Source organism: Pyrococcus woesei (assembly GCF_050496105.1).
Taxonomy (GTDB): domain Archaea; phylum Methanobacteriota_B; class Thermococci; order Thermococcales; family Thermococcaceae; genus Pyrococcus; species Pyrococcus furiosus.
Genome location: NZ_CP179867.1, coordinates 112,917 through 167,352, shown reverse-complemented (window position 1 = coordinate 167,352; position 54,436 = coordinate 112,917). Strand labels below are relative to the sequence as shown.

The window sequence follows — 54,436 nt, the reverse complement described above, 5'->3', positions numbered from 1 at the left end:
CTGCAGCTCAAGTTATGGCAACTTACGTTTGGAACTTGGGATATGATGGTTCTGGAATCACAATAGGAATAATTGACACTGGAATTGACGCTTCTCATCCAGATCTCCAAGGAAAAGTAATTGGGTGGGTAGATTTTGTCAATGGTAGGAGTTATCCATACGATGACCATGGACATGGAACTCATGTAGCTTCAATAGCAGCTGGTACTGGAGCAGCAAGTAATGGCAAGTACAAGGGAATGGCTCCAGGAGCTAAGCTGGCGGGAATTAAGGTTCTAGGTGCCGATGGTTCTGGAAGCATATCTACTATAATTAAGGGAGTTGAGTGGGCCGTTGATAACAAAGATAAGTACGGAATTAAGGTCATTAATCTTTCTCTTGGTTCAAGCCAGAGCTCAGATGGTACTGACGCTCTAAGTCAGGCTGTTAATGCAGCGTGGGATGCTGGATTAGTTGTTGTGGTTGCCGCTGGAAACAGTGGACCTAACAAGTATACAATCGGTTCTCCAGCAGCTGCAAGCAAAGTTATTACAGTTGGAGCCGTTGACAAGTATGATGTTATAACAAGCTTCTCAAGCAGAGGGCCAACTGCAGACGGCAGGCTTAAGCCTGAGGTTGTTGCTCCAGGAAACTGGATAATTGCTGCCAGAGCAAGTGGAACTAGCATGGGTCAACCAATTAATGACTATTACACAGCAGCTCCTGGGACATCAATGGCAACTCCTCACGTAGCTGGTATTGCAGCCCTCTTGCTCCAAGCACACCCGAGCTGGACTCCAGACAAAGTAAAAACAGCCCTCATAGAAACTGCTGATATCGTAAAGCCAGATGAAATAGCCGATATAGCCTACGGTGCAGGTAGGGTTAATGCATACAAGGCTATAAACTACGATAACTATGCAAAGCTAGTGTTCACTGGATATGTTGCCAACAAAGGCAGCCAAACTCACCAGTTCGTTATTAGCGGAGCTTCGTTCGTAACTGCCACATTATACTGGGACAATGCCAATAGCGACCTTGATCTTTACCTCTACGATCCCAATGGAAACCAGGTTGACTACTCTTACACCGCCTACTATGGATTCGAAAAGGTTGGTTATTACAACCCAACTGATGGAACATGGACAATTAAGGTTGTAAGCTACAGCGGAAGTGCAAACTATCAAGTAGATGTGGTAAGTGATGGTTCCCTTTCACAGCCTGGAAGTTCACCATCTCCACAACCAGAACCAACAGTAGACGCAAAGACGTTCCAAGGATCCGTTCACTACTACTATGACAGGAGCGACACCTTTACAATGACCGTTAACTCTGGGGCTACAAAGATTACTGGAGACCTAGTGTTTGACACAAGCTACCATGATCTTGACCTTTACCTCTACGATCCTAACCAGAAGCTTGTAGATAGATCGGAGAGTTCCAACAGCTACGAACACGTAGAATACTTAAACCCCGCCCCAGGAACCTGGTACTTCCTAGTATATGCCTACTACACTTACGGTTGGGCTTACTACGAGCTGACGGCTAAAGTTTATTATGGCTGAAGCCTTTTAACTATTCTTTCTTTTTTGTTTTAGGGAGGTGAATTTTTGTGAAAAAGGTATTCTTAGGGGTAATTATCATTACTTTACTCTTATCTCCAGTGAAAGCTGGAGAATATCTCTACGTCTACAAACCTACTACTCCAGATACAGCCTTTTCGGTAATAGCATTATATAAGGTAGGCGAATATGCAAGAGCTTTAGAGGGTTGTGAATGGTTAATGCAAATTAAAACACCTTTTGACTCTTGGGGTTATGCATATGGAGAAAAGCATGAGCCTAAGTATACTGCAATGGCAATGATGGCGCTGATGAGGTGTGAAAACCTTGCCCGCGGGAGATATTATCTCACAATTACAAATGCAGCATACTGGTTGATCTACACTCAAAAATCTGATGGATCCTGGGATAGTTACTTTGACACTGCCTTATCTTACATTGCCTTAAAGGAATACTTGGGCCTTCCCTCACAAGGATATATTGACATTAGAGAGCAAGTTAAAGAGGCTGTGAGACGAGCTAGGGAGTGGCTCCTCTCTAATACTCCTCACACTGATATTGAAAAAATATTTGGGTTAATGGCACTTGAAGATAGAAAGTCACTCGAGAAATTAGGGATTAATGAAGAATTGGAGGTTTACAAAGCATTTGCTCTTTCCTACTTAGGAGAGAGTGTAAACTTGCCTGTAAGAGACTATAATAGCCCCATGGAAGTTGCAATGGCTCTATATGCAACTGGGAAAGAAAAGTATAAGGAGAAACTACTTGCTCTTCAAAACTTTGGCTTTTGGGGAGTTTTAAGATATAGAGTTTTGGATTTGATTGATGTTTCCAAAATTAATGAATTTAGAAATCTTACGTCGGTAGCATGTCCCTACCTCAAGAAAGTAACTCCTCAATTTGAATGGGAGAAAGTTGTGCTTGCAGATTATTATCTCCACTGCGGTGTTTCCCCTGAATTGCCCTCAAATATAACTGGGTTACTTCCATGGCAAATTGCTGAAGTTGCAAGAATTAAAGCTTATCTTGGGTTGGATTATAGCAACGAGATTAAATACCTCCTTTCCATTCAGGAAAATGGGAAATGGGAAGACTTTTTCAATACCGAATATGTTATTTTAGTCTTTAAGATGTTGGATGTCCCTTACAATTATACCTCCTCCATAGAGTACTTGAAGGCTAATCTAACATGGATGGTTAGTGCAAAAGATGAGTCAGGAGCTCCAATCTATTATAAAATACCCACATACTATTTTGCATATGCCTTAATTCTGTTTAAAGAATTCAACATGAGTGAGGAGTTTAATATAACCCTGAAAATACTTCAAGAAAGACAATATAAGACAGGAGCATTTCCATACACTCAGGGGTCTGTAGCTGGTATAACATCTACTTCGAAAGTTCTTTGGGCTTTAGAAAAAGTTGGACTTGTTGATTCTGAAATGTATAGAAATGGTGTTTCCTACCTTAGAAAGCTTCTCTTTGCTGATATTCCTGAACCTAGACTTGTCGATGGGAAGGTTTTCTTAGAAAACTCAACGCTTATCTTAATTAGAGATTCTAAATATATAGGAAATGCAACGAACTCTGCGGTAGTTTCAACACTCGACGGTTACATTGTTATATATCCATCTCAATACCCCCTCTCAATTAAAGCATATGAAGTACATGGATTTAGAGCAGAAAAGGGAAGTGCTCTTTGGACAGTCCTCTCAATAGTACTGGTGGTTGGGGGAGGGATGATAGTTATTATCTTCAAGAAGGTAAAAATTAAAAGGTAGCTATCTTTCTATAGCTTCATATATCATTTTTTCTCCTTCACGTCCCACAAACTTAGCCTCATAAACTTTCGTTGTTCCATTGGTTGTTATTTCCATAATTACTTTCTTTACATCTTTTATGGGAATTTTCTCACTTGTTGTGTACTCTTTTGAAACAATTACTTGGGCAAAAACATCTCCTTTTCTTTCAAATTTAAACACTAAAGTTCCATCTCTCAGCTCATATCCCTTGTATCCTACTCCTGCCATCCTGAAAGTTGCTCTAAGGGAATAGTATATTTCTTCGTTTGCATAGTGCATTATTCCATATGCTCCTGCAACTACAAAAATTAATGCTATTGCACCAAGAACTTTTTTCATCATACAACACCAATTCAACTTAGCACATAAAAATATAAAAATGCTTTCAGATCTTGTGGTAAAGATGATGAACCCGCGCAGCTCTGAAGGGATGATGAGGATCTTAAGTGCTGATCTCTACCAAACTTTTGTTCCTACCGGAACTTCTTCTGGAACAGGAAGTAAGTAAACTTTTCCATTTTCTTCTTCTGCCACTATTAGCATTCCTTCACTTTTAACTCCAGAGAATTCTTTTGGTTTTAAGTTTAGAACAAAAATAAATTTCTTCCCTTCTAAATCTTTGGGGTTATATTGATCTGCTATTCCAGTTACTATTGTTCTCGTTTCTTTTCCAAAATCAACAACCAACTTTATCAATTTCCTAGTTCTCTTTAACTTTTCTGCCTTTATTACCTTTCCAACTCTCATATCAAACTTCCAAAATTCTGAAACGTCATATAACTCCATAAAATCACCTTATATATGATTGGAAAAGTATCTTTTTCAATGCTTCGTTGACATCATTGACATCTCTCCCGACCATGAGGTAGGTAACGTTGCCTTTGAATGTTCTCCTATACCTCTCGACCAGCTCTTCATCAACTTTGCTGTCTCCTATGTAGATGGCTTCCTCCCCTTGTGTAACTTCATATAAGGCCCGGGGGTCAGGTTTTTCAAACATATCTCTTGTAACAACTTTGTCGAATTTAAAGCGGATAATTTCCTCTGCAAGCTTCATCTCTAGGGAATCTCTTCCAGTAACTATCCCCAGCTTATAAGTTTCTTTTGCCTTCTTTAATAATTCGATATCAACAATTCTCTTCTCTTTTCTCCAAAGTCCTTCAAACTTGAAAATGCTGTTAGGATATATTTCGCCAAGATAAAACGTATTAAACACCCTTTCGATGTCTTTTCTATCTAGTACAATTCCTAACTTCTGCCTTAAATATTCAACTCCTTCTCCTTTTGGAAGGTCTTCTCCTGAAAGATACATTAAAATTAATGCTTCACTGAGTTCAAAATCATCCGAAAATACTCCTTTCTTTCTCATGTCCCTTATTATCTCTAAAGAAACTTCCTTCTTAATTCCCAGGTGGGAAAGAAAGTACTCTACTGTGAGCTTTGTTGCCATATCATAACTCTCGCTAGTGTCTATGAGTACACCATCTACATCAAAGACTATCCACATCTGCACTCCTCCAGGAATTCTTTTAGGGCTTTAATCAGCTCATCATTTTCCCATTTTTTTCCTATTGTTACCCTAATGTGACCCTCTAGCCTTCCAGATAACTTTCTCACGACAATCCCCTTCTTTAGAAGATAATCGTATGCATCGAGCTTCATAAGAAGAAAGTTAGCTTCACTCGGATAGGAGTATTCTATAAATTCTCTTCTAATTCTTTCTCGTTCCTTTACAATAAGTTTAATTCTTCTCTTGACAATATCATAGTGTTCTAACATCTTTATAGCCACTGTCATTGTCAAGGAATTAAGATTGTATGGAGGGAGTATTCTGTATAAAGCATCTATAATCTTTTCATTTGCTATCATATATCCACATCTAATTCCAGCAAGTCCAAACGCCTTTGAAAACGTCCTTAGAATTACTAAATTTTCATACTCACTGATTTTTGGTATGAAGCTTTTTCCCGAAAACTCAGAATAGGCTTCATCAAGTATAACTACTCTCCCAGAGTCTAGAACTTTGAGGACTTCATTTTCTGGTTGAGAGTTTCCCGTAGGGTTGTTTGGTGAGGCTATGAAAATTGCTGATGCTGCTTTTCCTTCTTCTGCAATTCTCTCTCCATCAATTGTGAAGTCCTCCTTTAGGGGAATGTCTTTCACTGGAATTCCATGAAGCTTCGCAAAAAATGAATACATGCCAAAAGTGGGGGAGGTAACGACTATGTACTTTCCCTTGAACATCTTCACAAGATAATTTATTAGTTCGTCACTACCATTCCCAACGGCTATGTTTTCTTTTTTTAGTCCGTAGAATTCTGCGAGGGCCTCTCTTAGAGGGTCTGAGGTTATGTGAGGATATCTATTAAACTCTATTCTCTTGAGTTCTTCTAATATCTCCTCTTTAAGTTGGGGAGGGAGGTCATAGGGACTTTCATTTTTATCAAGCCATATTCTGTAGTTTCCTTCTACGGCTCTATAGGGCTCGAAGTTTAGAATTTCTTCCCAGATCACTTTCTCCGCCTCCTTAACTCGTTCATAACCTCTCCTAGAGAAATGTCATTATATGTAAGGAGCACTAGAAGGTGATATAATAAGTCTGCAACTTCGTAGATTATCCTTTCCCTTTTCTCAGCAACGAGGACTTCTATAGCTTCTTCTCCAAATTTTTTGTAGATCTTTTCTCTCCCTTCCTTAAAAAGTTTGGACGTATATGAACCTTCAACGGGGGTTTCTTTCCTTCTTTTTATTATCTCTTCGAGCTCCTTTAGAATTGAAAGAGAATAATCTATTGGGAGCACTCTCTCTGGTTCTCCAAGCTTTCTATAAAAGCATGAATAGTTTCCAGTGTGACAGGCAGGTCCTTTTGGAGAAACTATTAGCAAGAGGGCGTCATTGTCACAATCAATTTTTATCTCTTTAACTGTCTGTATATTCCCACTAACTTCTCCTTTCATTCTAATTCTACCCTTGGAACGTGAGTAGTAGTGGGCAATTCCCGTTTCAAGAGTTTTTCTAAGGGCTTCTTTGTTCATATATGCAAGTGTAAGAACTTCTCCTTTTTCATCCTGAACTATGACGGGGACAATCCCATTGTTCTTTTCCCAGTTTACTTGCTCCAATAACTTTTCAATTTCCATATGCTCACCTCTAATCAAGTCTAACTGGAATTCCATTTTTGGCAAGAAACATCTTCAGTTCCCTTACCGTATATTCACCATAGTGGAAAATTGATGCCGCTAATGCAGCATCAGAACCTATCCTAAATACTTCTAAAAAGTGTTCTGGTTTTCCAGCCCCTCCAGAGGCTATAACGGGAATATTTACGGCATCAACAACTGCTTTTGTTAGTGGAATGTCAAATCCCTGCTTTGTTCCATCGGTGTCCATGCTCGTGAGGAGAATTTCACCTGCTCCCAGTTCTTCTACTCTTTTGGCCCACTCAACAGCGTCCATTCCCCTGGGCTTTCTTCCCCCGTGTGTATAAACTTCCCAGAATTTTCCGTTCCACTTGGCATCTATAGCAACAACTAAGTTTGCTGAGCCTATGAGGTCAGCGATCTCTTTAATTAAGGAGGGATTTTCCACGGCGGCTGTATTGATAAATATCTTGTCGGCCCCTCGTCTAATTATTTCTCTTGCCTCTTCAACTGTTCTTATACCTCCTCCCACCGTAAAAGGAACGTAGATTTCCTCTGCTACTCTTTCTACCAAGTCGAGAAGGATTTTCCTTTTTTCGTAGGAGGCAGTAATATCTAGAAAGACTATCTCGTCAATTCCTTCGCTCTCATACCTTTTAGCTAGTTCTATTGGATCTCCAGCATCTCTAATGTTCTTGAATTTTATTCCTTTAACAACCCTACCATCTTTTATGTCAAGAGCTGCTATAATTCTTCTTGCCAACACTTTTAGCAACCTCCAAAGCTTCTTCAAGAGAGATAGTTCCTTCATACAAAGCCTTCCCAATAATAACGCCAGAAAACCCTATTTCAGCCAGCTGAATTATATCGGTAGGTGTTGCCACTCCTCCTGCATAAATAAATTCTTCATCTCCCCAGAACCTTTTGATTTTCTCTATTCCCAGGAGGGTACCGTCTCTATCTATGACTGTGTATACAAACCTATTAACGAATTTTCGGAGCATTTTGTATGCATCCTCTACAAGAAGGCTCTCTTCCTCTATCCAACCTTTGGTGAAAATCTTTCCCCCTTTGGAGTCCAAGCTGACTGTTATTCCCTCGAATTCTGAGGTTATTCTTTCCAAAAAAGAGATATCAAGGGCTTTTGTTCCTATAATTACATTCTCAACTCCTATGTCGTACGCCTTCTTGATCGACTCATAATCTCTAAATCCTCCCCCTATCTGCACTCTTACTCCAACATCTCTAATTATCTTCTCTACAATGTCAAGATTTTGGGGTTTGCCGGAGAATGCCCCATCCAGATCCACTATGTGGATTTTATCCACGTATTCTGAAAATTTCTCTGCAAACTTCAGTGGATCTCCATACACCTTTACTTCGTCCTTCTTTCCTTTATACAACCTTACTACTTTTCCATCCATTATATCAATGGCTGGGTAAATTCTAAACTTCATTTTATAACCTCCTAAAGTTTCTTAGGAGTATAAGACCATTTTTGCTACTCTTTTCTGGGTGGAACTGGACGCCAAATATGTTTTCAAAGCATACTGAGGAGACAAACTCTGCATTTTCATAGTCTGTAGTTGTTGCTATTATATCGGGGTCTTGTGGGACGGCATGATAGGAGTGAACAAAGTAAAAATAGCTGCCATTCTTTAGCCCCTCAAAGAGCTTGCATTCCTTCTTTATCCACACCTGGTTCCAGCCAATATGTGGGGTTCTTACATTTTTTAGTTTCACAACTTTTCCTTTGAATATTCCAAGTCCCTCTTTTCCTGGGCTTTCTTCACTTTCCTCGAAAAGAAGTTGCATTCCAAGACATATTCCCAGGAAGGGCTTTCCCTCGTTTATTCCCTCAATGATTATATCTTTTATTGGGGCGAGTTTGTCCACCACGGCCCCGAAATTGCCAACCCCGGGAAGAACAATTTTGTCTGCTTTCTCTATCTCGTAAGGATCGCTAGTTATATATCCTTTTAGGGCCTTCTTTACGTTTGCTAGATTACCAATTCCTAGGTCGACTATTGCAATTCTATCCATTACAATACCCCCTTTGTGCTTTCAACTCTCTCACTCTCTTTAGTTGCTACTCTCAGAGCCATTCCAAGCCCCTTAAATGCGGCCTCTACTATATGGTGGGCATTTTCACCGCTTAGTTGTTTTATGTGGATCGTAGCTCTAAGTCCGCGAGCGAGCCCCCAAACAAATTCTTTTAGGAGAGAAACTGCGAATCCTTCTTCTGCATCTTTTATGTTTACATCCACATTTGCATAGGGTCTATTTGAAATGTCCACTGAAACTAAGACAAGAGCATCGTCCATTGGCATTATTGCATTCCCAAACCTTGTGAACTTTTCTGGAAGATTCTCTCTAAGCGCTTCTCCAAGGGTTATTCCAATATCTTCCCATAAGTGGTGCCTCAAGTCATACGTTGCCGTGATCCTCATGTCCTTTCCTAGATAAAATGCAAAGGCAGTAAGCATGTGATCTAGGATTAAGTCATTTGTCTTTATTTCTCCTTTTTTCCCGATTTCTACAATTATATCCGTTTCTTTTGTAGTTCTCCTCACTTTCTTCACCCCAATAAAAGGTATCTTTAATTACACAGTTGATTTCACAATGATTAGCCTTCTTTCTCATTTTCTAACCTCCAAGCTCTTTTTGTGGAGTTCCATTCCTTCTATTTCAGCTAATCTTATTCCCAGCTCTCTTTCAGAGATAAACTCCTCTCTACTAACCATTGCAATGCTTATTGGCTTCATGAAGTCCCAAACTGTGAGAACACCCATGAATTTTGCCGCACCTCCCGTTGGGAGAACGTGATTAACTCCTAAGAAGTAGTCAGCTGCAGGAACTGGTGTGTATAGCCCTAGGTATATCGCACCTGCATTTTCAATTAAGTCTACCAATTTTAGGGGTTCTCTAGTTATTATCTCAAGGTGTTCTGGAGCTATTTCATTAGCTTTCTTACAGCATTCCTCAAGAGAGCTACACACGATAACTGTTATTCCCTCTCTATTACAGTAATCTGCTAGTTCTTTTGACGTCGTCAATAACCATGCCTTGCTATCTTTTCCGTGTTCTAATTGGCTTAACAAATCGTAAAGAACGAAATCTTTATCCGCACTTTCATCTGCAATTACTGCTATTTCAGAAGGGCCAGCCAAACTGTCTATCCCGACAATTCCAAAAACTTGTCTCTTTGCTTCATTGACAAACTTATTCCCAGGCCCAAAGATCTTTTGGACCTTTTTCATTCCAATACCATAAGCCATGGCAGCTATTGCCTGAATTCCTCCGAGCTTGTATACTTCTTCAATCTTGAGGAGTTTTGCTATGTACAGGATGTATGGATTTACTTTCCCATCTTTGGGTGGGTTTGTTACAACGATTTCCTTAACTCCAGCGACCCTTGCGGGGACTCCTACCATCATTAGAGTTGAAGGCAGCGGTTTCCCACCTGGGACATATATCCCTATTCTCTTGAGTGGCTTGTATATTAGCCCATAGAGAGAGCCATTCTCGATGTATAAAATGTCCTGCTTTAGTTGTTTTCTATGGTATTTCTCAATTCTCTTGAGAGTTCTCTTTATAATTTCTTTATCCCTTTCTGGAATTCTTTCTTCAGCTTCCTTAAACTCCTCCTTTGAGACTTCAAATGGGCCTTCATATCCGTCGAATTTTTTTGAGTACTCTCTTATTGCCTCTAATCCTCTTTCCCGGATATCTTTCAAAATCTCCCTGACGTATTCTTCAATGTCCATAAACAGACCTCCTAATTTTTGTTATGAAAGAATTAATTTCTTCAAAGAACATCTTTTGAGAAATGCGATTTACTAAGAGGAGCGCTGAAACATCCATTATCTTTGCAACTTCAACGAGTCCATTTGATCTTAATGTATTTCCTGTTTCCACTATGTCAACTATTGCATCAGCTATTCCTATTCTTGGAGCTAGCTCTATACTTCCGTGGAGTTTTATCACTTCAACTTCAATATTGAGATTTTCAAAGTACCTCTTTGTTATGTTGGGATATTTTGTTGCAATCTTGTAACCATCCATATTTTCTGGGTCTACAACTTTCTCCTTGGGGACAGCTATACTTAACCTGCATTTTCCGAAAGGTAGTTCCAGGGGGATAAACACGTCACTTCCTCTCTCTTCTACTACATCACTCCCCGCTATTCCTATATCAATTCCATGTTCAACATAAACGGGAACGTCAAACGCTCTAGCTAAAAGGAATTCGTTATTTCCATCCCCCCAGATTAGAGCTCTTTCGTCTCTCTTTGGAACTTTTATTCCAGCGAGTTCTAGTACTTTTATCGAATCTTGGTAAAGCCTTCCCTTTGGTAAAACAAACCTCATAACCTCACCTCCACTGGAATTCCTAGTCTCACCATTTCTCTAGCTGTGGAATATGCTTTCTTAGGATCTATTTCAGAAATAACTTTTCTTGCCCTATCTTTCGGTCTGTAAAGACTTAGCAACCTATTTAAGTAGAAAACGAAGCCAATCGCCTGCTTTCCTCTAACCTCATATTCTCCTCCTCCCCCTATTGGTTTTCCTACCTGGGGAGAGTATATTTCGAATATTATGTCGGTATAGTAGGGAAGTGGACGAACAGTTCCTAGGTCTATAAACACCCTTGGATCCTCTATGGAATCAACTATAGTGTCTAATTTTTCTATTCCACTTCTTCTTCCCCTAAAATTAAATAACTCCCACATCTTGTCTTTTTTGTCCTTGGGAATTGGAATATTTTCTATTATCTCAAAGTTTCGCTTTATTAGGGCTTCTTTTATTTTGGGCCAGTATTCTCCGCTTAGTTCTTTCCAAACCTCAATGCTTCCAATGTCGATGTAGAATTCTGTAATTCCAAGACTTTCTAGGGATGTTATTGCTATCGAAAGAGCTTCAAGATACATTCCCAGACCTTTTCCTCCAATGAACTCTATTCCAGCCTGCCATTCTCCCTTAACATCACCATTTAGGACCTCTGCTATGTAGAATACCTTTGCATTTCCGTCTTTGAACTGTTTTATTATTCTTGATGTGACGTCTGGGGAGATTAGATAGAACAAGTTATTATAGGCAAATTTTGTTCCTTTTCTAATTTCAGGTGAGTATTCCTCGATAATTGGAAATACCACTTCTTTATATCCCCAGAGTTGAAAAATCGAGCGAAGCTTGTTTGCAATTTCAGCAATTTTAATATACTCCTCCATGCTTCTCTTAGCCCACATAGAAAACACCTCCAACTAACCAAGTGAAGAGAGAATAGAGATCAATGATGATGAAGGTGTAGGTATGCAAAGGCTAGCATGGTCAAAACCACTTAGACTTCTTTAGTACCTTAATAAATTTAATGGTTGCTTTTATGAATTTTTGACAAGAAATTTTACGTTTGGTAAGGTTTATATTTTACAATATCTCAAGCTACTCCCATGAGGGTACTAGAGCTTGCAAAGCGAAGAAAAACAGTGAGGAAATTTTCGAAGGATAGACCTCCAATTGAATTAGTTTTCAAGGCGATTGAGACAGCCAAAGAAGCTCCTAGTGGAATGAACGCTCAACCTTGGAAATTTGTAGTAATTGACAATCCGGAATTAAAGGCCAGAATAAGAGAAGTATGTGAAGTAGAGGAGGAAAAATTCTATGAGAGAATTAAGGGGGAGTTGAAAGAATGGTTAGTGGAGAATGAATTCACTCCAGAAAAACCTTTTCTAACAGAGGCTCCGTATTTAGTATTGGTATTTGGATATACGAAAGCTCCTTATTGGCTTCAATCAGTTTGGATTGCTGTGGGATACTTCCTTTTAGCCTTAGAAGAGGTAGAACTTGGAACAGTTACCTACACTCCTCCAAATACACGGCCAATAGAAGAACTTCTTCAAGTTCCCAGGGAATGGAGGCTTCAGGTAATACTCCCAGTAGGATACCCAGATGATCCGAAGCCAAAGCTAAAGAGGAAAAGTATTGAAGAAGTTGTTTCCTTTAACAAGTTTTAGATTTCCTCAACCTGGGTGGTGTATAAGGTGTAGAAGTATCCTCTTTTCTCAAGTAACTCTTGAGGGCTACCCTCTTCCACGATTTTTCCATCCTCGAGAACTACAATTTTGTCTGCATACTGCGTTATTGTCAAGCGATGGGCAATTATTATGCTTGTTCTTCCCTCCATAAGCTTTAACATTGCCCGTTGTACAAGACTTTCGGTTTTAGGATCTACACTAGAGAGGGCCTCATCTAGAATAACAATATCTGGATCTTTTAGGAGAGCCCTTGCTATGGAAATTAGTTGTCTCTCTCCTACTGACAACAACTTTCCAGCTTCTCCTGCCGTAGTTTCATACCCATTGGGAAGTTTCATTATGAAATCATGGATTCCAAGCTCTTTGCATATCCTAACTACATCTTCTTCTTTTGCTTCCGGATTTCCTATTAGAATATTTTCCATAATGGTTCCTGGGAAGAGATACGTCTCTTGGGGGACATATCCAATCCTCTTCCTAAGGCTTTCTCTACTTATTTTTCTTCCTTCAATGCCGTCGTAGAGAATTCTTCCCTGATTAGGATCGTAGAATCTTAAAATTAGGTTAATCATAGTTGTTTTTCCTGCTCCAGTCTTTCCAACTATTGCAACTTTGCTTCCAGGTGAAATATGGAGGTTAATGTTCTTTAATACGGGTATTCCTTTTTCGTATTCAAACCACACGTTTTCAAATTTTATTTCTCCAGTTAATCTTTCAACGTTAATTCCTTTGTAATCTTCAACGTTTTCATCGTCTAAAATTTCATATATTCTCTCTAATGCCGCTAATGCAGACTGTAAGCTGTCATACATACTTACGACGTTATTAATTGGTCCTCTAAATCTCTGGGCATACTGAATGAAGGCAACTACAACACCTATGCTTACGGCTCCCTTATACGCTAAATATCCTCCGTAGGCTATGACAATTATAACTGAAAGTAGGCTAGTTATGTTCATTAGAGGCCAGAAGATACCCATATATACAGCAACTCTGAGGTAAGCCTTTATAGTTTCTATTGATGCGAGGGAAAAGTCCTTCTCTACATCCCTTTCTTTTCCAAATGCCTTTATGGTTTCAATACCAGCAACGCTTTCTTCTACTATGGTTGATATCCTTGCTATTTTCTCTCTCGTCTCCCTATAAGCTCTTCTCATCTTTCCTCCAAAGTAAAGGGCTATAGCTACCATTAATGGGACGCTTGTCAATGTTACGAGTGTCAGTCTAACATCTAGTAGGAACATCGCTATGATTATTCCAGACAGGCTTAGAATGCTACTAACCCCGCTCAAAAGTCCTGAAACCAAGACATCATTTACCATATTAGTATCATTTATTATTCTAGAAACTAAATCTCCCGTAGATTTGTTCTTAAAAAAATCAAGGTTGGAGATTAACATTTTTTCATGCAATTTACTCCTTAACTCTCTCAGCACTCTTTGACCAAATACCTCAATGTAGTAGGTTTGGAGAGTCATAAACGCCCACTGGCCTATCAACGTTAAAAGGTACAGTGCTGTAATAAACCCCAGGCCTTCCAGCTTCCTAGGGACAAGGTATTCGTCAATTATAATTCTTAAAATGTAGGGAGAAGCTAAGTTTGTTAACGTTAATCCTATTATTGAAAGGAGTATTATTCCAAGTATTTTCTTCTGCCTAGTTACTTCTCCGATGAATCTTTTGATGAGAAAAAGTGTTGAGTTACTCTCCATTTTTCTCACCCTTCATACTTGCTAGCATCTCGCTGAACAGTCCTCCTTTCTTTGCCAATTCTTCGGGGGAGCCTTCCTCAACGATGTTTCCATCTTTCATAACAACAACTCTATCAACTATCTTTGCCAAAGAAAGACGTTGGGAGACTATTATTGCGGTCTTGTCCTTAAGAATATCCTTTAGATCCTCAACAAGCTCTTTTTCTGTTTTGGCATCTAAGTTCGACACGGGATCATCAAGAAGTATAATCTTGGGTTCTAAAAGTAATGCTCTCGCTAAAGCAATTCTCTGTCTCTGGCCGCCTGAGAGCGTAACTCCTTTTTCTCCAACTATGGTCTCGTAACCGTTTGGAAGAGTAGATATAAAGTCGTGGATTTTGGCTATTTTTGCAGCCTTAATAATTTCATTTATTTCAGCATGAGGCTTTGCCAATGCAATGTTTTCTCTAATGGTTCTGTTAAATATGAAGGGCTCTTGGGGAACGTAGGCAACGATTTTTCTCAAGTTTTCTGTTTTTATTTTCCTTATGTCAATGTCATCAATTAGTATCTGCCCCTTGGTGGGCTCGTAAAATCTGGCAATAAGTTTAAGGATTGTACTTTTACCAGACCCAGGAGGTCCAGTTATTAGAACTTTCTCTCCTGAGTTTATTGTCAGATTTATTCCTTTTAGCACTGTTTTCCCAGTGTGATAAGTAAACCAGACATCCTTGAACTCGATTTTTCCTTTAGGATTCTTTATCTCTACAGCATCTGGAGGATCGATAGACTTTGGTGCACTATCAATTATCTCAAAGAGCCTGGAGGCTGCAGCTAAACTCCTTTGTATGTCCCCTATTGTAAATCCTAAAGCTCTCAGTGGCCACATTAATGTTAGCATATATGTCAAGAAAGCTGCAAGTTCTCCCACTGTTAGTAATCCTTCAATTATTCCTTTTCCTCCATAATAAACCATAGTTCCCATTGCAAGCCCTAAAACAAGAAATGACGCATTTCCATAGATTGCCGTTATCCTTGTGGCATCTATGTTGAACTTGTATAATTTCTCATTTTCATTTGAGAATTTCCCCTGAATAAATCTTTCAGCGGCTAGGGCCTTAATTGTCTTTATACCAGATATTGAGGCCGTTGCTACTGAAGCTATGACTCCCGTTTGATGCCTTACCTTGTCATAAATTGGCCTTACTTTTTTTGCATATGTTGTGTTTATTAGGACAACAATGATAATTGTTACAAAGGCTACAGCTGATAAGATTCCACTCATTCTGCTCATATAGTAAAGGGACATTGCTATGAGGAACATAGAGTAAACGAACATCCTAATTCTAAAGGATAGGAATCTCGTTATTCTCTCTGTATCGTTAGTTATTCTACTTATTAGTTGCCCAGAATACGTTTTGTCAAAGAACTCAATGTTATGCCTCTGTATGGCTCTAAAGGCATCCATTCTAAGGTCATAAACAGCGTGTTGCGCGGATTTTACAAGTAAATAACGTGCAGTGAAGCTAAAAGCTCCTTGCAAAACGGCAACTCCCAAAATTATGAGACTATATCTTAGGGCAAATTCATAGTTTTTAGTTGAGATCCCCTTGTCTATTGCCTCTTTTATAAGGATGGGGATTACACTGCTTGCATAGGACATGAATACAACTAATATAATGCCAGTTAAGAATTCCAGTTTGTGGTTTCTTAGGTACCCAAGCAGTCTCCTTAACTGGGATAGTGAGCTGGACATACATCATGATATATTTTCTCGCTACTATAAAAATTTGTTGGTTAAGATATCCATCTACCCGAGTCAAAAAAGTTAAATGGTGATTGTACAAAGATAGCTTCATGAGGATACTTGCAATTGGGTTTTCTGACAGTGAGGTTGAAAAACTAAGAGAGCTAGTTGGAGATGTAGTATGTATCCCCGAATATTGCAAAGATTTAGTAGTCGAGGAGATTATTCAAAGGGATTCACTTGAAGGTAGATGCGATTGGCATTTTCAAAGGTTCATAATCATCCATGGTGCTTCATCCGAAGAGATAAAGAAGATAATCAAAACAGTTAAGACAGCTTTTAATAACGTTATATTTGCAGTAACTACCCCTATCTCTCTAACTTGGAGACTTGAGGAGTTATTAAATGAACTTATTCGCGAACACCAATACTTTATGGCAATGAAAAGCTTTAAATTAGGTTAACATGTTTCTTTTGCCGTGACGTTCTGTTTTATGACTAGTCTTTGCCTGACGAAATCTACACCTTGGCTCTTTGTTTCTATTGTATCATAAATAACAGCGAGGGTATATTCTCCTTTAGTGACATTCCACCAGCAGAGGTCAACAATGTATTCTGCTTCTAAGGTTTCCCTAGGTTTAAGAACTTTTGTTTCCTCTTTAGTTAGGGGAAGGTAAGTTGGTACGGGACCTCTGAATTTCATACTCTCATTTCCCTTATAGAGCTCAAACTTTAAGGTAACAAAGTATATTGGCTTAGCTACTCTGACTGTGGAATTTCCCACATTTTTTATGAAAATCTTTGTTAGAACTTTGTTGCCTTCTTTCTCTTCTATTTTGACTCCTATGCGAAGTATTCCCTCTTTGGACGCTTCCTGTTCTTTTTGAGCTAAACAACCAAGAAAAAGAATTGTTATTCCTATTATGAGCATTGCTTTAAGATTCATAGATCTAGAATTCATATGTTTCACTAAGTTTTTATAAATTTTAATATTTTTAACTGTTGTGGAGAAGTGGGCCCCCACATTTATAAGCTTCTCACAAATATTTTTGGATGTGAGCCACTACTATTCAGAAACTCCTGGTGGGCCGTTAAAGACAAAAACAATTGAAGTCTGCATTAGAGGGTATTGTTTTAAGTTTATAACTGCCAGCGGTGTTTTTTCCTTTGGAAAGCTTGATAGGGGGACTGAACTCTTAATAGAGAGTATGGTTCTAAGGCCTAACTGGAGAGTTTTTGATCTAGGATGTGGTTATGGGCCTATAGGTATTGTGGCCTCTCGATTTGTTGAGTACGTTGTCATGTCTGATATAAACAGGAGGGCTGTATCAATCGCAAGAAAAAATTTAAAAATTAACAATGTCACTAATGCCGAGGTTAGATGGGGAAATCTTTACGAGCCCGTTAAGGGAGAAAAATTCCACTCTATAATTACCAATCCCCCAATTCATGCAGGAAAGGAAATTTTGAGGGAAATAGTTATAAATGCTCCTAAATACCTTCACGATGGCGGCATGCTTCAGATAGTAGTTAAGACTAAATTGGGGGCAAAATTTATTAAATCCCTCATGGAGGACACCTTCACCGAAGTAGTTGAGTTAGCCAAAGGTTCGGGATATAGGGTGTATGCCGGGATAGCCTAGCCTGGTAGGGCGCGGGCCTTGAGAGCCCGTGGGCGTTTGCCCGCCGGGGTTCAAATCCCCGTCCCGGCGCCAGAATAAATCTTTCCGACACAAGTGTAGGGGTGATAAAATGGCTAACTTTAGGCATATAGTTCGTGTGGCGGGAGTTGATTTAGACGGAAATAAGCAGTTAAGATGGGCGCTCACTGCTATTAAAGGAATAGGAATAAACTTCGCTACAATGGTCTGCAGAGTTGCAGGGTTAGACCCATTTATGAAGGCAGGATACTTGACTGATGAGCAAGTAAAGAAAATTGAAGAAATACTAGCTGACCCCGTAGCTCATGGAATTCCTAGGTGGGCAGTTAACAGGCCTAAGGACTATGAGACTGGTAGGGATCTACATCTCATCACTGCAAAACTTGACATGGCAATCAGAGAGGATATCATGAGACTCAGGAGAATTAGGGCATACCGTGGAATTAGACACGAGCTTGGTCTCCCAGTTAGAGGACAGAGAACTAGGTCTAACTTCAGAAGAGGTCAAACTGTCGGTGTTAGCAGGAAGAAGAAGTGAGGATGGGAGGTGTAAGATATGGGTGATCCTAAGAGGCAAAGGAAGAAGTATGAAACTCCACCACATCCGTGGATTAAGGAGAGGCTTGATAGAGAAAGAGTCCTTATGGATAAGTACGAGCTCAAGAACAAGAAGGAGCTTTGGAAGCACGAAACACAACTTAAGAACTTCAGAAGAAGGGCAAGAAGGTTGCTTGCTGCGAGAGGTAAGCAAGCTGAAATTGAGAGAGAGCAATTGCTTGCTAGGCTTAAGAGACTTGGTTTACTTCCAGAGGATGCAGTTCTTGATGATGTCCTCTCACTAACAATTGAGGACATTCTAGAGAGAAGACTTCAAACTATCGTATACAAGAAGGGACTTGCTAGAACCATGAGGCAAGCAAGACAGCTTATCGTTCACGGGCACATTGAAGTTAATGGCCAGATAATAAGGTCTCCAAGCTATCTCGTCCTTAAGGAAGAGGAAGACACAATAACATACGCGAGAACATCTCCGTTTGCTAACCCACAGCACCCGGAGAGAATGATGATAGAAAAGGCTAAGCAAGGTGGTGAGGCATGAGCGAGGAGCAAGTTAACATTAAGAAGAAGGAGAAGTGGGGAATTGCTCACATCTATTCAAGCTTCAACAACACGATTATTCATATTACTGACATAACAGGTGCTGAAACAATAAGCAGATGGAGCGGTGGTATGGTAGTTAAAGCTGACAGAGATGAGCCTTCTCCATACGCTGCAATGCTTGCGGCAAGGAGAGCAGCAGAAGAGGCCCTTGAAAAGGGAATTGTAGGCGTTCACATTAGAGTTAGAGCCCCAGGAGGAAGCAAGAGCAAGACTCCTGGACCTGGGGCACAGGCAGCAATTAGAGCTTTGGCTAGAGCAGGCTTGAAAATAGGTAGAGTTGAGGATGTTACTCCAATACCACACGATGGTACTAGGCCAAAGGGTGGTAGAAGAGGTAGGCGTGTCTGATCTTTTCAACTTTATTTTTGTGGAGGAGGGGAAATGGCCGGAATTGAAGTTCAGATTCTTGAAAAAAAGGAAGATTCTATTAAGTTTGTCTTAAAGGGGGTTCATGTTTCGTTTGCAAATGCACTAAGAAGGACAATTTTAGGGGAAGTCCCAACATTTGCAGTTGATGAAGTAGAATTTTATGAAAACGACTCAGCACTTTTTGATGAAATCATTGCCCACAGATTAGCAATGATTCCACTAACTACTCCAGTTGATAGGTTTGAGTTGGACGCATTAGAACTTGATGATTACACGGTAACTCTCTCTCTAGAAGCTGAAGGCCCAGGGATTGTATATTCAGGTGATTTAAAGAGTGATGATCCGGATGTAAAACCTGTAAATCCAAACATTCCAATTGTAAAGCTCGCTGAGGGACAAAGACTTGTATTTAATGCCTATGCCAAGCTTGGTAGAGGAAAGGATCATGCTAAGTGGCAACCTGGATTTGTGTATTACAAGTACTACACTATCGTTCATATCAGCAAGTCAATCCCCGAATGGAAGGAGCTGAAAAAACTTGCAAAGAAAAGGGGTCTTCCTGTGGAAGAAACTGAGGAAGAAGTACTAGTGACAACAATAAAACCTTTCTACATACCAAAGGATTTCGAAGAGTATGAAGGTAAGGAAATCTGGGAGGAGATAGTGCCAAATACTTACATATTTACAGTTGAAACAAACGGAGAGCTCCCCGTAGAGGAAATAGTATCCATAGCTCTTAAAATCTTGATGAGAAAGGCCGATAGGTTTATAAGTGAACTTCAAAAATTGACCTCTTGATCCCTGCGGGGGTTGCCGAGCCTGGTCAAAGGCGCGGGATTCAGGGTCCCGTCCCGTAGGGGTTCCGGGGTTCAAATCCCCGCCCCCGCACCAGTATTTACGCTCACCCCGCCCTTGTCGGTTTCCCTGCGGCGAGATAAAAAGATAGGGGGAATGCATTTATGAAGAGAACAGGTCCAACTGATCCAAATCTTAGGAGGCTCATTAGATACCTTAGGAAAAAGTCAAATGAATATGGAGTCAAGATATGGAAAGACGTAGCTTGGAGGTTAGAAAGACCTAGAAGGCAGAGGGCAGAAGTTAATGTAAGTAAGATCAACAGATATGCCAACGACGGAGAAATGATCGTTGTTCCAGGAAGCGTTCTTGGAGCTGGAAAGCTAGAAAAGAAAGTTATCGTTGCAGCTTGGAAGTTCAGCGAAACAGCTAGAAGAAAGATCATTGAGGCTGGTGGGGAGGCTATAACAATTGAAGAGCTCATTGAAAGAAATCCGACTGGAAGTGGAGTAAGAATAATGGAGTGATGGGCCATGAGGATTATTAACGCTGAAGGTTTAATACTTGGAAGATTGGCATCAAAGGTTGCAAAGATGCTCCTTGAGGGTGAAGAAGTTGTCATAGTTAATGCTGAAAAGGCTGTAATCACTGGAAACAGAGATGTAATCTTTAAGAAGTACAAGCAAAGGACAGAATTAAGGACATTAACAAACCCCAGGAGAGGACCATTCTATCCCAAGAGGAGCGACGAAATTGTGAGAAGAACAATAAGAGGCATGCTCCCATGGAAGACCGACAGGGGAAGGAAGGCCTTTAAGAGGCTTAAGGTTTATGTGGGAATTCCCAAGGAGTTCCAAGGTAAGGAGCTTGAGACTATTATTGAGGCTCATGTGTCAAGGCTTTCAAGACCAAAGTATGTTACCGTTGGTGAGGTTGCAAAATTCCTGGGAGGAAAGTTCTGAGGTGGTGAATAATGAGGATCATTCAAACTACTGGAAAGAGAAAGACTGCTATTGCTAGAGCTGTTATTAGAGAGGGGAAGGGAAGAGTTAGGATTAACGGTAAGCCTGTTGAGATTATCGAGCCAGAGATTGCAAGATTTACAATCTTAGAACCTTTAATCCTTGCAGGAGAAGAGATTTGGAACAGCGTTGACATAGATGTTAAGGTAGAAGGCGGAGGATTCATGGGACAAGCCGAAGCAGCAAGAATGGCAATTGCGAGAGCTCTTGTAGAGTGGACTGGGGACATGAGCCTTAAGGAGAAATTCATGAAGTACGATAGAACGATGCTTGTAGGAGATCCAAGAAGAACTGAACCTCACAAGCCAAACAGATCTACAAAGGGTCCAAGAGCTAAGAGACAGAAGAGTTATCGTTGAACTCTTTCCGTTAATTTTAAAAACTCTTTTATTATCGAAAACGGATGGGGGCAAGTCCCGTGATTGTACCTGTTAGATGTTTCACATGTGGTAAGGTGATTGGAGATAAATACTATGAGTTTAAAAGAAGGGTAGAAGCTGGGGAAGATCCCGAAAAGGTCCTTGACGATTTGGGTTTAGAAAGGTACTGCTGTAGGAGAATGCTCCTAAGTCATGTAGAGCTAATTGATGACATAATGCATTACAGAGTGTATTGAAAAAACCACCCTTTCTTTATTTAAGTGGGGCCGTGGGGTAGCTTGGCTATCCTCCCGGCCTGGGGCGCCGGAGACCCGGGTTCAAATCCCGGCGGCCCCACCAAAATATCGCAAAGGTGATGAGTACATGTTCAAGTATACGAGGTTTGAGAAAGCTAGGATTATAGGAGCAAGAGCCCTTCAAATTTCCATGGGAGCACCCGTCCTCATAGACGTGCCTCCGGGAATAACACCGCTTGAAGCAGCTATCTTGGAGTTTGAAAAGGGTGTAATCCCAATAACAGTAATCAGACCGAGCTGATGGAAGATGAGCATTATTCAAGATATAATTGGGAGAATTGTCGTTTTAAGGGGAGGACAATACTCTGTAGAAGTTGACGTTGTTACTGATGAAAGTTTTGGTAGGTTCGCTGCTCCCATTGATGAAAATCCTGCCCTCTATATAGCTGAGGCAAGGAGAGCTGTCAGTGAAGTTGATGAAATAATTGGCCCAGAGTTGATAGGGTTTGATGCAATTGATCAAGAGCTTATTGATAGCTACCTTTGGGAAATTGATGGTACTGATAACTTTAGCCATATAGGAGCAAATACAGCACTGGCAGTTTCCGTAGCTGTGGCAAAGGCTGCCGCGAATTCTAGGAATATCTCCTTGTACTCTTATATAGGAGGTACATTCACAACCGAACTCCCAGTGCCAGTAGTTACATTTGGAGCTGATGAAAATTTTGAATATCACGTGATAGTGAGAGACCTCCTGGAAGTCACTGATATCATAGATGCCGTTGTTCGCCTACTAGATTTTTCCCTCTCCTTAGAAGAGCTATCAAAGGCTTCCGAGCAAGTTGGTTTGGAATTAGGTTTGGAGGTTAGCCTTGGTATTACAATGAGAAAAGAGCTGGAAACCGAAAAGGTTCTAGAAATTGTTGAGGACTACAATATTGCTTACATAAAGCCCATTGGAACTCCAGAGCTATTTCTAGAGCTGATAGCTGGCACCCATGGGGTATTTATAGACGGGGAGTACCTGTACAGGAAGTATAACATACTCGACAGGAAGTACTATAACGCATTATCAATAAAACCTATAAACCTGGGAACGCTCACTGATCTATACAACTTCGTGAATGATGTGAAAGCAGAAAAAATAACCCCAATTTTGTCCGAAAGTAAATATGAGCCTGCAGATGAAACTCTACCACACCTTGCCCTGGGTTTGAGATGTCCTGCCATGCTGATCCACATGAACTCTGTTGAAAAAATAAATGAATTGAATAGAATTGCTGAAGAGTTGGGTGAAAGAGGTAGGATAATAACGTTTGAAGAATAGGGGGTGTTGAGAAATGGCTGATGAGTATCTAGTTCCACTCGACCAGTATTTGGCTGCTGGAGTGCACATAGGAACACAGCAAAAAACCAAAGACATGAAGAAGTTTATCTACAGGGTAAGGCAAGATGGACTATACGTTTTAGACGTCAGGAAGACTGATGAAAGGCTAAAGGTTGCTGGAAAGTTCCTAGCAAAATTTGAGCCTCAGAGCATACTTGCAGTGAGTGTTAGACTCTATGGCCAAAAACCAGTCAAGAAGTTTGGTGAAGTTACCGGAGCTAGAGCGATTCCAGGAAGATTTCTTCCAGGAACGATGACCAACCCAGCAGTTAAAAACTTCTTTGAGCCAGATGTTCTAATTGTTACAGACCCAAGAGCTGATCACCAAGCTATGAGAGAAGCCGTTGAAATTGGTATCCCAATAGTGGCTCTAGTAGATACTGAAAATCTATTAAGCTATGTTGACCTTGCAATTCCTACAAATAACAAGGGAAGAAAAGCTTTGGCCTTAATTTATTGGATACTCGCAAGAGAAATTCTCTACAACAGAGGAGAGATACAGAGCAGGGAAGACTTCAAGATACCCGTTGAAGAATTCGAGATGAAGATCGTGAGAAGGTAAATTTTTATTTTTTCTTTACTTTTGTTTCTTGGTGGATTTAATTGTTGAGATGTACAAAATGCAATAGAGTTTATGAAGAAGATTTGAGAATTCAGTGCGAGTGTGAAGGAACTCTGTTGGTTGAAAGAAAGTATTCATCCTTTGCTCCACAGAGAAGATATTTTGACATGAGAAGATATTTGCCCTATCTGCCTGTCAATGAGAGATTTCTCCCCTATCTCCATCCTCCTGTAACACCTGTTAGTAAAGTTAAAAATGTCATATTTAAGTTGGAGTATCTTCATCCCACGGGGTCTTTTAAGGACAGAGGAACTTATGTAACTGTTGCAAAACTTAAAGAGTTAAAAATTAAGGAGATTGTGATAGATAGTTCTGGGAATGCTGCTATTAGCATGGCAGTATACTCAGCGTTCTCCAACATTAGAACTCACATTTTTGTCTCATCTAATACTAGAAAGGAAAAACTCTCTTTGTTATCTTCATTTGGAGCAGAGCTTCATATAGTTGAAGGAGATAGAATGAAAGTTCATGAAGAAGCCGTTAAGTACTCAAGGGAAAACAACATTCCTTATCTCTCCCACTGGTTGAATCCATATTTTCTCGAGGGGACAAAAACAGTGGCATATGAAATCTATGAGCAGGTGGGAGTGCCTGAATATGTTGTAGTTCCAACAGGAAGTGGAACGCTCTTCATAGGAATATGGAAGGGATTTAAGGAGTTGTTTGAAATGGGGGAGATATCTAGGCTCCCCAAAATGATAGCTGTTCAAGCTAAAGGATTTGAAAGTTTGTGTAAAAGGAGTAATAGTGAGGCAAACGTCTTGGCTGATGGAATAGCTATACCTAATCCACCCAGGAAAGAGGAGATGTTTCGGATTATTAAAGAGTCAAATGGGTCGTGCATAAGTATTGGGGAAAGGGTGACTAGGCAAGCTCTTACTGAGCTCTATAGAATGGGATTTATCGTTGAACCTACGTCAGCGGTAGCATACGCGGCCCTTAAATTTTTTGAAGATGAGGGAAAATCCTTCGTAGTCCCACTTACCGGAAGTGGTCTTAAACTTCACAGTTCCTTCTGAAGAAATCGTTAAAATATCTCGCATAACAATATTTTTTGGTGAGAAAGATGATAAGGCGTGCTGTTGTTGCAGGGCAGTTTTATCCAGATGATGCAGAGCTTGTGGAAATGCTCAAAAGGTTCTTCACTGATTTAGGGGAGGAAGGAAACTCAAGGAGAATCACCGCAGGTGTTGCTCCTCATGCGGGCTACATATTCTCAGGCTACACCGCTTCTAGAACATACAAGGCCATATATGAGGATGGTCTTCCAGAGGTCTTTGTGATACTTGGCCCAAATCATACTGGACTTGGTTCGCCCATCGCTGTCTATCCAAAAGGTGAGTGGGAAACTCCGCTAGGGAGAATAAAGGTTGATGAAAAGCTGGCAAGGAGAATCACTGAACTTTCCGAGATAGCAGATTTAGATGACTTAGCTCACAAATACGAGCACTCCATAGAAGTCCAACTTCCATTTATACAGTATTTGGCAGAACTTTCCGGAAAAGATGTTAAGATAGTTCCAATAACCCTAGGAATACAAGATGAAGAAGTATCTTATGCACTAGGAAAAGCAATTTACGAGGCTTCCCAGGAGCTTGGAAGAGATATTGTGGTTATAGCAAGCACTGACTTTATGCACTATGGAGAATTTTATGGCTACGTTCCGTTCAGGGCTAGAGCTGATGAATTACCCAACCTAGTAAAGGAGTGGGATATGAGAGTAATTAGAAGGATACTTGACTTTGATGTAGAGGGAATGTTTGAGGAAATAAATGCTATGAATCATACCATGTGCGGCCCAGGTGGAGTAGGAGTTGGAATAGTCTACTCTAAGCTTGCTGGGGCAATTGAAGCAGAGCTTCTTCACTACACTACGAGCTTTGAAGTTAGTCGGAGCACAGATGCAATAGTGGGATACGCTAGCATAGTAATGAGGAAGGCTTGAGGGGGTTAAGATGAAAGTTATAGCCTCAGCTCCCGCAAAAGTTATTCTTTTTGGAGAGCATAGCGTAGTTTACGGAAAGCCAGCGATAGCTGCTGCCATTGATTTACGAACTTTTGTGGAGGCTGAGCTAATTCGGGAGAAAAAAATAAGAATTGAAGCTCATGACATTAAAGTTCCTGGACTTACGGTTTCATTTTCTGAAAATGAGATATATTTCGAGACAGATTATGGAAAAGCAGCTGAAGTTTTGAGCTATGTTAGAGAGGCAATAAATTTAGTTTTAGAGGAGGCAGATAAGAAAAATGTTGGTATTAAGGTTAGCATAACTTCTCAAATTCCAGTTGGTGCTGGATTGGGCTCTTCTGCTGCCGTGGCAGTAGCCACAATTGGGGCTGTATCAAAGTTACTAGGACTTGAGCTAAGTAAGGAGGAAATAGCTAAGATGGGTCACAAGACTGAATTACTTGTTCAAGGTGCGTCAAGTGGTATAGACCCAACGGTCTCTGCAATAGGGGGGTTTATATTCTATGAAAAGGGTAAATTTGAACACCTTCCCTTCATGGAGCTTCCAATAGTTGTTGGATACACGGGCTCCTCAGGTCCAACTAAGGAGTTAGTTGCAATGGTTAGGAAAAGATATGAGGAGATGCCCGAGTTGATTGTTCCCATATTAGAGGCTATGGGAAAAGTTGTCGAGAAAGCCAAGGATGTAATACTTTCAAATGTTGATAAGGAGGAAAAATTTGAAAGGCTTGGGGTTTTGATGAACATTAATCACGGTCTTTTAGATGCTTTGGGTGTTTCAACTAAAAAGTTGAGTGAACTAGTGTACGCGGCTAGGGTTGCGGGAGCCCTAGGAGCTAAGATAACTGGGGCTGGGGGAGGAGGTTGTATGTATGCCTTGGCACCGAACAAGCAGAGAGAAGTTGCTACAGCTATAAGAATTGCAGGGGGAACTCCTATGATAACTGAAATCAGCAGAGAAGGGTTAAAAATTGAGGAGGTAATTAAATGATCCTTGTAAAAATCGGAGGAAGTGTAATTAGCGATAAAACAAGGAAATTTCACTTCAGAGCAGAAGTAGTCAAGAGAATCGCCTATGAGATTTCGAGATTCTTTCCAGAGGAGAAGTTTATAGTTGTTCATGGAGGAGGAAGTTTTGGTCATCCTCTCGCCCAGAAGTTCCGAATAAGGGATGGGCTGAAGGATTATTCCAGTAGGCATGGGTTTGTTGTTACTCACTTGGCAATGGTAGATTTGGCTTCAAGAATAGCCAAGTGCTTTTTGGAGCAGCACGTTCCAGGATTTCCAATATCGAGTTCTTCTGTGTTTATAACTTCTCGAGGAAAGATCGTGAGTGGGTACCTTAATTCGGTGGAAGAGGCAATACGGAGGGAATTCGTTCCAATTTTATTTGGAGATGTATCATTTGATGTAGAGAAGGGGATAGAGATAGTTTCTGGAGATGAAATAATGGTCTATTTAGCTAAGCATTTCAAGCCTGAAAAAGTTATATTTCTTATGGATGTTGATGGATTGTATACAAAGTTTCCAGGAGGGGAGCTGATTAGAGAAATTAGTGCTAGTGAATTGAAAGAGCTACTAACAAAATTAGAGGGCTCTGCAGGAATTGATGTAACGGGGGGAATAAAGAAGAAATTGGAGGCAGTGAGTGAGCTAGTCCATTATACTGAGGAGGTTTGGCTTATCAATGGTTTAGTCAAGGATAGACTTTCAATGGCGATAGTTGGAAATGGTATCGGGACTATTGTTAGACCTTAGCTTTCCACTTTTCCTTTCATCTTTTCTTGCAACTCGTAAAGTTGTGCGATTCTCTCTATTGTATCTGCATCTTCTGGTCCTTTATCATCTCTAAGTGCAACGAACCTTGGGAACCTTAATGCAAATCCACTTCTGTATTTTGGACTCTTCTGAATTTCTTGATATGTCACTTCAATAACAACTTTGGGCTGGAGCCAGACTCTCTTTCCTTCCTCTTTTATAATAAGGGGCTTTAGCATCTTCGTAAACTCAACTAAGTCATCATCTGTGAATCCACTTCCCACTTTTCCTACCTCTAGGAATTCTCCTGTTTCTGGATCATATGCTCCCAGGATGAATGAACCAAAGAGATGGGCTCTTCTTCCCTCTCCCCATTCTGCTCCTATGATTACTAAATCTAAGTTCTCCATTGTGGGCTTTATCTTCAACCACTTCTTTCCTCTGTTACCTGGTTCGTAGACTGCATCTAACCTCTTGGCCATCAATCCCTCGTGCCCCATTTCGAGTGCTCTCTTGTAAAATGCCTCTGCTTCCTCGACTTTCTTTGTTATTAGGTTTTCTGCTACCTTTATCTTTTCATTCTGCTTTATTATTTCTTCAAGTGTTCTTCTTCTATCAATGAACTTAGTGTCAATCAAGCTTTGTCCATCTACGTAGAGAACGTCGAATAAGTTGAGCTCGAGAGGTATCTTTTCCATCATTTCTTCTATGTTATGCTTTCTCCTAAACCTTCTAAGCACATATTGGAAGGGCAATGGTCTTCCGTTTTCTCCAATTGCCACAAGTTCTCCTTCCACTATTGCCTTTTCAGGTATTATTGCCTCTTTTAGAGCCTCAACAATTTCTGGAATCGCTCTGGTGACGTTCTCCAGTCTTCTAGAATAGACTATAATTTTTGAGCCATCCTTGTGCACCTGCACCCTTGCTCCATCGTATTTAATCTCGAACTCTGCCTCTCCACCCATCTCGAGAAGTGCATCTCTTATGCTAGCAGCTTGCTGGGCAAGCATTGGCTTTATTGGCTTTCCGAGTTGAACTTGAACTTTTGCTAGCCCTTCATTTCCTTCAAGCTTTGCTATTTTAGCTACATATCCGAAATCACTCGTTAGCATGTAAGCTCTCTCAACAAGCTCTACCTTTACGTGGAATGCCATTGCTATTGCATCTCTAAGCAATCCTTCTGCAACTCCTGTTCTCATTGTTCCTAAGATTGTACGAGCAAGATACTTAGCTTCTAAAGGTTCTGCGTCCATGAACAAATCAGCTAGATACTTTACTTTTTTATCTTGGCTTCCCTCCCCCGTTGTTTCTGCAACCTTTACAAGGGTTTGATATACCCTCTTTATTGTGAGGGGCTGAGAGAAGAAGCTCTTCTGCTTCTTTTTCTTTACAGCTAAGGCTATGCTCTCTCCAAGGTCTCCAGTATCTTTTACAGACTCTTCGATTTCTTTTGCGTCAATTCCAGTGGCCATTGCTACAGCTTTAATTAACAGCTTTTCTCCCACACCCAGCTCCCTTTCATCCCACTCTGGAAAAACTTCTCCAAGAATTAGATAGGGAATGAACTCCAGATGATCATCTGGTACTTTTTTCAGGAAGTCGGCGACAAGTCTAGTCTTTATAAGTTTCATAGTTGTCTTTTCTAACTTTTGATAAAGTTGAGCAAGCTCTAGATACCTCATCTTTGCCCCCCACTTAGAAAGATAGTCAAAAAAAGTATAAAAAGAATATGTTAGGCAAAAAATCCATATGATCACTTAAGTTCATTCATAGTACCTCTCCTAGTAGCAAAAAAGTTTAATAAGCGTGAGTGCATAGAATTGGGAGGGGAGGATATATGAAACTCATTGGGGAGCATAAGGCAAAGAAAGGATTGATAAGAATAGAGATAGAGGAAGAGGATGGAATTGCGAGGAAAGTTCTAATAACTGGTGACTTCTTCGTATATCCTGAAGAAGCTATTTTTCAGTTGGAAAAGGAGATGGAAGGCAGGCCTGTGTCTGAGCTTGAAGGAATTATTGAGGACTTCTTCTCTAGAAGGCATGATGTTGAAACTCCCTATGTAAATGTAGAGGATTTTAAGCTGGCCCTTAAAAAGGCATTGGAGGGCAAAAAATGAATGTTAAAAAAGTCTTTGTAATTCTAATTTCTGTATTTCTATTTGGAACCTTTGTTGGGGCACTCATTGGCTACTACAATCCAAAGGTAAGTGAGGAAGCTGTTAGAGGAATTAAAGAGATTTTGGGTGGGGGAAATAACTTCCTATTAAACTCTCCATTCAAGATGTTTGTGTTTATATTCCTAAACAACACCAGAGTGGCTATTCTTTCTGCACTTCTGGGAATAGCATTTGGTATAGTGCCACTTCTGATAATGTTCTTTAATGGTTTAGTAGTTGGGGTTGTAGTTGTCCATGTATCTCGTTCACTCCCAATAACAAAGGTTTTGCTTTCGATAGTTCCTCACGGGATAATAGAAATTCCTGCCCTAGCTTTGGCTGGAACAGCGGGTATTCTCTGGTTTTCAGAAATTCTACACGGAAAGGGTAGCTTCGGGGCAAGAGTTCAAATAGGATTTAAAAAAATGCTACGGATCCTGGGAATCTCAATAGTTCTTCTCCTTATAGCTGCTTTTATAGAGGCCTTCATAACTCCCAAGCTCGCTGGACTCTAGAACTTTTTCTACCTCATCTAGTATTGCATCGACAGGGTTTTCCATTGATGCCATTGTTTCTCTTATGAACCTCCTGTAGGTTGTGTTTTTCCTAATTATTTCCCAGGTCTTTGTTGCAACTTCTATGGGGTTTGTTGAGTGGAAAAGTACTCCTTTCTTAATTAGCCACTTGGTCACTGCCAATAGCTTCCCAGGATAAGTTGAAATTGCTGGAGTTCCTAAAACCAATGCTTCTCTATTCATAGTTCCTCCAGCTCCAATCATCAACTTTGCATAGTAAAGGAGGCTGTGCGTATCTAGAACTTTTGAGGGAATTATCACATTATCAAATTTTTCAAATATTCTCCCTTGTTCTTCTGTCCTTGGGAAGAGAACGATTGGGATATCTGGAAGAAGAGGTATTATATCTTCCAAAATGCTTCTCTCTTTATCCCCATTAAAGTAATTAGCCTTAATTGGCTCTGGTCTCATAACTATATATGAGTATTTCTTAAGGCCAAGCTCCTTTAGAGGATCTTCACTTGGAATAAAACCGTAAACGTTAGCTATCTCGGCTATTCCATTTACGGGTCTTAGGGAATCTAAATCAGCTCCGCATTTTAGCAGATCATAGACACTAATTGGGGAAGGATAAAGGAGTCTAGTTGTGAATGGGAACATGAGCTTGTTTTGAGGAACTGCAGTTTCATTATCAACGAATCCTATGGAGGGAATCCTAAGACCAAATGCAATTCTAGGAGCCTCAGGATTGTTCTTATAAATTGCAATATCTGGTTTTTCCTCTATAATTAGCTTTGAGAGCTTGTATACTCTTTCAGCGCTAGCTAGCAGTTTTCCCTCGAGTGTGGCTCCTCCATGCTTTCCAATTACTATGTATTCTATCCCAAGCATGTCAAGTATTTGAGTTAGACCATCAAATTCCCTAGTTGTGACTAGCACGTCAAATCCTCTCTTTTCCAATTCCCTAATTACACCTTTGAAAAAATGAGCATGAGGGGCATTCATTATATCTATCCACACCTTCATTTTACTCAACCATAATTTATGGGGCTGTAGAGCGTTAAAAGGGTTTTTAGATGATAATGTTTCCTTCTTGATTTTTTAAGCTTTCACATAATTTCTTTTTGTTTCTTTGTGCTTTTAATCTCTTATTTTTTCAAAAATTCCGACTTAAGTCCTGAACTTTGTAAAAGCAGAGATATTATCAGAATTTTGTTGTTTCATGAGAATCCTTAAATTTTGTGTTCTATTTGATAAGCTGGGGGTTAGAATGAAAATCGCGGTTATAGGATTAGGTTACATAGGGCTTCCCACTGCAATAATGTTTGCTGAAGCGGGATATGAAGTGATTGGGTTTGATGTAAAGAAGGATGTTGTTGATAGAATAAATTCGGGTAAAGCTCACATAGTTGAGCCTGGTATTGAAGAAAAGCTGAATAAAGTCGTTAAGGAAGAAAGGCTCAAGGCAACTACAAAGGTTGAAAAACTTAGAGGAGCAAATGCATTCATTATATGTGTCCAAACCCCATTAGAGGGAAATAAGCCAAATTTAATTTACTTGGAGAACGCAATAAGATCTGTTGCGGAAGTAATTGATAGGGGGGCTCTAGTAATTATAGAAAGCACTGTGCCCCCTGGGACTACAATAAAAATGGCTAAGCTTCTTGAAAGTTTGACTGGGTTTAGAGAAGGTGTGGACTTTTACATGGCCCATGCCCCAGAGAGGGTAATGCCAGGTAGAATATTCTATGAGCTGGTTTACAATTCTAGGGTGATAGGAGGAGTTAGTGAAAAAGCTACTGAACTAGCCGTGAAGTTGTATAAATCCTTTGTGAAAGGGGAGATATATGCTACAGATGCAACTACAGCCGAAATGATAAAGCTCATGGAGAACACTTACAGAGATGTAAATATCGCCCTTGCAAACGAGTTTGCACTTCTTGCTCATCAATATGGTGTAAACATCTTTGAGGCAATAAGAATTGCAAATACTCATCCAAGAGTAAATATTCACTTCCCAGGGATAGGGGTTGGAGGTCACTGCTTGCCGAAGGATCCCTACCTATTGTTGTCCAACGCTAAAAAAGAATTTGGGCTAATAAGGTTGGCTAGGAAAATAAATGAAAGCATGCCAAAGTTTGTAGCAACTCTGCTTTTTGAAGCCCTAGAAGAAGGGGGAGTTGAGGAGAGGGAGGCAGTTGTGACAGTCCTAGGTCTAGCTTATAAAGGAGGAACAGATGACATAAGGAACTCTCCCGCATTGACCTTTGTGAAGCTTATAAGGGATAGAGTCCTTGAAGTTAGAACATATGATCCATACGTGGGAGGAACGCATAAGAGCTTAGAAGATGCAATTGTGGAGGCCGATGCAGTAGTTATAGCTACAGACCACCCAGAATTCAAGGAGTTAAATTGGGAAGAAATAGGGAGGTTAATGAGACACAAAATATTGATCGATGGAAGGGGAATAGTTAGCAATCCTCCAAAAGGCTTCATATTTAAGGGAGTGGGGAGAGGGGACGTATGAGGCCAGCTATAATTTTTGGTACGAGACCTGAGATAATAAAACTCTCTCCCGTAATAAGGGGTTTTTTAGAGAAGAACGTTGAGCCACTGCTAATTCACACAGGTCAACATTATGATTACGAGATGAGCAAAATATTTCTTGAAGAGCTAGAATTGCCAGAGATAGATTATCACCTAGAAGTGGGTTCTGGTACTCAGGCCGAGCAAACAGGAATTGCAATGATTAAAATAGAAAAAGTTTTGATGGAAGAGAAGCCTGATGTCTCAATAGTCCAGGGTGATACAAACACTGTGCTGGCAGGAGCTTTGGCGAGCGTGAAGCTGTTAATTCCTGTTGCTCACGTAGAAGCTGGATTGAGGAGTTTTGATAGGACTATGCCAGAGGAAATTAACAGGATATTGGCTGATCATGCAAGTGAAGTTCTATTTGCTCCAACAGAGGAAGCCAAGAAAAATCTTGAGAAAGAGGGAATAGTTGAGAATGTGTACGTTGTGGGAAATACAATAGTCGATGCCGTTCTTCAGAATTCTGAAATTGCAGAAAGAAAAAGCAAAATTCTCAAAGAATTGGGGCTTAAAGAGAAAGAATACATATTGGTGACTGCACATAGAAAAGAGAACGTTGATTACAGGGAAAAGCTTGAAAAATTAGTTGATATTTTAACTTCTCTTCCGCTTACAGTTGTTTATCCAATGCATCCCAGGACTAAAAAGAGGCTTGAAGAATTTGGGTTGATCAACAAGCTCAACAAGGAGAACATAATAATAACTAAACCCCTGGGATATCTAGATTTTTTGAAGCTCGAGAAAAATGCAAAGATAATAATGACGGACTCGGGAGGAATTCAGGAGGAGGCCATAATACTAGGTGTCCCCTGCCTGACACTAAGATACAACACAGAGAGGCCTGAGACAGTTAAAGCTGGAGGAAATATTTTAGTTGGATTAGAAAAAGAGAGGGTCCTTTACTATGTAACAAAGCTTCTTGAAGATGAGGAATTCTATGAAAAGATGGCCTCAGCAAAGAATCCTTTTGGAGACGGAAATGCTGGAAAGAGAATAGTGGAGATTTTGTTGGAATTAAAGGCTAAAGGAAAGTTAAAAGTTAGATCCTCCAACTTTCTAAACTCCCTCGAATAATCTTTCGGCTAAAAATGGTGGTAACCCTGCTTTTATAATTTTTCTTGCTGCAGTTTCAACGTCGTATTCAACTCTAAAGAACTCCACTTCTCCATTTTCATAGATTATTGCATAGCTAGCCCTCCAATCTCCATCTCTCGGCTGCCCCACTCCACCTGGGTTTATAACTCTCCTCCTTCCAATTATTTTAAGCATTGGAATATGAGTATGTCCTACAAGCAGGTCATCTTCTTTTATATACTTTAAACAATCGGAAAATTCGGAATCTGGGAGCCATGGGAATAAGTATTCGTCGAGAGGCGCCCTTGGAGAGCCGTGAACCATGTGGTAACTTCTTCCTTCGTATTCAAAAAACAACTTTACGGGTAATTTTCTTAAAAATTCTAGGTTTTCTATAGTCATAACCCTCTGATGCCATCTCACCGCTTCCCTGGCATAGGGATTAAAACCCCAATCAATTCCAAATGCAATGGCATTATCGTGGTTGCCCCTAATGCATAGGATGTTCTTTTTCTTGGATTTTTCTCTAATGAACTCAACAACCTCGTTTGGACTTGCTCCATAGCCTACTAAATCACCAAGACAAACCACAAAATCAACGTCTTTAATTTCTTTCCAAACGGCTTTTAGGGCTTCCAAGTTCGAGTGAATATCAGAAATGAGGGCAATAGGCATTTTAAATCACCTTCATCAGCCCTGGCTGTATTCCTCATCGCGTGACGCTCAGGCCGTAGGGAAAGTTCATCATAAGCCCGCCATTATATAATTAGAATTCCGGCTTATAAATCTAAACCTGCGTTCCGACATAAATTCCATGCCTTGTCCTCACAATTCTGACCTTTATCTTGTCTCCAACCTTTGCCTGAGTGTTAATTACTTGAATTAACCTATTCCTAGCTTTGGCGAGCATTTCTCCCTCCATCCTCCCAGGAAGGACGACTTCAGCTTTAACTACTTCTCCCCTCTTAAAGGCTAAGGGAATGAAAGGCCTAGGATGCATGCCGAAATGATGAGGCTTTAGAACTAAAGGTCTCATTCCCGTTTTCTCCTCAAGCATTCTTAGCCACTCATAGAATTCTTTGAAGGGGACTGGTTTTGCTATAACAGGATTTCTTCCGAACTTATAAGGGACGTAGTTTTGAAAGCCCAGGGCGGGCCATCTTTTTCCAGCCCCTATCCTTCTAGCAAACTCAATAAAAGCTTCAGCTTCGTTATCATTAATTCCAAATATTATTACTGGAGCTATTAGGACATCTATTCCAGCATTAACCAAAGCTTCGGCCATTTCTAGAACATGATTTAAGTCGTAATTTTTCATCCCCATTAGCATCTTTGCCTTTTCTGGATCTAAAGAGTGAATTGATAAGTTTACTCTATCTAAACCAGCTTCTGCGAGCTCCTCTACAAGCTTCTCATCCAAGAGAACACCATTGCTCTGCATTGATATTACAGAGACGTGAGGATGAGATCTTAGCTCTTGGACGAGCTCCACTATATAGGGATAAAGGAGTGGTTCACCTTGAGCGTCTAGATGAGCCTCCAGTCCCTTTCCTTTCTCCTTTGCAACCCAATCAAACCATTTCATTAAATAATCAACGTCAACAACAAAGTCTAAGTTTCTCGTTCTCGAATAAGGCCCCTCGTCTACAGAACAAAATATACAACTTAAGTTGCATCCAGTGGAGCCTCTAACCTGAATTAAATTAGTTCCCCTGTCTATTAATCCAAATGCGTTGTAGCCTAGCAAGGGAACATTCATTCCTTCGTGTATGTATACGATTTTCCTTCTGGTAAATCTATTCCTTAATCTATCTCCAAGGTAGTTTTGAATAAAGAATGCTACAAATTTCTCAACTTCTTCATTGTCAGTGTTTATGATTAGGTAGCCCTCTTCGACTTTTATTTCTGGAGAAATCCTGAATTTTCTCTTTATTGCCCTTTCAAGTTCTTTCTTTTCATAGTCCGCTATTAAAGTCCTTCTCCAAACTAGCCTTATTATGTCATCATGCTCTTCAAAGTATGAGTTTGGGAGTTTGAGTCTTATCATCTTGTCAACATGTATAGACAAAGCTTTTTAGGTGTTAGCATTTTTTCAGATAGGGGTAGAGTTATGAAGTTCGATAAATATGAGTACCTTCAGGATTTAATGAGAAGGAGAGGGTTTGCCTGGGGAAGCTTTGAGATATATGGAGGGGCGAGAGGATTTTACGATTATGGGCCACTAGGAGCGACAATAAAAAGGAAAATAGAGAAAAAGATTAGAGAGGCCTTTATTAGGGAAGGGTTCTTTGAGATTGAGACTCCAGATATAACCCCAGAGCAGGTGTTCATAGCCAGTGGCCACGTTGAGAAGTTTGTGGATCCGTTGGTAGAGTGTAAGAAGTGTGGGGCAAGGTTTAGGGCTGATCACCTTATAGAGGAAACTCTAGGAATTGACGTTGAAGGAAAGAGTGCTGAGGAGATGACGAAGATAATTAGAGAGCACAACATAAGATGTCCTGAGTGTGGAGGAGAGCTGAGTGACGTTTGGTATTTCAATTTGATGTTCGAAACATACATAGGGCCTTATAAGGATAAGAAAGCATATTTAAGGCCAGAAACGGCCCAGGGGATATTTGTGAACTTTAAGAGGTTAAATGCATTTGCTAGAAACAAGCTACCCTTTGGAGTTTTCCAGATAGGGAAGGCATATAGGAATGAAATATCGCCAAGACAGGGAATGATTAGGCTTAGAGAATTCACCCAGGCTGAGGTGGAGATATTTTTCAATCCTAACGAAACTGAGCATCCTCACTTTGATGAGGTTAAGGATGAAGTTCTGAGGTTATATCCAATAGAACACCAACTGAAAGACCTGGGAATGATTGAATTAACAGCTGAGGAGGCAGTGAAAAAAGGCTACGTCATGAACACCTTCTTTGCATATTACATGGTTATGATAAAGAGAATCCTGCTCGACATAGGAATTCCTGAGGACAAAATAAGGTTTAGGCAACAACTCCCAGAAGAGAGGGCCCACTACTCTGCCGACACCTGGGATGCTGAGATATACAGTGAGAGATTTGGATGGGTAGAGTGCGTTGGTTTAGCTTACAGAACTGATTATGACTTAAGTAGGCACATGAAAATGAGTGGAGCAGATTTGACCGTAATGATTCACTATGACAAGCCGAAGATAGTGAAAAAGTTAAACGTAACATTGAACATGAAGAAGGTTGGGCCAAAGTTAAAGGAGAAAGTGAAGGAGATAAATGAGAAGCTTAAATCAATGTCCCAGGAAGAGCTACGTAAGTTAGTTGAAGAGCTTAATGCAAATGGAAAGGTTATCATTGAGGGGCATGAGCTTGAGAAGGAAGACCTTATAATAAAAGAAGTAGAGGAGAAAATCCAAGGAGAAAAAATTGTTCCCCATGTTCTTGAGCCAAGTTTTGGAATTGACAGGCCATTCTATCTCCTCCTTGAGAACTCACTAACTGTTGACGAGGATGGGAGAGTTTACTTAAAGATAAAGAAGGACATGGCCCCAATTGAAGTAGCAGTTCTGCCTTTAGTTGCAAAGGAGCCTTTGACAACAATAGCTTATGAAATTTATAGGAACTTGCAGAAGGAAGGATTTATCGTAGTTTACGACGAAAAGGACAGTATAGGAAAGAGATATATGCGCTATGATGAAATCGGAACGCCCTACTGTGTGACTGTGGATAATCAAACGCCAGAAGATGGCACAGTCACAATAAGGGATAGGGACACCAGGGAGCAGATAAGGGTTAAGATCGAGGAAGTGCCAAGAAAATTAAAGGAGTTGATTTTTGGCTAAATCCAATATTTTTTGGTGGGAAAATGAGAAAAATTCGTCTGGTATATAGGAGGTTCCCAAACAGAGTTATTATGAGAGAAGATGAAGTAATTGAAGACTTCGGTGACGTTATAGTGGCAAAATCAGAATTCACTGGCATGTTGGCTCCTCTAAGGGTTAATGGAGTTGAAGTTATTAATAACGGATACAAGATGGTATATTTTGCCTTTATTGGGCGAGATTTTGACGTTTTGAAAATTTATGATCCCAGTGGCAATTTTAAAGGTTTATATGTGGATGTTTTAGACTATACAAGGAGAGAAGGAAACACAGTTGAGATTCTGGATTTATTCTTGGATATTTTTATATTCCCAGAGGGAGAATATTATTTGCTTGACGAAGATGAACTAGAGATGGCTTTTAATTATGGGATAATCTCTAGAGAAAAGTTACTCAAGGCTTATGATACTGCAGAAAGAATTATAGGTCAAATAAAAAGAGGAAAATTCCCCCCTAAAATTGTTTGGGAGTATTCACTCTAAATCTTCCTCATTTTCAATGTTTTCTAGTCTCTTGATCTCCTTTGGTGGGTGAAATCCCTTTAGCTCTTTAAATGTTCCCCACAGTCTAAGGAGCTCCTTGTGGACGGGACTTCCGACTGGAATCACAATTATGTGGGCTGGGGGATGAATATCCCTTATTCTTCCTATTGCCTTTGATGCAGGCAAATCAATTTGAGCAACAACGTGAGCTTTGACCTTTTTCTTGGGCTTTTCACCTACTATCTGCTCAAATGCCCAATCGGATAAAGCTGGGGGTATTATCCTTGGAGTTCCTCTTATTTTCATTCCTCCATACCTAACAAGGTCAGCTAATGCTGTTAATGCCTTGTCAAAATTGTCCGTTCTAATTAGCACTATCGTGTTCAGCATTTTGATTCCCTCTTAAAGTTACGTCCTCTTATATCTTTAAAAAGTCTCTTTTTGATAATATTGAAGTTGGGGGATTCAAGTTTAAAAAGACTCAGATTAAAGAGTTCTCTGAAATTCTAGTACTTTCCTATGATGGATGGCTTCTCAGAGCTTTAATTACCTACAATCCAGAGTTTACCTGGGGGAATTAATGTGGAGTATTCAAAGATGTACAGAATGCTCCGAAAGCAATCCCCACATAATTCCTCTTATCCTTGGGATGATTGGTGGAATAATCATCCTCTTACTGCTACGAAGAGTGTAAACAACATTATTAAGACTATTTCGTAAGTCTCTTCTAATGCTACAGAGGGCCAGGGGATGAAAATTCCCAGGAGGGCAAGGATAAATATTATAATGGAAGTTAAGCGTATATCTGTCTTGCTCCCTAACCCATAGATTAACATTCCAAGAAAGAACTGTACAAAGAAATATGTCGAGACAAAAACATGAGGTCTTGTTCCTCCGTGAAAGATTCCTATGAGAGCTAGAAACAGCGAGGATATACTTAGGTATGCTCCTCCAACGGTCTGAATTTTATTTTCTGCAGTTGATATGAGGTATATTGAAAATGCTAAAACAAATGGAGATGTTACTATCAATCCGTAATTATATATCCATGGAGGGGTAGCTTTTGCAGGATCTCCTAGGTCACTAAGGACATTTTCAAAGAATGAGAACCATGGATTATAGTGAATACTCCAAGATACAAAAAGCCAATAGACAATACCACCAATGAATCCTAACCATTTAAGGTGCTTCATGATCTTTACTTTGTTAAACTTTGGTTAAATCTTTATCTCTCCTACAAAACACCGCAGATTAAACTTCTCCTACTTACGAAAACTTTAAAAGATAATAAATTTGGTATCCGTTTAGCGAGAGAATATAGGAGGGAGAAGAATGAGCTGGATAACTCCTAAAAAGGCCATAATGCTTGCAGCGGCAGCTGAAGGCGGGACAAAGCTTAATGCTTTCGATAATGCTCTATTAAAGATGGGAATTGGAAATGTGAACCTAGTAAAGCTCAGCAGTGTTATACCGGCTCATATAGAGTGGCTGGATGAGTTGCCAAAGAACATTCCTATAGGGATGTTGTTACCAACAGTCTACACCCACATAGAGAGCGATGAGCCAGGTTCAACGATAAGCGCAGCTTTAGGTATTGGGCTTAGCGAAGGCAATGAAGGTGGGCTAATCTATGAATATTCAGGATACTGCAAGAAGGAAGAGGCTGAGGAAATGGTTAAGAAGATGGTTGAGGAAGGTTTTAGGGTTAGAGGATGGAAACTCAAGGAAATAAAGATAGTCTCCGCTGAAATAACGGTTAAGGACAAGCCAGCGGCTGCAGTTGCTGCAGTAGTTATGTTCCCATACTAGCAAGAGCTTTTCTTACCTCTTCTATTACCTCATCATTGCAATCCCAACACATAACCTCAAAGCTGGGAACTCTTACACTAATCCTCACTTTTCTCTTTCTTGCTATTTTGCTCACTTCATAATTTACCCTAAATGCTAAATCCATGAGCTCTGGAGTTATTCTTTCCTCTTCGTCAATGTATTGGAGAGGACATCCTTCTCGCCACTGTCTTCTCCTTCCATGCTCATACATTCTGTAGGGCTTTATCTTAGCTTCGTCTGCAAGTTTCTGAATAAAATCAGCCTTGTATTTTACTAGTGGTCTAAATATAGGAATTCCAATCTTTGGAATTTCGCAGAGTCTTATGTCTCCTGGGCATTGGTCCAGAAGGGTTCCAATTATTTTATCATTTGCATTATCACCCTTTGCTAGATAGGAAAAGTTGTTGTTGAGTGCAAACCATTTGGCGTTTTCTAGCATTACCTTTTTGCAGTGTATGCAGATTGGTCCTTTTCTTCCAACGGCCCTTCTTAATAGAGCATCGGTAATGTCAATGAGATAATGTTCTACATTAAGGGATTTTGTAAATTTCATCCCCCACCTCAAAACCTCTGGCCAGCTCCACTTATGGAAAAAAGTTAGGGCAGAAACTTTAAACCCAGCCTTCTTTAAGACGTAGAGAGTGACACTTGAGTCTATTCCGCCAGAATACAGTACAAGTACTCTCTTGTTTATAATTCCAGTTTTTTCGCCGAATTCCCTCACGTCTTTTATTACCTGTTCCATCATGATTTTTGCTTAGTTGAGATATGTAATTAAAGATTTTTCGGGGGCCATTTAAGCTGTCGGCCCCCTGGGGGTCCCGACGTCATCGCAACCCAAGTACTCGTCGGGCATTATTATCTTGACCCCTATTTTTATCTCATTTTCGCTTTACTAATGGGTTTATTTATAATTATAGTATTCAAACTTTTAGTTACTAACAATTATGTTCAGAAAAACTTATATTTTCATAACTTTTTTTACTATCTTCTGATGATGATAAATGAAGATATACAAAGTAATTAGTGTATTATTAATCCTTTTAGTATTACCTCTAGCAGAAGCAACAGAGCTCCCCTGGTCAGAAATCCCAATTTTTGGCTTGAACTCCAGGGTATATCCAATTTATCTTGTAGGAGTCGAGCAAAAGGATAATATTGCCATAGTCACATGGGATGTTCCACCAAACTGTCTCTCTGGAGTGGGAACAGTTCTTATTAGTAAGGATGGAAAGACAACAGTAGAAACCGTTAACTTGGGTTATTTGAAGCCTTGGGGAAAAAGAGTTGCTGTTGTCCTTAATATAAAGGAGCCCATATATGTAAAACTCCGCATCACGTCTGGAAATGGAGTTTTCATGAGCTCTTGGATTAAGCTAACTCCTACCTCAACACTCTCCTTAACAAGAGAAGGACAAGGAGAAATAAGACCCCAGGCAATTCCAGGAATAATTGGAGTGATCGTAGTTGTTGGACAATTTGGGATGCTTATGATACATATAAAACTTGTAGGAATTATGGATTTGATTCAATTCAATGCCTAGGCTCGGGAACGTTCTTTGTAGTAGGTCTAGCTCTCCCTGGAGATGAAACTATAAAGATTGTTGAGAAAGCTGGTCGCAAGTTTGGAGTAACCAAGAAGATATATGACATTCTCAAGAAAACTAAAATCATAAATTATGCAGACGAAGTTCTGGAGAGATTCTCGAGCATCTTTGATGACATAGTCAAGTTTGGAGACGAGGCTGCAGAAGCCCTTGATAATCTTGTAAGGAAGCAATAGAGAACACTGTAAAGCATGGTGTAAGTTTAAAAGCTTTAAACGAGGGCATTGAAAAAGCCGAGAAGTACTTTGCACGGAGGTTTAAGATTGTAAGTAGTCCTTGGGGCCCGGCATATAAAATAGGAGAGGCCAACGGATTTACAGTAGTTGTTCCAAAGGGCAACGAGAGGGTGGGATTAATACATTCGCTCCTCAGACACATCTGGGGTTATGATGCAGAGGTCAAACATAAGACATCCTTCTGACCAATGGGTCAGAGGATTACCATTAACGGCAAAACCCTGGAAATGCCCAAGGTCTTTAAGGACGAGGAAGAAGTTGCGGAGTTTGCAAGTGACGTCCTTCAGAAAGCTTTAAAACTCGATAAATACAGGAGACAATTCAGGAATGGCAGAGTTGTTCTAGATGTTAAGCTTTCCGATGTAGGTATCTCTAAATCTGGAATAGACTCTGTAACGTATATCTTTGCCTGTAAGGGTAAGACATGTGGCTTAATAACAATGTATCCAAATGGTCCGAAAGTTGTTGTCTATAGGTGATTTGAGGAGGTGATGTTATGGAGGAGTTGGTGTTTGGGGGGAAGCATTTTACTGTGAGGGTTTTTACTAATCGGCCTGTTGATTATGCTTTTCCTTTTTTTGGTATTATCCTCGTTGATGGGGAGTTAATTGCTGGCACGTGCAAAATTGAGGAAGGAAGAAAAGTTCTTTCACCAATTGATTTAGACCCATATGTCACTGTTCAGGATTTGCTTGATTGTTGTGAGTTTTTCTTGTTTGATACGGAGGAGCAGGGTGGTTATATGGTTGGGGACATTAGGAGGCATGCTAGGGAGCGTGGTTTTCCCGTGGGGGAAAAGACGAGGTTATTCTGGTCAAGCTTGGGCGTATACATGGGGGATTACACCTTCGAACTCGTGAACAATACCGTGAACTTACATTACTACAATGATGACATCTTTAGATACAACGAGTGTCCTGAGTTTGAGGGGAGGTATAGGGGGACGATTTCGGTTCCTTTGAAGGAGTTTGTGGAGGATGCTTTGAAGCTGAGCTATGAGTACCTGACAAAATACGGGCCAATACTCGATGAACTCTTTATAAAGGAGGGACTTAGCCCAACCGATGAGGAGCTTTATGATGCGTTATGGAAGAGGCACAAAAATGTCAAGAAGCTATATCGGGAAATCTTTTCTGGGGATAGTAAATCTTCGAGGTGATGTTATGGAGGAGTTAGTGCTTGAGGGGAAGCATTTTTACTTTAAAAGCTATAAACTGAGACTTTAAGTAAATGGCCATTGGGAGCTTTGAGATTTTTAGGGATTTTATGTCGAGTTATACATAAAATACCATATTATCATAAGCTACGAGAACTTTTCCTCCCCATTTTTTCCTCGTATACTTTACAAGTTTTAGGAAGGGCAAATTCTTATGAGAGATGTGACTTAGGACAACTCTTTCAGCTATGTCAATCGACATTTCAACCGCTTCGTCAACATTATTATGATATGGATCCATGAACCCAGGGGGATAAGTTGCATCAACAATTGCTGTCCTTACTGGGGATATTTTCAGAAGATATTCTCTCGTTTCAGAGGGTAATCCCTTTGTATCGTATAATATAGCAACACTTTTCCCGTTTTCTTCAATTACATATCCTAAGGTTTCGACCTGGTGGTTTAGTCTTACACTAGTTACTGTTATCTTTCCGATCTTTATTTTCTCATTCGCCTTGATAGTTATTGGCCTTAGATTCTTTGGATCTTGCAATATTAGTGCGTCTGCATGTCCTTCTGGAGCGTAAAGCTTTGTTTCCCTGGCTATCCACCTAAGTTTGTAAAGGCCATAGATGTGGTCGTGATGCCAATGAGTAAGGAATATTGCATCAAGGGGGACGTTTAGGAATTCTCTAATGTCTGTCCCAACGTCAAAAAGAATAACCTCGCCCTCTTCACCAATCACTGCTAGGGTTGAGGGCCTTCTCTGAGCGAATTTTAATCTTCTTGCTTCACTACATGTTTCACATTCGCATAGGTGAGTGGGTATTCCTTCACTTCCCCCAGTTCCGATAAAGTATAAGATCATGGATACCCACAAGTATATTCTCCTTTTAATCCTTTCTAACCATTATGAGTACTCCGTCTTTTTCAAATACCTTTTTGTATTCACTCAAATTAACTCTGAAGGCCTTAATTCTTTCTAAGGCTCTTCTTCCGTAGTACGTGTTAAGGTTAACCAGTATAATTTTGGGCTTTACATTTTTGGGGTAGACATACACATCTAACCTAGTTGCTAAGGCTGGATAGAATTCTGGTTGGGTGTAAATTGGCCCTTCTAATTCTCTGGTGATTTTTATAGCTTCCCAGGATGCTTCTTTTCCTGGGATTGGGGTTATAACGGTCGGATATACTAAAGGATTTTGCTCTTTTGGTAGATGATTTGTTATTGGCAAAGTTATGAGTGAAGATATTACTCCGAGGATTGCCAAGTTTCTGAGGATTTTCCAGTCCAATTTTTTGGCTACATCAAGGGATATAACAAATGACAATGGGACAAGCATGTATGGATAGTGAAAGCCAAACATTGTTTGACTCTCTCTGGAGGCCAGCAAACATTCAAGCCAGGGTGGAAGTAGGGAAAGGATGGCAAAAAAGTTTAACAGTGGGAGTAGGGCAAACGTCAAGTTGAAAAGGAGAAAGTATGTGAGCTTTCTCCGATCTAGTCTTGGTTCCATGTATAAGTTGCTGTATATGTATTCTCCTCCGAACTTAGGTATAACAACTTTAATCGTAAATATCCCATAGAGTAGTGTAAGGATTGTGAAAAGGATAATCTTTTTGTTTTTCTTGAGCGTTTCAACTGAAAGTCCTTCTTTGAGTATTTTCCACGCTGTAATACTTAACACTCCAAGAAAAGCGTCTTCCTTCGTTAATAAAATTAGCGTCGAAATAACATAAAACAAAGGACTTTCCTCTCTAAGGAACTTATATGCCAGGAGAAAGAGAGGAACAGCTAAGGATACGGGATGAAACTCAAAGACGTTAATGCTTATTAAAGAAGAGTTGCAGGAATAGAGAATTGCCAAAGCAAACCCTTTCTTTTCCCCGAGTTCTTTGACAGCTAATTTATATGCAAGGTACACTGAAGTACCTAGGGCGAGCGTTTGGATTATTATTAGTGTGTATGCATCTCTTTTTATCAAAAATAATGGGGTAAGAAGGAAAAGAATCGGCTGAAAATGAACACCAAAATGAGTGTGTACTTCATAAAGCTGAAATTCAACAGTGTTGTAAAACAGTTTACCCTCGCTTAGTGAGTAAAGAGACTGTGTAAATATTCCGAGATCTAAACTTCTATACCTTAATCCGTTATAAACTTTATAGGTCACGTATAACATGAAGGAAGTGTATATCAATGGAAGAACTATACTAAATATCTTAACTTTCTTCACGTATTAGTAATAGCAGCTCTTATTTAAAAATATAATGGAAAGATCAGAGGTATCTTGGGGGTAGCCCAGCCCACTGCCTAAGCTTCTCGTAGGCTATTATCCTTGGGATGTTCTTTGCCTCTTTTGGTCCTGGGTTCTTCATGTAGAATGCGTTAACTGGATATACTGTTCCAAACTCTTTTTTGTCAACTGCAATCTTTCCTAATCTTGCCAAATCGACGAGTAATCCTGCCAATGCTGGGCTGTCGTTTATTCTTCCTGCAATAATCAGCTCGTCTCTAGCTCCGTTGAAGCTTATGTATTCAATGTGCATTGCGATGAACTTCTTGTCTCCTAGAGGCTCAAGATAACCCGTTGGCTTTATGAAGTGTGGTGCATCATAACCTAGAATGTCTTCAACTACACTTGACTTGGTGTACTCCTTACTCTTGTTTCTCTCTTTGTCAGTTAAGGCCAAGAAGTCTGTGTTACCTCCAATGTTAAACTGAACTATGTCGAGTACGTGCCTGTTTCTCTGGGCTAAGTGTCCTAGGATATCAGCAGTTAATGGTGTGGCTCCAGTAGCTCCATCGTCACCAAATATTACTAGGTTGCTTTCCTTTGCTAGCTCAACGAATGCTGGGTCATTAGCTATTAAGGTTGGTATTGCGTTTACAAACGCTGCTCCTCCAACTTCCTTTGCATATTGGGCAGCTGCATATGCATAGGCTTGTGTAGCGGTTAGCCTTTCTTTGTTGTTATCTTTTATTGCCTTCTCGAGTTCCTCTAACTTTCCAAAAGGTGTGAAGGCTTCCGTAGTTGGAACGTTTATAATTACATCCACCTTCTTTTCTTTCCACTCCTCAACGAGTCTCTCTATTGCCTCCTTCAATGTCATCTCATCTTCGAGCCCAGTGGCCTCTATTGGAAGGTTCCTTAGGCTTCCGAGATGAATTCCTTTCCTTACAAATACTTCTTGTAGGCTTTCTGGAACGTTTCCTTTCCAGTATCTTTGGACAATCTCTGACAATGGTAGGCCAATCTTTGTCTTGTCCACATCATAGGAAGCCACTATCTTTATGTCTTCAACCTTTATTGGCAGCTCGTTTGCAAGCGGAATGCCGTAGTATCCAAGCTCGCCTTCCTTTATTCTTTCCAACCCAACTGCAAAAATGCTTGCAACGTATCCCTGGCCTATAATTGCTACCCTAACCATCAGTCCTCACCTCCTGTTTTGCTAAAATTGGTGTGAATTTCTTTTTATTAACTTTTATAGACAAAAGTCAGAATGACCTACAAAGGCCAATCTACTTTTAAGTAACTTTGGTTTATAAAAATTTCGCCGACAATATTTGTTTTTTGCCTTAATTTAGGCTTTATATACCCTTTTTAATATTATCGAAAAAGTAACATTAATTAAGAATTATGCATCAAACCGCTGACCTTTTAAGTAATTTTTGTGATTATTCTAAGGGTGGTGAATGTGGCAGTACCCCTAAAGAGGATTGACAAAATCAGATGGGAAATTCCAAAGTTCGATAAGCGAATGAAAGTGCCCGGTAGAGTCTATGCAGATGATGTATTGATTGAAAAGATGAGGCAGGACAGGACATTAGAGCAAGCTGCAAATGTTGCAATGCTTCCTGGGATATATAAGTACTCTATCGTAATGCCAGACGGTCATCAGGGTTATGGGTTCCCAATTGGTGGTGTAGCGGCCTTCGATATTAAAGAAGGAGTCATAAGCCCTGGAGGAATCGGCTACGACATTAACTGTCTTGCTCCAGGGACTAAAGTCCTAACAGAGCATGGTTATTGGCTAAAAATCGAGGAGATGCCTGAAAAGTTCAAGCTTCAGAGGCTGAGGCTTTATAATATCGAGGAAGGGCACAACGACTTCTCTAGAGTAGCCTTTGTTGCTGAAAGGAACATTGAAAAGGATGAAACGGCAATAAGGATAGTTACTGAGACTGGGACATTAATAGAGGGAAGTGAAGATCACCCCGTTCTTACTCCTCAGGGTTATGTCTATCTCAAGAACATTAAAGAAGGAGACTATGTTATAGTGTATCCCTTTGAGGGAGTCCCATACGAAGAAAAGAAGGGAATCATAATAGACGAAAGCGCTTTTGAAGGTGAAGATCCACAGGTGATAAAGTTCCTTAAAGAAAGAAACCTCCTACCACTTCGCTGGGAAGATCCAAAGATCGGAACTCTTGCAAGGATTCTTGGTTTTGCCCTGGGAGATGGTCATCTAGGAGAGATGGGGGGTAGGTTAGTCTTAGCATTCTATGGAAGAGAGGAAACACTTAGAGAACTTAAGAAAGATCTTGAATCACTAGGTATTAAAGCAAATCTCTATGTCCGAGAAAAGAACTACAGGATAAAGACTGAAAGTGGTGAATATAGTGGCAAAACTGTTTTAGCTGAGTTAAGAGTTTCCTCAAGAAGTTTTGCTCTCTTACTTGAAAAACTAGGAATGCCTCGTGGTGAGAAAACTAAGAAGGCTTATCGCATTCCAGTTTGGATAATGGAAGCTCCTCTCTGGGTAAAAAGAAACTTCTTGGCTGGATTCTTTGGTGCAGATGGTAGCATTGTTGAATTTAAAGGCACTACACCACTTCCAATACACTTAACCCAGGCTAAAGACGTAGCACTTGAAGAAAATCTAAAAGAGTTCTTACATGATATTTCAAGAATCCTTGAGGAGTTTGGAGTAAAGACTACGATTTACAAAGTTAATTCAAAGAAAAGTGTCACTTATCGCCTGTCTATTGTAGGAGAGGAGAACATCAGAAACTTCCTGGGTAAAATTAACTATGAGTATGATCCCAAGAAGAAAGCAAAGGGTCTTATTGCCTATGCTTACCTTAAGTTCAAGGAGAGTGTGAAAAAAGAGAGAAGAAAAGCAATGGAGATATCCAAGAAGATATATGAAGAAACTGGAAACATAGATAGAGCATATAAGGCCGTCAAGGACATAGTTAATAGACGCTTTGTTGAGAGGACAATTTATGAAGGGGAAAGAAATCCAAGAGTTCCAAAGAACTTTCTAACTTTTGAGGAGTTTGCAAAAGAGAGAGGATATGAAGGAGGCTTTGTTGCAGAAAAGGTCGTTAAAGTTGAACGCATAAAGCCAGAATACGATCGGTTCTATGATATCGGAGTTTACCATGAGGCTCATAATTTCATAGCAAATGGGATAGTTGTCCACAACTGTGGGGTGAGGTTAATTAGAACAAATCTTACAGAGAAAGACGTAAGGCCAAAGATAAAACAGTTAGTTGACACTTTATTTAAGAATGTTCCCTCCGGCGTTGGTAGTCAGGGTAAGGTCAGGCTTCACTGGACTCAGATTGATGACGTCTTAGTTGATGGAGCAAAGTGGGCGGTTGATCAAGGATATGGATGGGAGAGGGATCTTGAGAGATTGGAAGAAGGAGGGAGAATGGAAGGAGCTGACCCAGATGCAGTTAGCCAGAGGGCTAAGCAAAGAGGAGCTCCTCAGCTTGGCTCATTAGGTTCTGGAAACCACTTCCTTGAGGTTCAAGTTGTGGATAAGATATTCGATGAGGAGATAGCGAAAGCCTATGGATTGTTTGAAGGACAAGTTGTTGTGATGGTTCATACTGGATCAAGAGGATTAGGCCATCAAGTTGCAAGTGATTACCTGAGAATAATGGAGAGAGCCATAAGAAAGTACGGCATACCTTGGCCGGACAGAGAGTTGGTTAGCGTTCCATTCCAAAGTGAAGAAGGACAGAGGTACTTCTCAGCTATGAAAGCTGCTGCAAACTTTGCCTGGGCAAACAGGCAGATGATTACTCACTGGGTTAGGGAGAGCTTTCAGGAGGTGTTCAGACAGGATCCAGAGGGAGACTTGGGAATGGAAATTGTATACGATGTAGCTCACAACATAGGTAAAGTAGAGGAGCATGAAGTAGATGGAAAGAAAGTTAAGGTTATAGTCCACAGAAAAGGTGCTACAAGGGCTTTCCCACCTGGGCATGAGGCCATTCCGAAGATTTATAGAGATGTAGGACAACCAGTTCTAATTCCAGGTTCAATGGGAACTGCAAGCTATGTTCTGGCTGGAACTGAGGGAGCTATGGCTGAGACTTTTGGAAGCACATGTCACGGAGCTGGAAGAGTTCTTAGTAGGGCTGCGGCAACAAGGCAATATAGGGGAGATAGAATAAGAGATGAACTACTAAGGAGAGGAATTTACGTGAGGGCGGCAAGTATGAGGGTGGTTGCAGAAGAGGCTCCAGGTGCGTACAAGAATGTAGACAATGTAGTTAAGGTTGTAAGTGAGGCAGGAATAGCGAAGCTAGTGGCAAGAATGAGGCCAATAGGAGTGGCAAAAGGATGATGTTCTATGACTTTTCCTCTTCTATATATTCCTTCTTTGACACCTGAAAAAAGGGTAAAAATATTTTTGTCAGAGATTAGGGAGGACTATGTATCCCTAAGAGGCTTTATTATTTTAAGAAAACCTCCCTGTGATGTTCCATTTAAATACATTGAGTATCTCTTGTCCCCTTTAGCCCCAAGTGAGATTAGCAAGTCTAAGATTAAAGCCTACGCCGTTGTTAGAATTACGGAAAAGACTGAGATAAAAGGAAGGCTACATAGTGGTGGTTATGTAAAGGTTGAAGGACGTGTCGAGCCATATCCTTGTGGCAATATGAGAGTTATAACAGCTGATTCAATAGTCACTGAAGATTTCTCAAAATATTGGGCCTTGAAGGAGTATTCTCTCTCCCCTAAAGAAATTAGGAAAATCATTGGCTCAGCTCTTTATGCAAGTGCTGAGCTTCAAGACTCGTTTTTGTATTCTCTCTTTGGTGCTCCATATATAATGAAGAATCCGCTAAATTGGAGGGAAGGATACAACTTATTTGTCATGAAAAATAATGAGAGGATTGTTAAGTCCCTCTTTGAGTTTTTTAAGGGGTTTACTGAGTTACTTCCAAGAGAATTGCGGGTTGAAAGAGATGACAAGTGGATGTTTGCAGACGAGTTTTTAGATCTCGATTTCAAAGTTTTTAACCCAAATAACACTGATATAAGATACTATGCTCCCAAAAATATCAGAAATGTCCTTCCTAAGTGGCTCAAAGGTAAGTTTGAAAGGAAAGAATTTATCTACTTTATTCCCAGGAAATCGAAACCAGATATAAGAGATTACTATGCAAAGTACTCGGAAACTCCCTTTATCTTATATGAACCAATAGAATTTGAGTTCTCTGAACTAAGAGAGTACCTTCCAAACATTCTTGCAACGGTGTTTTGGAGAAGGACAACACTCCCAGCATTGAACCCACTCTCGGAAGAAATTAGGGTATTTAGGGAGCTTTTTGAACACTGGCTCTGGAAAAATAGGTATGAATATGGGGAAATTATAGATGCTCTCCTTGTTAAGGACAGTCTCTTCAACCTGAATAGGAGGTACTTGTTATCTTTAAATGTGTTAGGTTCTATAGCAAGGTTAATTGGGAAGATAGAAAAGAGCTATATGAACCTAGTTCTTAACATAGAGCAGGAAATCTTAGATACTTGGATTAATGAAGTTCCAAAAGCTGAAATAGACGCTTTTCTGGCTGAATACAAGAAAAACTATTTGGGAGATGATAGAGTACTACCAAAAGCTCTCCAAGTTATACTTGACTTGTCTTCCACTTCCGTTGATGGGCTAATTAGTAAGGAGGAGATAATGGAGACTCTCTTAAGATTGGGTTTCACGAAAGCCAAAGCTGAGGAAAGTATAGAAAAGCTAGTTGCTAATGGCTATATATATGAGCCTGTTTCTGGGTTTTACAAGGTGGTGAAGAGTGGCTAAATACAATGAGAAAAAAGAAAAAAAGAGAATTGCAAAAGAGAGAATCGATATCTTGTTTAGCTTAGCTGAGAGAGTTTTCCCTTATTCTCCTGAATTAGCGAAGAGATATGTTGAGTTAGCCCTACTAGTTCAACAAAAGGCTAAGGTTAAAATTCCCAGGAAGTGGAAAAGAAGGTACTGTAAAAAGTGCCATGCATTCCTCGTTCCAGGAATTAATGCTAGAGTTAGGCTTAGACAAAAAAGAATGCCTCATATTGTCGTTAAATGCTTAGAATGTGGTCATATTATGAGATATCCCTATATAAAAGAAATAAAAAAGAGAAGAAAAGAAAAAATGGAATATTAGTGGTCGAAATCCTTAAATAGGAGCTATAAATTATAGTAAATAGTGGTGAGAAAAATGGTGGTGAGATTGGGATACCAAGATGCTGTTGTTGTTATAGATGGAGAGAAAGTGTACGTCTTCGATGGTAGGTTATTAGAGGCTTCATTAGAAGAAGTCCTGAGGTATGCTGAATATGGAGAGGGCGTTATACCTGAGCCCTTGAAGAAATTTGCCAAAGATATTAGGGATGCACTCTACTCAATACAAGCTTCTATTAGAAAAGAAGGATATAAAGCGAGAGTAGGAGTTCAGGCTTATTGAAGTCCTTTTATTTCCTCTTCTAGAGACTTCTCTAGTTGTCTCTCCCATTCAGTGACATCAAATTCTTCGAGTTCTGATTCTAAGTCTTCTTTGAGATGGAGAACACGCCTCTTAAGTTGGCTCTTTGTTTCTTCGTCGTACACTATATAGTACGGGTTTCTCCTCGCTGAAACATACAGCATTATGAACACTATATTCAAAACCAATGAGACTAAAACTATAATCCATAGTGGGTTCATCATCTCTTCCCTCCAAACAGTGCTTTGAAGATCCTCTTAACTGGGCTCTCTGGTTCGGGAGGTGTCCACTTAATTCCTGCAAGCTTTGCGGCTATCTGCTTATATGCTATTGCGGCAGGACTGGTTGGGTTCTTTATTACAAGTGGAACTCCATAAGCTGATGCTCTTTTTACTTCGGGATCTTCTGGCACAATACCTATCACTGGAACTTCTAAAATTGCTTCTATCTCTTCTTTTGATAGCTCAGTTTTTTCGCTAGTGACTCTATTTAAGATAGCTCCAAGGGGAAGTGTTCCAAGCTTCTCTGCTACTAGCTTTGTCTTCAAAGAATCAGTTATTGCTGATATCTCCGGGTTTGTTACGATTATAAGTTCTTTACCTATTAGGAGGGCCGTAACTGAGGTTAGCTCTAATCCCGCAGGAGCATCGATAAGTATGAAGTCTCCCATTTGGCTTATCTCTTTAATCAATTCACGAAGTCTTTCTGGTCTTGCTTTCTTTACTTTTTCTAAACTTAGACCACCTGGGATAACTTTAACTCCCGCAGGCCCCTCGTAGATGGCATCTTTTAGCTCTGCCTCTCCTGCTAACACGTCGTGTAGAGTTATTGGTATGTCTTCCATTCCCAGAATAAGGCTTAGATTTGCCATGGTTATGTCTGCATCTATTAAGATGACCTCTTTTCCGAATTGAGCTAGGGCTACTCCTATATTAGCTACTGTTGTTGTTTTACCGGTTCCTCCTTTTCCAGAAGCAAAGACGATTGATCTACCTTCCAATGCTAGTCCCCCCATCACGGATGTACATAACTTGCCTACTTTGGTATTATAATAGCATGTTAAATACTTTTCTCCTTTTTGCTTTGCCTATGTTCATGGAGAGCTACTCAAACCTCCGCGGTAGCAATTTGTATATTTTATGATGTAATTCCTTTAGACAATTGTCAAGATACTTAGTAAGATTGTGTAAAAAGTTTAATAAACTTCAAAGTTATTAAAATAATATGTGGCTAAGATAGAATCTCAGGGGTACTGCTTAAGTATTATCAAAGAACCTCCTGCAAATCTAACAGTAGTGACGGGAGTAGAAGTTTTTGATGAATGTTTGGCCTTAATAGCTGTGATTGAAGAGAAAAATAGCCTATATTTTTACAAGATTAGAAAAAAACTACTAATGCCAAAAACTCTACCTTTAGAGCTGGTTATACGCCAAAATTATGAATATTGATTGGTATCTTCTACCTCTCTACATCAATCATGTTTTCTCTTAACTGCTCTGCAGAATTGAAGAGGGCATGACAAAGCATATTCCTAGGAAAAATACCTTTATTCTCGTTCAGTATGGGTGGTGAACTACCCTGCCCTTATGGATGGGGTTTCGTGAGGAGTTAAGCCACCCCAAGGTAGCCTAACTCTTACAGGCCGGTTCACACGGCCACTACCGGCTATCTCCCCAACGGGAGAATCGCCGGCTACCTTTCTCAAAATGTTCAAAGCACCGTTCACATCAGCATTTATTAAAACACCAGCGGAAGACTGGAACAGTCCACGTTTCACCCCTCTTTCCAAGATACTTCTCCCTCTTTTCAATCGGTTCGAGGGTGAGGGCATCAACCTTACTAGTGTATGCCTCATCAACCTCAATGTAGTTAATACCATACCGCTCGCACTTTGCCTTGAGCTTTTGCTTGAAGAGGCCGTAAGGAATATAATGGAAGTTCTGGTTGTTCCTCCTTCCAAGGTCGGTATTCTGCTTTACTCCCTTCAGCTCCCCGATGACGACGTTCCCAATACCGTTCTCAAGGCAGTAGTTCACAATGTAGCTTACCGCCTTGTTCATAAAGTCGTTCACCACGTTCTTCCGCTTCTTGAGAAGCCACACCATCCTCTTTCCAAACTTAACCCCCTGCTTATCATACTGACTCTGGAGTTTCGCCTTCTCCTTATTCCACCACCGGTTGAAGCTCTTCAAACCCCGGCCTTCGATTATGAAGGCCGTCCCAGTGGTGGAAACGCAGGTGGCGAAGTTGTCCAGACCCAAATCAATGGCAAGGTATTTCGAGCGGTCTAAATCCCTCTCCTCAGGCAGGACTTCATAAACGTATTCAACCTCAAACCATAGGGCATTGTATCTTGGAAGAATGCGAATTTCCTTAATCCTGTGGCCTTTAACGTTCTTTGGCAGCGGGATTTCAAGGTGTTTAACGCCATACTTCTCGGCGAAGTTCTTTCCAAGGGTGAGGATAATCCTGTCCTCTTTTACCCTGAAGGATTGGTATGGGAAGATTAGGATGAAGTGCCCGTTTTTCGGAAGGTATTTCGGTGGCCTAACGGGTCTGTTGTAGTTGCCCTTCTTTCTCTCTTTAAGCACGTGAAAGAATGAGCGGAAGTTTCTCTCCACGATTTTCATTGTTTGTTGTGCAACTTGGCTTGGCAGGAGTTTGTAGGGTTCGCTATCTTTAACCATATGGTATGCCTTAACGAAGGGTAGAAAAGTCCCATTAAGCTCGTAGTGTTGTTTAACCGTATAGAGGGTGAGATTGTAGAGGTCTTTGGATAGGTGTGTCAGCGTCCTGAGGAGTTTGTAGGTTTTCTTGTCCACTCGAAGGTGGTTTTTCTGGGTGAGATACGTGGGCGACCACCTATTTTAATAGGTGAAGTTTTTAAGGGTTGCA

Annotated in this window: 63 protein-coding genes, 3 tRNA genes and 1 other RNA gene (1 of these 67 running past the window's edge); 39 read left to right on the top strand and 28 right to left on the bottom strand. The window is 40.2% G+C overall.

What is annotated here, in order from left to right; all coding sequences use genetic code 11:
- Nucleotides 1–1,544, top strand: the 3' portion of a protein-coding gene (locus tag ACMFNG_RS00995) for a S8 family serine peptidase (RefSeq protein WP_011012816.1). Its footprint begins 421 nt before the window's first position; 1,544 of the gene's 1,965 nt are visible here — the last part of the coding sequence; its start codon lies beyond the left edge, outside the window; its stop codon occupies nt 1,542–1,544.
- Nucleotides 1,545–1,591: 47 nt separating this feature from the next.
- Nucleotides 1,592–3,322: a membrane protein gene (locus ACMFNG_RS00990; protein WP_011012815.1), complete on the top strand. Its 1,731-nt coding sequence runs from the start codon at nt 1,592–1,594 to the stop codon at nt 3,320–3,322.
- Here ACMFNG_RS00990 and ACMFNG_RS00985 read toward each other — a convergent pair whose 3' ends face one another.
- Complete coding sequence (locus ACMFNG_RS00985; protein ID WP_430515181.1) at nt 3,323–3,682, bottom strand: hypothetical protein; 360 nt, start codon at nt 3,680–3,682, stop codon at nt 3,323–3,325.
- 60 nt (nt 3,683–3,742) lie between these two features.
- Between ACMFNG_RS00985 and ACMFNG_RS00980 the strand changes: the two genes are divergently transcribed.
- Nucleotides 3,743–3,799, top strand: an RNA gene (locus tag ACMFNG_RS00980) — C/D box small nucleolar RNA.
- Here ACMFNG_RS00980 and metG read toward each other — a convergent pair.
- The 11 genes from metG to ACMFNG_RS00925 form a co-directional block, all read right to left on the bottom strand.
- A complete protein-coding gene (metG, locus tag ACMFNG_RS00975; RefSeq protein WP_011012813.1) occupies nt 3,800–4,129 on the bottom strand; it encodes a methionine--tRNA ligase subunit beta in 330 nt (109 codons plus the stop codon). It lies immediately after the preceding RNA gene.
- Nucleotides 4,130–4,133: 4 nt separating this feature from the next.
- On the bottom strand, nt 4,134–4,850 hold the full coding sequence (locus tag ACMFNG_RS00970) for an HAD family hydrolase (RefSeq protein WP_014835586.1): 717 nt from the start codon (nt 4,848–4,850) through the stop codon (nt 4,134–4,136).
- A complete protein-coding gene (hisC, locus tag ACMFNG_RS00965; RefSeq protein WP_011012811.1) occupies nt 4,841–5,857 on the bottom strand; it encodes a histidinol-phosphate transaminase in 1,017 nt (338 codons plus the stop codon). Before hisC ends, ACMFNG_RS00970 begins: the two co-directional genes overlap by 10 nt.
- Nucleotides 5,854–6,483, bottom strand: a complete 630-nt coding sequence (gene hisIE / locus ACMFNG_RS00960; protein WP_014835587.1) for a bifunctional phosphoribosyl-AMP cyclohydrolase/phosphoribosyl-ATP diphosphatase HisIE — start codon at nt 6,481–6,483, stop codon at nt 5,854–5,856. The genes hisC and hisIE overlap by 4 nt, the downstream gene beginning before the upstream one ends.
- Nucleotides 6,484–6,493: 10 nt before the next feature.
- Nucleotides 6,494–7,249 (bottom strand): imidazole glycerol phosphate synthase subunit HisF, encoded by a 756-nt coding sequence (gene hisF / locus ACMFNG_RS00955; protein ID WP_014835588.1) that lies wholly within the window; start codon nt 7,247–7,249, stop codon nt 6,494–6,496.
- Nucleotides 7,218–7,940 (bottom strand): 1-(5-phosphoribosyl)-5-((5-phosphoribosylamino)methylideneamino)imidazole-4-carboxamide isomerase, encoded by a 723-nt coding sequence (gene hisA / locus ACMFNG_RS00950; protein WP_011012808.1) that lies wholly within the window; start codon nt 7,938–7,940, stop codon nt 7,218–7,220. Before hisA ends, hisF begins: the two co-directional genes overlap by 32 nt.
- Before the next feature lies 1 nt (nt 7,941).
- On the bottom strand, nt 7,942–8,526 hold the full coding sequence (gene hisH / locus ACMFNG_RS00945; protein WP_011012807.1) for an imidazole glycerol phosphate synthase subunit HisH: 585 nt from the start codon (nt 8,524–8,526) through the stop codon (nt 7,942–7,944).
- Nucleotides 8,526–9,056 carry an imidazoleglycerol-phosphate dehydratase HisB gene (gene hisB / locus ACMFNG_RS00940; protein WP_011012806.1) on the bottom strand — a complete coding sequence of 177 codons (531 nt, stop codon included), beginning with the start codon at nt 9,054–9,056 and terminating at the stop codon, nt 8,526–8,528. Before hisB ends, hisH begins: the two co-directional genes overlap by 1 nt.
- A 66-nt stretch (nt 9,057–9,122) precedes the next feature.
- Complete coding sequence (hisD, locus tag ACMFNG_RS00935; RefSeq protein WP_288072696.1) at nt 9,123–10,250, bottom strand: histidinol dehydrogenase; 1,128 nt, start codon at nt 10,248–10,250, stop codon at nt 9,123–9,125.
- Nucleotides 10,240–10,854, bottom strand: coding sequence for an ATP phosphoribosyltransferase (gene hisG, locus ACMFNG_RS00930; protein WP_011012804.1), 615 nt, complete (start codon nt 10,852–10,854; stop codon nt 10,240–10,242). Before hisG ends, hisD begins: the two co-directional genes overlap by 11 nt.
- Nucleotides 10,851–11,732, bottom strand: coding sequence for an ATP phosphoribosyltransferase regulatory subunit (locus ACMFNG_RS00925; protein WP_011012803.1), 882 nt, complete (start codon nt 11,730–11,732; stop codon nt 10,851–10,853). Before ACMFNG_RS00925 ends, hisG begins: the two co-directional genes overlap by 4 nt.
- 201 nt (nt 11,733–11,933) lie before the next feature.
- Here ACMFNG_RS00925 and ACMFNG_RS00920 point away from each other — a divergent pair, with 201 nt between their 5' ends.
- Nucleotides 11,934–12,497 carry a nitroreductase family protein gene (locus tag ACMFNG_RS00920; protein WP_011012802.1) on the top strand — a complete coding sequence of 188 codons (564 nt, stop codon included), beginning with the start codon at nt 11,934–11,936 and terminating at the stop codon, nt 12,495–12,497.
- On the opposite strand, the gene ACMFNG_RS00915 is transcribed toward ACMFNG_RS00920, so the two are convergent.
- Both ACMFNG_RS00915 and ACMFNG_RS00910 read right to left on the bottom strand, forming a co-directional pair.
- Entirely contained in the window at nt 12,494–14,230 is a 1,737-nt protein-coding gene (locus ACMFNG_RS00915) for an ABC transporter ATP-binding protein (RefSeq protein WP_011012801.1), read from the bottom strand. The genes ACMFNG_RS00920 and ACMFNG_RS00915 overlap by 4 nt on opposite strands.
- On the bottom strand, nt 14,220–15,965 hold the full coding sequence (locus ACMFNG_RS00910) for an ABC transporter ATP-binding protein (RefSeq protein ID WP_011012800.1): 1,746 nt from the start codon (nt 15,963–15,965) through the stop codon (nt 14,220–14,222). The genes ACMFNG_RS00915 and ACMFNG_RS00910 overlap by 11 nt, the downstream gene beginning before the upstream one ends.
- Nucleotides 15,966–16,066: 101 nt before the next feature.
- Here ACMFNG_RS00910 and ACMFNG_RS00905 point away from each other — a divergent pair, with 101 nt between their 5' ends.
- On the top strand, nt 16,067–16,420 hold the full coding sequence (locus ACMFNG_RS00905) for a DUF3783 domain-containing protein (protein ID WP_011012799.1): 354 nt from the start codon (nt 16,067–16,069) through the stop codon (nt 16,418–16,420).
- Here the strand turns inward: ACMFNG_RS00905 and ACMFNG_RS00900 are convergent.
- Nucleotides 16,417–16,917: a hypothetical protein gene (locus ACMFNG_RS00900; protein ID WP_014835590.1), complete on the bottom strand. Its 501-nt coding sequence runs from the start codon at nt 16,915–16,917 to the stop codon at nt 16,417–16,419. The two genes, ACMFNG_RS00905 and ACMFNG_RS00900, sit on opposite strands and share 4 nt — an antisense overlap.
- A 94-nt stretch (nt 16,918–17,011) precedes the next feature.
- On the opposite strand from ACMFNG_RS00900, the gene ACMFNG_RS00895 reads away from it, so the two are divergent.
- The 19 genes from ACMFNG_RS00895 (at nt 17,012) to ACMFNG_RS00805 (ending at nt 27,316) form a co-directional block, all read left to right on the top strand.
- Entirely contained in the window at nt 17,012–17,599 is a 588-nt protein-coding gene (locus tag ACMFNG_RS00895; protein ID WP_011012797.1) for a class I SAM-dependent methyltransferase, read from the top strand.
- Nucleotides 17,585–17,671: transfer RNA gene (locus tag ACMFNG_RS00890), tRNA-Ser, on the top strand. Before ACMFNG_RS00895 ends, ACMFNG_RS00890 begins: the two co-directional genes overlap by 15 nt.
- 37 nt (nt 17,672–17,708) lie before the next feature.
- Entirely contained in the window at nt 17,709–18,155 is a 447-nt protein-coding gene (locus tag ACMFNG_RS00885) for a 30S ribosomal protein S13 (protein WP_011012796.1), read from the top strand.
- Nucleotides 18,156–18,173: 18 nt separating this feature from the next.
- The gene (locus tag ACMFNG_RS00880; protein ID WP_010867652.1) at nt 18,174–18,716 is read left to right on the top strand and encodes a 30S ribosomal protein S4; all 543 of its coding nucleotides are present in this window, start codon (nt 18,174–18,176) and stop codon (nt 18,714–18,716) included.
- Nucleotides 18,713–19,126, top strand: coding sequence for a 30S ribosomal protein S11 (locus ACMFNG_RS00875; protein WP_011012795.1), 414 nt, complete (start codon nt 18,713–18,715; stop codon nt 19,124–19,126). The genes ACMFNG_RS00880 and ACMFNG_RS00875 overlap by 4 nt, the downstream gene beginning before the upstream one ends.
- A 33-nt stretch (nt 19,127–19,159) precedes the next feature.
- Nucleotides 19,160–19,945 carry a DNA-directed RNA polymerase subunit D gene (locus ACMFNG_RS00870; RefSeq protein WP_011012794.1) on the top strand — a complete coding sequence of 262 codons (786 nt, stop codon included), beginning with the start codon at nt 19,160–19,162 and terminating at the stop codon, nt 19,943–19,945.
- Nucleotides 19,946–19,950: 5 nt separating this feature from the next.
- Nucleotides 19,951–20,038: transfer RNA gene (locus ACMFNG_RS00865), tRNA-Leu, on the top strand.
- Between the two features lie 68 nt (nt 20,039–20,106).
- Entirely contained in the window at nt 20,107–20,469 is a 363-nt protein-coding gene (locus ACMFNG_RS00860; RefSeq protein ID WP_011012793.1) for a 50S ribosomal protein L18e, read from the top strand.
- 6 nt (nt 20,470–20,475) lie between these two features.
- The gene (gene rplM, locus ACMFNG_RS00855) at nt 20,476–20,904 is read left to right on the top strand and encodes a 50S ribosomal protein L13 (RefSeq protein ID WP_011012792.1); all 429 of its coding nucleotides are present in this window, start codon (nt 20,476–20,478) and stop codon (nt 20,902–20,904) included.
- An 11-nt stretch (nt 20,905–20,915) separates the two neighbouring features.
- Nucleotides 20,916–21,323, top strand: a complete 408-nt coding sequence (locus ACMFNG_RS00850) for a 30S ribosomal protein S9 (RefSeq protein WP_011012791.1) — start codon at nt 20,916–20,918, stop codon at nt 21,321–21,323.
- A 59-nt stretch (nt 21,324–21,382) separates the two neighbouring features.
- Nucleotides 21,383–21,580, top strand: a complete 198-nt coding sequence (locus tag ACMFNG_RS00845; protein WP_010867658.1) for a DNA-directed RNA polymerase subunit N — start codon at nt 21,383–21,385, stop codon at nt 21,578–21,580.
- Nucleotides 21,581–21,606: 26 nt separating this feature from the next.
- A tRNA-Pro gene (locus ACMFNG_RS00840) sits at nt 21,607–21,683 on the top strand.
- A 24-nt stretch (nt 21,684–21,707) separates the two neighbouring features.
- Complete coding sequence (locus ACMFNG_RS00835) at nt 21,708–21,881, top strand: DNA-directed RNA polymerase subunit K (RefSeq protein ID WP_011012789.1); 174 nt, start codon at nt 21,708–21,710, stop codon at nt 21,879–21,881.
- 6 nt (nt 21,882–21,887) lie between these two features.
- Nucleotides 21,888–22,907, top strand: coding sequence for a hypothetical protein (locus ACMFNG_RS00830; RefSeq protein ID WP_011012788.1), 1,020 nt, complete (start codon nt 21,888–21,890; stop codon nt 22,905–22,907).
- 13 nt (nt 22,908–22,920) lie between these two features.
- On the top strand, nt 22,921–23,529 hold the full coding sequence (gene rpsB, locus ACMFNG_RS00825) for a 30S ribosomal protein S2 (RefSeq protein ID WP_011012787.1): 609 nt from the start codon (nt 22,921–22,923) through the stop codon (nt 23,527–23,529).
- 41 nt (nt 23,530–23,570) lie between these two features.
- Nucleotides 23,571–24,608 carry a pyridoxal-phosphate dependent enzyme gene (locus tag ACMFNG_RS00820; protein ID WP_011012786.1) on the top strand — a complete coding sequence of 346 codons (1,038 nt, stop codon included), beginning with the start codon at nt 23,571–23,573 and terminating at the stop codon, nt 24,606–24,608.
- 47 nt (nt 24,609–24,655) lie between these two features.
- Nucleotides 24,656–25,534 carry an MEMO1 family protein gene (locus tag ACMFNG_RS00815; RefSeq protein WP_011012785.1) on the top strand — a complete coding sequence of 293 codons (879 nt, stop codon included), beginning with the start codon at nt 24,656–24,658 and terminating at the stop codon, nt 25,532–25,534.
- A gap of 10 nt (nt 25,535–25,544) precedes the next feature.
- A complete protein-coding gene (locus tag ACMFNG_RS00810; protein WP_011012784.1) occupies nt 25,545–26,549 on the top strand; it encodes a mevalonate kinase in 1,005 nt (334 codons plus the stop codon).
- On the top strand, nt 26,546–27,316 hold the full coding sequence (locus ACMFNG_RS00805) for an isopentenyl phosphate kinase (protein ID WP_011012783.1): 771 nt from the start codon (nt 26,546–26,548) through the stop codon (nt 27,314–27,316). Before ACMFNG_RS00810 ends, ACMFNG_RS00805 begins: the two co-directional genes overlap by 4 nt.
- On the opposite strand, the gene ACMFNG_RS00800 is transcribed toward ACMFNG_RS00805, so the two are convergent.
- The gene (locus ACMFNG_RS00800) at nt 27,313–28,998 is read right to left on the bottom strand and encodes an ATP-dependent DNA ligase (RefSeq protein ID WP_011012782.1); all 1,686 of its coding nucleotides are present in this window, start codon (nt 28,996–28,998) and stop codon (nt 27,313–27,315) included. The genes ACMFNG_RS00805 and ACMFNG_RS00800 overlap by 4 nt on opposite strands.
- 155 nt (nt 28,999–29,153) lie before the next feature.
- On the opposite strand from ACMFNG_RS00800, the gene ACMFNG_RS00795 reads away from it, so the two are divergent.
- Nucleotides 29,154–29,435 (top strand): hypothetical protein, encoded by a 282-nt coding sequence (locus ACMFNG_RS00795; RefSeq protein ID WP_014835591.1) that lies wholly within the window; start codon nt 29,154–29,156, stop codon nt 29,433–29,435.
- Nucleotides 29,432–29,989, top strand: a complete 558-nt coding sequence (locus ACMFNG_RS00790; protein WP_011012780.1) for a stage II sporulation protein M — start codon at nt 29,432–29,434, stop codon at nt 29,987–29,989. The genes ACMFNG_RS00795 and ACMFNG_RS00790 overlap by 4 nt, the downstream gene beginning before the upstream one ends.
- Here ACMFNG_RS00790 and ACMFNG_RS00785 read toward each other — a convergent pair.
- A complete protein-coding gene (locus tag ACMFNG_RS00785; protein ID WP_011012779.1) occupies nt 29,921–31,015 on the bottom strand; it encodes a DUF354 domain-containing protein in 1,095 nt (364 codons plus the stop codon). The two genes, ACMFNG_RS00790 and ACMFNG_RS00785, sit on opposite strands and share 69 nt — an antisense overlap.
- A 244-nt stretch (nt 31,016–31,259) precedes the next feature.
- On the opposite strand from ACMFNG_RS00785, the gene ACMFNG_RS00780 reads away from it, so the two are divergent.
- Nucleotides 31,260–32,516 (top strand): UDP-N-acetyl-D-mannosamine dehydrogenase, encoded by a 1,257-nt coding sequence (locus ACMFNG_RS00780; protein ID WP_014835592.1) that lies wholly within the window; start codon nt 31,260–31,262, stop codon nt 32,514–32,516.
- The gene (wecB, locus tag ACMFNG_RS00775; RefSeq protein WP_011012777.1) at nt 32,513–33,655 is read left to right on the top strand and encodes a non-hydrolyzing UDP-N-acetylglucosamine 2-epimerase; all 1,143 of its coding nucleotides are present in this window, start codon (nt 32,513–32,515) and stop codon (nt 33,653–33,655) included. Before ACMFNG_RS00780 ends, wecB begins: the two co-directional genes overlap by 4 nt.
- Here the strand turns inward: wecB and ACMFNG_RS00770 are convergent.
- Nucleotides 33,638–34,330: a metallophosphoesterase family protein gene (locus ACMFNG_RS00770; RefSeq protein WP_011012776.1), complete on the bottom strand. Its 693-nt coding sequence runs from the start codon at nt 34,328–34,330 to the stop codon at nt 33,638–33,640. The two genes, wecB and ACMFNG_RS00770, sit on opposite strands and share 18 nt — an antisense overlap.
- A gap of 112 nt (nt 34,331–34,442) precedes the next feature.
- Nucleotides 34,443–35,702 carry a radical SAM protein gene (locus ACMFNG_RS00765; RefSeq protein ID WP_011012775.1) on the bottom strand — a complete coding sequence of 420 codons (1,260 nt, stop codon included), beginning with the start codon at nt 35,700–35,702 and terminating at the stop codon, nt 34,443–34,445.
- Between the two features lie 63 nt (nt 35,703–35,765).
- Between ACMFNG_RS00765 and glyS the strand changes: the two genes are divergently transcribed.
- Both glyS and ACMFNG_RS00755 read left to right on the top strand, forming a co-directional pair.
- Nucleotides 35,766–37,472 (top strand): glycine--tRNA ligase, encoded by a 1,707-nt coding sequence (gene glyS, locus ACMFNG_RS00760; RefSeq protein WP_011012774.1) that lies wholly within the window; start codon nt 35,766–35,768, stop codon nt 37,470–37,472.
- A gap of 23 nt (nt 37,473–37,495) precedes the next feature.
- Entirely contained in the window at nt 37,496–37,993 is a 498-nt protein-coding gene (locus ACMFNG_RS00755) for a DUF402 domain-containing protein (protein ID WP_011012773.1), read from the top strand.
- Here the strand turns inward: ACMFNG_RS00755 and ACMFNG_RS00750 are convergent.
- On the bottom strand, nt 37,985–38,383 hold the full coding sequence (locus ACMFNG_RS00750; protein ID WP_011012772.1) for a DUF356 domain-containing protein: 399 nt from the start codon (nt 38,381–38,383) through the stop codon (nt 37,985–37,987). The two genes, ACMFNG_RS00755 and ACMFNG_RS00750, sit on opposite strands and share 9 nt — an antisense overlap.
- A 275-nt stretch (nt 38,384–38,658) precedes the next feature.
- A complete protein-coding gene (locus ACMFNG_RS00745; RefSeq protein WP_014835593.1) occupies nt 38,659–39,186 on the bottom strand; it encodes a DUF998 domain-containing protein in 528 nt (175 codons plus the stop codon).
- 139 nt (nt 39,187–39,325) lie between these two features.
- Between ACMFNG_RS00745 and ACMFNG_RS00740 the strand changes: the two genes are divergently transcribed.
- The gene (locus ACMFNG_RS00740) at nt 39,326–39,802 is read left to right on the top strand and encodes a pyruvoyl-dependent arginine decarboxylase (RefSeq protein WP_011012770.1); all 477 of its coding nucleotides are present in this window, start codon (nt 39,326–39,328) and stop codon (nt 39,800–39,802) included.
- Here the strand turns inward: ACMFNG_RS00740 and ACMFNG_RS00735 are convergent.
- Nucleotides 39,786–40,571, bottom strand: a complete 786-nt coding sequence (locus ACMFNG_RS00735; protein WP_011012769.1) for a tRNA lysidine(34) synthetase — start codon at nt 40,569–40,571, stop codon at nt 39,786–39,788. The genes ACMFNG_RS00740 and ACMFNG_RS00735 overlap by 17 nt on opposite strands.
- 256 nt (nt 40,572–40,827) lie before the next feature.
- On the opposite strand from ACMFNG_RS00735, the gene ACMFNG_RS00730 reads away from it, so the two are divergent.
- The 3 genes from ACMFNG_RS00730 to ACMFNG_RS00720 all read left to right on the top strand — a co-directional run bounded on the left by ACMFNG_RS00730 (nt 40,828) and on the right by ACMFNG_RS00720 (nt 42,825).
- Nucleotides 40,828–41,367, top strand: a complete 540-nt coding sequence (locus ACMFNG_RS00730) for a hypothetical protein (protein ID WP_011012768.1) — start codon at nt 40,828–40,830, stop codon at nt 41,365–41,367.
- Between the two features lie 487 nt (nt 41,368–41,854).
- Nucleotides 41,855–42,145 carry a hypothetical protein gene (locus ACMFNG_RS00725; RefSeq protein WP_011012767.1) on the top strand — a complete coding sequence of 97 codons (291 nt, stop codon included), beginning with the start codon at nt 41,855–41,857 and terminating at the stop codon, nt 42,143–42,145.
- A 17-nt stretch (nt 42,146–42,162) separates the two neighbouring features.
- Nucleotides 42,163–42,825, top strand: coding sequence for a hypothetical protein (locus ACMFNG_RS00720; protein WP_011012766.1), 663 nt, complete (start codon nt 42,163–42,165; stop codon nt 42,823–42,825).
- 115 nt (nt 42,826–42,940) lie between these two features.
- On the opposite strand, the gene ACMFNG_RS00715 is transcribed toward ACMFNG_RS00720, so the two are convergent.
- Genes ACMFNG_RS00715 through ACMFNG_RS00705 form a run of 3 tightly spaced genes read right to left on the bottom strand, consistent with a single transcriptional unit; the run spans nt 42,941 to nt 46,251 of the window.
- Complete coding sequence (locus ACMFNG_RS00715; protein ID WP_011012765.1) at nt 42,941–43,690, bottom strand: MBL fold metallo-hydrolase; 750 nt, start codon at nt 43,688–43,690, stop codon at nt 42,941–42,943.
- 25 nt (nt 43,691–43,715) lie between these two features.
- Nucleotides 43,716–45,056: a DUF2079 domain-containing protein gene (locus ACMFNG_RS00710; protein ID WP_011012764.1), complete on the bottom strand. Its 1,341-nt coding sequence runs from the start codon at nt 45,054–45,056 to the stop codon at nt 43,716–43,718.
- A gap of 43 nt (nt 45,057–45,099) precedes the next feature.
- Nucleotides 45,100–46,251 carry an inositol-3-phosphate synthase gene (locus tag ACMFNG_RS00705; RefSeq protein WP_011012763.1) on the bottom strand — a complete coding sequence of 384 codons (1,152 nt, stop codon included), beginning with the start codon at nt 46,249–46,251 and terminating at the stop codon, nt 45,100–45,102.
- A gap of 267 nt (nt 46,252–46,518) precedes the next feature.
- On the opposite strand from ACMFNG_RS00705, the gene ACMFNG_RS00700 reads away from it, so the two are divergent.
- From ACMFNG_RS00700 to ACMFNG_RS00685, 4 genes are all read left to right on the top strand, one after another.
- Nucleotides 46,519–49,407, top strand: a complete 2,889-nt coding sequence (locus ACMFNG_RS00700; RefSeq protein ID WP_430515180.1) for an intein-containing RctB family protein — start codon at nt 46,519–46,521, stop codon at nt 49,405–49,407.
- Nucleotides 49,408–49,473: 66 nt separating this feature from the next.
- On the top strand, nt 49,474–50,877 hold the full coding sequence (locus ACMFNG_RS00695) for a hypothetical protein (RefSeq protein WP_223208979.1): 1,404 nt from the start codon (nt 49,474–49,476) through the stop codon (nt 50,875–50,877).
- Entirely contained in the window at nt 50,870–51,223 is a 354-nt protein-coding gene (locus ACMFNG_RS00690) for a ribonuclease P protein component 4 (RefSeq protein WP_011012760.1), read from the top strand. The genes ACMFNG_RS00695 and ACMFNG_RS00690 overlap by 8 nt, the downstream gene beginning before the upstream one ends.
- A gap of 54 nt (nt 51,224–51,277) precedes the next feature.
- Nucleotides 51,278–51,523 (top strand): hypothetical protein, encoded by a 246-nt coding sequence (locus ACMFNG_RS00685; RefSeq protein WP_014835597.1) that lies wholly within the window; start codon nt 51,278–51,280, stop codon nt 51,521–51,523.
- Here the strand turns inward: ACMFNG_RS00685 and ACMFNG_RS00680 are convergent.
- Both ACMFNG_RS00680 and minD read right to left on the bottom strand, forming a co-directional pair.
- Entirely contained in the window at nt 51,517–51,762 is a 246-nt protein-coding gene (locus ACMFNG_RS00680; protein WP_011012758.1) for a hypothetical protein, read from the bottom strand. The two genes, ACMFNG_RS00685 and ACMFNG_RS00680, sit on opposite strands and share 7 nt — an antisense overlap.
- Nucleotides 51,762–52,541, bottom strand: coding sequence for a cell division ATPase MinD (gene minD / locus ACMFNG_RS00675; protein ID WP_014835599.1), 780 nt, complete (start codon nt 52,539–52,541; stop codon nt 51,762–51,764). The genes ACMFNG_RS00680 and minD overlap by 1 nt, the downstream gene beginning before the upstream one ends.
- A 226-nt stretch (nt 52,542–52,767) precedes the next feature.
- Here minD and ACMFNG_RS00670 point away from each other — a divergent pair, with 226 nt between their 5' ends.
- The gene (locus tag ACMFNG_RS00670; protein ID WP_011012756.1) at nt 52,768–52,989 is read left to right on the top strand and encodes a hypothetical protein; all 222 of its coding nucleotides are present in this window, start codon (nt 52,768–52,770) and stop codon (nt 52,987–52,989) included.
- A gap of 279 nt (nt 52,990–53,268) precedes the next feature.
- Here the strand turns inward: ACMFNG_RS00670 and ACMFNG_RS00665 are convergent, their stop codons facing one another.
- A complete protein-coding gene (locus ACMFNG_RS00665; RefSeq protein ID WP_011012755.1) occupies nt 53,269–54,363 on the bottom strand; it encodes an RNA-guided endonuclease InsQ/TnpB family protein in 1,095 nt (364 codons plus the stop codon).
- Nucleotides 54,364–54,436 lie beyond the last annotated feature (73 nt).

What these genes read in the sequence shown, in the direction of transcription:
- ACMFNG_RS00985 (WP_430515181.1), bottom strand. Translation starts at nt 3,682, where the DNA reads ATGAAAAAAGTTCTTGGTGCAATAGCATTAATTTTTGTAGTTGCAGGA.
- metG (WP_011012813.1), bottom strand. Translation starts at nt 4,129, where the DNA reads ATGGAGTTATATGACGTTTCAGAATTTTGGAAGTTTGATATGAGAGTT.
- ACMFNG_RS00970 (WP_014835586.1), bottom strand. Translation starts at nt 4,850, where the DNA reads ATGTGGATAGTCTTTGATGTAGATGGTGTACTCATAGACACTAGCGAG.
- hisIE (WP_014835587.1), bottom strand. Translation starts at nt 6,483, where the DNA reads ATGGAAATTGAAAAGTTATTGGAGCAAGTAAACTGGGAAAAGAACAAT.
- hisA (WP_011012808.1), bottom strand. Translation starts at nt 7,940, where the DNA reads ATGAAGTTTAGAATTTACCCAGCCATTGATATAATGGATGGAAAAGTA.
- hisH (WP_011012807.1), bottom strand. Translation starts at nt 8,526, where the DNA reads ATGGATAGAATTGCAATAGTCGACCTAGGAATTGGTAATCTAGCAAAC.
- hisD (WP_288072696.1), bottom strand. Translation starts at nt 10,250, where the DNA reads ATGGACATTGAAGAATACGTCAGGGAGATTTTGAAAGATATCCGGGAA.
- hisG (WP_011012804.1), bottom strand. Translation starts at nt 10,854, where the DNA reads ATGAGGTTTGTTTTACCAAAGGGAAGGCTTTACCAAGATTCGATAAAA.
- ACMFNG_RS00925 (WP_011012803.1), bottom strand. Translation starts at nt 11,732, where the DNA reads ATGTGGGCTAAGAGAAGCATGGAGGAGTATATTAAAATTGCTGAAATT.
- ACMFNG_RS00920 (WP_011012802.1), top strand. Translation starts at nt 11,934, where the DNA reads ATGAGGGTACTAGAGCTTGCAAAGCGAAGAAAAACAGTGAGGAAATTT.
- ACMFNG_RS00915 (WP_011012801.1), bottom strand. Translation starts at nt 14,230, where the DNA reads ATGGAGAGTAACTCAACACTTTTTCTCATCAAAAGATTCATCGGAGAA.
- ACMFNG_RS00910 (WP_011012800.1), bottom strand. Translation starts at nt 15,965, where the DNA reads ATGTCCAGCTCACTATCCCAGTTAAGGAGACTGCTTGGGTACCTAAGA.
- ACMFNG_RS00905 (WP_011012799.1), top strand. Translation starts at nt 16,067, where the DNA reads ATGAGGATACTTGCAATTGGGTTTTCTGACAGTGAGGTTGAAAAACTA.
- ACMFNG_RS00900 (WP_014835590.1), bottom strand. Translation starts at nt 16,917, where the DNA reads ATGAATTCTAGATCTATGAATCTTAAAGCAATGCTCATAATAGGAATA.
- ACMFNG_RS00885 (WP_011012796.1), top strand. Translation starts at nt 17,709, where the DNA reads ATGGCTAACTTTAGGCATATAGTTCGTGTGGCGGGAGTTGATTTAGAC.
- ACMFNG_RS00880 (WP_010867652.1), top strand. Translation starts at nt 18,174, where the DNA reads ATGGGTGATCCTAAGAGGCAAAGGAAGAAGTATGAAACTCCACCACAT.
- ACMFNG_RS00875 (WP_011012795.1), top strand. Translation starts at nt 18,713, where the DNA reads ATGAGCGAGGAGCAAGTTAACATTAAGAAGAAGGAGAAGTGGGGAATT.
- ACMFNG_RS00870 (WP_011012794.1), top strand. Translation starts at nt 19,160, where the DNA reads ATGGCCGGAATTGAAGTTCAGATTCTTGAAAAAAAGGAAGATTCTATT.
- ACMFNG_RS00860 (WP_011012793.1), top strand. Translation starts at nt 20,107, where the DNA reads ATGAAGAGAACAGGTCCAACTGATCCAAATCTTAGGAGGCTCATTAGA.
- rplM (WP_011012792.1), top strand. Translation starts at nt 20,476, where the DNA reads ATGAGGATTATTAACGCTGAAGGTTTAATACTTGGAAGATTGGCATCA.
- ACMFNG_RS00850 (WP_011012791.1), top strand. Translation starts at nt 20,916, where the DNA reads ATGAGGATCATTCAAACTACTGGAAAGAGAAAGACTGCTATTGCTAGA.
- ACMFNG_RS00835 (WP_011012789.1), top strand. Translation starts at nt 21,708, where the DNA reads ATGTTCAAGTATACGAGGTTTGAGAAAGCTAGGATTATAGGAGCAAGA.
- ACMFNG_RS00830 (WP_011012788.1), top strand. Translation starts at nt 21,888, where the DNA reads ATGAGCATTATTCAAGATATAATTGGGAGAATTGTCGTTTTAAGGGGA.
- rpsB (WP_011012787.1), top strand. Translation starts at nt 22,921, where the DNA reads ATGGCTGATGAGTATCTAGTTCCACTCGACCAGTATTTGGCTGCTGGA.
- ACMFNG_RS00815 (WP_011012785.1), top strand. Translation starts at nt 24,656, where the DNA reads ATGATAAGGCGTGCTGTTGTTGCAGGGCAGTTTTATCCAGATGATGCA.
- ACMFNG_RS00810 (WP_011012784.1), top strand. Translation starts at nt 25,545, where the DNA reads ATGAAAGTTATAGCCTCAGCTCCCGCAAAAGTTATTCTTTTTGGAGAG.
- ACMFNG_RS00805 (WP_011012783.1), top strand. Translation starts at nt 26,546, where the DNA reads ATGATCCTTGTAAAAATCGGAGGAAGTGTAATTAGCGATAAAACAAGG.
- ACMFNG_RS00800 (WP_011012782.1), bottom strand. Translation starts at nt 28,998, where the DNA reads ATGAGGTATCTAGAGCTTGCTCAACTTTATCAAAAGTTAGAAAAGACA.
- ACMFNG_RS00795 (WP_014835591.1), top strand. Translation starts at nt 29,154, where the DNA reads ATGAAACTCATTGGGGAGCATAAGGCAAAGAAAGGATTGATAAGAATA.
- ACMFNG_RS00790 (WP_011012780.1), top strand. Translation starts at nt 29,432, where the DNA reads ATGAATGTTAAAAAAGTCTTTGTAATTCTAATTTCTGTATTTCTATTT.
- ACMFNG_RS00785 (WP_011012779.1), bottom strand. Translation starts at nt 31,015, where the DNA reads ATGAAGGTGTGGATAGATATAATGAATGCCCCTCATGCTCATTTTTTC.
- ACMFNG_RS00780 (WP_014835592.1), top strand. Translation starts at nt 31,260, where the DNA reads ATGAAAATCGCGGTTATAGGATTAGGTTACATAGGGCTTCCCACTGCA.
- wecB (WP_011012777.1), top strand. Translation starts at nt 32,513, where the DNA reads ATGAGGCCAGCTATAATTTTTGGTACGAGACCTGAGATAATAAAACTC.
- ACMFNG_RS00770 (WP_011012776.1), bottom strand. Translation starts at nt 34,330, where the DNA reads ATGCCTATTGCCCTCATTTCTGATATTCACTCGAACTTGGAAGCCCTA.
- ACMFNG_RS00765 (WP_011012775.1), bottom strand. Translation starts at nt 35,702, where the DNA reads ATGATAAGACTCAAACTCCCAAACTCATACTTTGAAGAGCATGATGAC.
- glyS (WP_011012774.1), top strand. Translation starts at nt 35,766, where the DNA reads ATGAAGTTCGATAAATATGAGTACCTTCAGGATTTAATGAGAAGGAGA.
- ACMFNG_RS00755 (WP_011012773.1), top strand. Translation starts at nt 37,496, where the DNA reads ATGAGAAAAATTCGTCTGGTATATAGGAGGTTCCCAAACAGAGTTATT.
- ACMFNG_RS00750 (WP_011012772.1), bottom strand. Translation starts at nt 38,383, where the DNA reads ATGCTGAACACGATAGTGCTAATTAGAACGGACAATTTTGACAAGGCA.
- ACMFNG_RS00745 (WP_014835593.1), bottom strand. Translation starts at nt 39,186, where the DNA reads ATGAAGCACCTTAAATGGTTAGGATTCATTGGTGGTATTGTCTATTGG.
- ACMFNG_RS00740 (WP_011012770.1), top strand. Translation starts at nt 39,326, where the DNA reads ATGAGCTGGATAACTCCTAAAAAGGCCATAATGCTTGCAGCGGCAGCT.
- ACMFNG_RS00735 (WP_011012769.1), bottom strand. Translation starts at nt 40,571, where the DNA reads ATGATGGAACAGGTAATAAAAGACGTGAGGGAATTCGGCGAAAAAACT.
- ACMFNG_RS00730 (WP_011012768.1), top strand. Translation starts at nt 40,828, where the DNA reads ATGAAGATATACAAAGTAATTAGTGTATTATTAATCCTTTTAGTATTA.
- ACMFNG_RS00725 (WP_011012767.1), top strand. Translation starts at nt 41,855, where the DNA reads ATGGGTCAGAGGATTACCATTAACGGCAAAACCCTGGAAATGCCCAAG.
- ACMFNG_RS00720 (WP_011012766.1), top strand. Translation starts at nt 42,163, where the DNA reads ATGGAGGAGTTGGTGTTTGGGGGGAAGCATTTTACTGTGAGGGTTTTT.
- ACMFNG_RS00715 (WP_011012765.1), bottom strand. Translation starts at nt 43,690, where the DNA reads ATGATCTTATACTTTATCGGAACTGGGGGAAGTGAAGGAATACCCACT.
- ACMFNG_RS00705 (WP_011012763.1), bottom strand. Translation starts at nt 46,251, where the DNA reads ATGGTTAGGGTAGCAATTATAGGCCAGGGATACGTTGCAAGCATTTTT.
- ACMFNG_RS00685 (WP_014835597.1), top strand. Translation starts at nt 51,278, where the DNA reads ATGGTGGTGAGATTGGGATACCAAGATGCTGTTGTTGTTATAGATGGA.
- ACMFNG_RS00680 (WP_011012758.1), bottom strand. Translation starts at nt 51,762, where the DNA reads ATGAACCCACTATGGATTATAGTTTTAGTCTCATTGGTTTTGAATATA.